The 57,671-nt window shown below is 73.9% G+C and carries 43 protein-coding genes (2 of these 43 cut by a window edge); 18 read left to right on the top strand and 25 right to left on the bottom strand.

Features of this window, described 5'->3' with window-relative positions:
* A protein-coding gene (locus CCO04_RS02345) for an SDR family NAD(P)-dependent oxidoreductase (RefSeq protein WP_215812479.1) crosses the window boundary here: on the bottom strand, positions 1-337 show its 5' portion. The gene continues 470 nt to the left of window position 1, outside the view; the window shows 337 of its 807 coding nt (coding positions 1-337); it begins with the start codon at positions 335-337; its stop codon lies beyond the left edge, outside the window.
* Between the two features lie 4 nt (positions 338-341).
* Entirely contained in the window at positions 342-1,079 is a 738-nt protein-coding gene (locus tag CCO04_RS02340; protein ID WP_215812478.1) for an SDR family NAD(P)-dependent oxidoreductase, read from the bottom strand.
* Positions 1,080-1,201: 122 nt separating this feature from the next.
* Between CCO04_RS02340 and CCO04_RS02335 the strand changes: the two genes are divergently transcribed.
* Complete coding sequence (locus CCO04_RS02335; protein WP_215812477.1) at positions 1,202-1,906, top strand: YceI family protein; 705 nt, start codon at positions 1,202-1,204, stop codon at positions 1,904-1,906.
* 10 nt (positions 1,907-1,916) lie between these two features.
* On the opposite strand, the gene CCO04_RS02330 is transcribed toward CCO04_RS02335, so the two are convergent.
* Positions 1,917-2,693, bottom strand: coding sequence for a hypothetical protein (locus tag CCO04_RS02330; protein ID WP_215812476.1), 777 nt, complete (start codon positions 2,691-2,693; stop codon positions 1,917-1,919).
* A gap of 97 nt (positions 2,694-2,790) precedes the next feature.
* Between CCO04_RS02330 and CCO04_RS02325 the strand changes: the two genes are divergently transcribed.
* Positions 2,791-3,645, top strand: a complete 855-nt coding sequence (locus CCO04_RS02325; protein WP_215812475.1) for an LLM class F420-dependent oxidoreductase — start codon at positions 2,791-2,793, stop codon at positions 3,643-3,645.
* Positions 3,646-3,901: 256 nt separating this feature from the next.
* On the opposite strand, the gene CCO04_RS29460 is transcribed toward CCO04_RS02325, so the two are convergent.
* The 9 genes from CCO04_RS29460 to CCO04_RS02280 form a co-directional block, all read right to left on the bottom strand.
* Positions 3,902-6,520: a LuxR C-terminal-related transcriptional regulator gene (locus CCO04_RS29460; RefSeq protein ID WP_215812474.1), complete on the bottom strand. Its 2,619-nt coding sequence runs from the start codon at positions 6,518-6,520 to the stop codon at positions 3,902-3,904.
* Between the two features lie 91 nt (positions 6,521-6,611).
* Entirely contained in the window at positions 6,612-10,526 is a 3,915-nt protein-coding gene (locus tag CCO04_RS29605) for a sortase domain-bontaining protein (RefSeq protein WP_215812473.1), read from the bottom strand.
* A gap of 103 nt (positions 10,527-10,629) precedes the next feature.
* The gene (locus CCO04_RS02310) at positions 10,630-17,502 is read right to left on the bottom strand and encodes a sortase domain-bontaining protein (protein ID WP_215812472.1); all 6,873 of its coding nucleotides are present in this window, start codon (positions 17,500-17,502) and stop codon (positions 10,630-10,632) included.
* Between the two features lie 172 nt (positions 17,503-17,674).
* Positions 17,675-17,872, bottom strand: a complete 198-nt coding sequence (locus CCO04_RS02305) for a hypothetical protein (RefSeq protein WP_215812471.1) — start codon at positions 17,870-17,872, stop codon at positions 17,675-17,677.
* Positions 17,873-18,028: 156 nt separating this feature from the next.
* A complete protein-coding gene (locus tag CCO04_RS02300; protein WP_215812470.1) occupies positions 18,029-18,280 on the bottom strand; it encodes a hypothetical protein in 252 nt (83 codons plus the stop codon).
* A 109-nt stretch (positions 18,281-18,389) separates the two neighbouring features.
* Positions 18,390-19,217, bottom strand: a complete 828-nt coding sequence (locus CCO04_RS02295) for a hypothetical protein (protein ID WP_215812469.1) — start codon at positions 19,215-19,217, stop codon at positions 18,390-18,392.
* A 50-nt stretch (positions 19,218-19,267) separates the two neighbouring features.
* The gene (locus tag CCO04_RS02290; protein ID WP_257752765.1) at positions 19,268-19,927 is read right to left on the bottom strand and encodes a GTP pyrophosphokinase family protein; all 660 of its coding nucleotides are present in this window, start codon (positions 19,925-19,927) and stop codon (positions 19,268-19,270) included.
* Between the two features lie 58 nt (positions 19,928-19,985).
* A complete protein-coding gene (locus tag CCO04_RS02285; protein ID WP_215812468.1) occupies positions 19,986-21,533 on the bottom strand; it encodes a S8 family serine peptidase in 1,548 nt (515 codons plus the stop codon).
* Positions 21,534-21,577: 44 nt separating this feature from the next.
* Positions 21,578-21,925, bottom strand: coding sequence for a hypothetical protein (locus tag CCO04_RS02280; protein WP_215812467.1), 348 nt, complete (start codon positions 21,923-21,925; stop codon positions 21,578-21,580).
* A 249-nt stretch (positions 21,926-22,174) separates the two neighbouring features.
* Between CCO04_RS02280 and CCO04_RS29600 the strand changes: the two genes are divergently transcribed.
* Genes CCO04_RS29600 through CCO04_RS02260 form a run of 4 tightly spaced genes read left to right on the top strand, consistent with a single transcriptional unit; the run spans position 22,175 to position 27,457 of the window.
* Positions 22,175-22,723: a gamma carbonic anhydrase family protein gene (locus CCO04_RS29600; RefSeq protein ID WP_215812466.1), complete on the top strand. Its 549-nt coding sequence runs from the start codon at positions 22,175-22,177 to the stop codon at positions 22,721-22,723.
* Positions 22,724-22,745: 22 nt separating this feature from the next.
* Complete coding sequence (gene lysX, locus CCO04_RS02270; protein WP_215812465.1) at positions 22,746-26,036, top strand: bifunctional lysylphosphatidylglycerol synthetase/lysine--tRNA ligase LysX; 3,291 nt, start codon at positions 22,746-22,748, stop codon at positions 26,034-26,036.
* Entirely contained in the window at positions 26,033-26,794 is a 762-nt protein-coding gene (locus CCO04_RS02265) for a DUF998 domain-containing protein (RefSeq protein ID WP_215812464.1), read from the top strand. Before lysX ends, CCO04_RS02265 begins: the two co-directional genes overlap by 4 nt.
* Positions 26,795-27,457: a hypothetical protein gene (locus CCO04_RS02260; protein WP_215812463.1), complete on the top strand. Its 663-nt coding sequence runs from the start codon at positions 26,795-26,797 to the stop codon at positions 27,455-27,457.
* 16 nt (positions 27,458-27,473) lie between these two features.
* On the opposite strand, the gene CCO04_RS02255 is transcribed toward CCO04_RS02260, so the two are convergent.
* Positions 27,474-28,064 carry a flavin reductase family protein gene (locus CCO04_RS02255; protein WP_215812462.1) on the bottom strand — a complete coding sequence of 197 codons (591 nt, stop codon included), beginning with the start codon at positions 28,062-28,064 and terminating at the stop codon, positions 27,474-27,476.
* A gap of 292 nt (positions 28,065-28,356) precedes the next feature.
* Here CCO04_RS02255 and CCO04_RS02250 point away from each other — a divergent pair, with 292 nt between their 5' ends.
* Entirely contained in the window at positions 28,357-31,392 is a 3,036-nt protein-coding gene (locus CCO04_RS02250; RefSeq protein WP_215812461.1) for an amidase, read from the top strand.
* Positions 31,393-31,627: 235 nt separating this feature from the next.
* On the opposite strand, the gene CCO04_RS02245 is transcribed toward CCO04_RS02250, so the two are convergent.
* The 3 genes from CCO04_RS02245 to CCO04_RS02235 form a co-directional block, all read right to left on the bottom strand.
* Positions 31,628-32,650 (bottom strand): AraC family transcriptional regulator, encoded by a 1,023-nt coding sequence (locus CCO04_RS02245; protein WP_215812460.1) that lies wholly within the window; start codon positions 32,648-32,650, stop codon positions 31,628-31,630.
* Positions 32,651-32,812: 162 nt separating this feature from the next.
* Positions 32,813-34,474: a hypothetical protein gene (locus CCO04_RS02240; protein ID WP_215812459.1), complete on the bottom strand. Its 1,662-nt coding sequence runs from the start codon at positions 34,472-34,474 to the stop codon at positions 32,813-32,815.
* 50 nt (positions 34,475-34,524) lie between these two features.
* Entirely contained in the window at positions 34,525-35,115 is a 591-nt protein-coding gene (locus tag CCO04_RS02235; protein WP_215812458.1) for a hypothetical protein, read from the bottom strand.
* A gap of 117 nt (positions 35,116-35,232) precedes the next feature.
* Between CCO04_RS02235 and CCO04_RS02230 the strand changes: the two genes are divergently transcribed.
* From CCO04_RS02230 to CCO04_RS02220, 3 genes are read left to right on the top strand one after another with little or no spacing between them, the layout of a single operon-like run.
* Positions 35,233-35,970 carry a hypothetical protein gene (locus tag CCO04_RS02230; protein ID WP_215812457.1) on the top strand — a complete coding sequence of 246 codons (738 nt, stop codon included), beginning with the start codon at positions 35,233-35,235 and terminating at the stop codon, positions 35,968-35,970.
* Positions 35,967-37,055 (top strand): hypothetical protein, encoded by a 1,089-nt coding sequence (locus tag CCO04_RS02225; protein WP_215812456.1) that lies wholly within the window; start codon positions 35,967-35,969, stop codon positions 37,053-37,055. The genes CCO04_RS02230 and CCO04_RS02225 overlap by 4 nt, the downstream gene beginning before the upstream one ends.
* Positions 37,052-37,867, top strand: a complete 816-nt coding sequence (locus CCO04_RS02220; protein WP_215812455.1) for a hypothetical protein — start codon at positions 37,052-37,054, stop codon at positions 37,865-37,867. The genes CCO04_RS02225 and CCO04_RS02220 overlap by 4 nt, the downstream gene beginning before the upstream one ends.
* Before the next feature lie 8 nt (positions 37,868-37,875).
* Here CCO04_RS02220 and CCO04_RS02215 read toward each other — a convergent pair whose 3' ends face one another.
* Positions 37,876-39,777: an MFS transporter gene (locus tag CCO04_RS02215; RefSeq protein ID WP_252372708.1), complete on the bottom strand. Its 1,902-nt coding sequence runs from the start codon at positions 39,775-39,777 to the stop codon at positions 37,876-37,878.
* A 164-nt stretch (positions 39,778-39,941) separates the two neighbouring features.
* Between CCO04_RS02215 and CCO04_RS02210 the strand changes: the two genes are divergently transcribed.
* On the top strand, positions 39,942-40,862 hold the full coding sequence (locus CCO04_RS02210) for an alpha/beta hydrolase family protein (RefSeq protein WP_215812453.1): 921 nt from the start codon (positions 39,942-39,944) through the stop codon (positions 40,860-40,862).
* Between the two features lie 39 nt (positions 40,863-40,901).
* Here CCO04_RS02210 and CCO04_RS29595 read toward each other — a convergent pair whose 3' ends face one another.
* Complete coding sequence (locus CCO04_RS29595) at positions 40,902-41,201, bottom strand: excalibur calcium-binding domain-containing protein (RefSeq protein ID WP_215812452.1); 300 nt, start codon at positions 41,199-41,201, stop codon at positions 40,902-40,904.
* A gap of 83 nt (positions 41,202-41,284) precedes the next feature.
* Positions 41,285-41,947 (bottom strand): response regulator transcription factor, encoded by a 663-nt coding sequence (locus CCO04_RS02200; protein ID WP_215812451.1) that lies wholly within the window; start codon positions 41,945-41,947, stop codon positions 41,285-41,287.
* Positions 41,948-42,106: 159 nt separating this feature from the next.
* On the opposite strand from CCO04_RS02200, the gene CCO04_RS02195 reads away from it, so the two are divergent.
* From CCO04_RS02195 to CCO04_RS02185, 3 genes are read left to right on the top strand one after another with little or no spacing between them, the layout of a single operon-like run.
* Positions 42,107-43,984 carry a hypothetical protein gene (locus tag CCO04_RS02195; protein ID WP_215812450.1) on the top strand — a complete coding sequence of 626 codons (1,878 nt, stop codon included), beginning with the start codon at positions 42,107-42,109 and terminating at the stop codon, positions 43,982-43,984.
* Positions 43,981-46,002 (top strand): ATP-binding protein, encoded by a 2,022-nt coding sequence (locus tag CCO04_RS29590; protein WP_215812449.1) that lies wholly within the window; start codon positions 43,981-43,983, stop codon positions 46,000-46,002. The genes CCO04_RS02195 and CCO04_RS29590 overlap by 4 nt, the downstream gene beginning before the upstream one ends.
* Before the next feature lie 47 nt (positions 46,003-46,049).
* Positions 46,050-46,811: a hypothetical protein gene (locus CCO04_RS02185; protein WP_215812448.1), complete on the top strand. Its 762-nt coding sequence runs from the start codon at positions 46,050-46,052 to the stop codon at positions 46,809-46,811.
* 203 nt (positions 46,812-47,014) lie between these two features.
* Here the strand turns inward: CCO04_RS02185 and CCO04_RS02180 are convergent, their stop codons facing one another.
* Positions 47,015-48,070, bottom strand: a complete 1,056-nt coding sequence (locus CCO04_RS02180) for an NAD(P)-dependent alcohol dehydrogenase (protein ID WP_215812447.1) — start codon at positions 48,068-48,070, stop codon at positions 47,015-47,017.
* Positions 48,071-48,084: 14 nt separating this feature from the next.
* Complete coding sequence (locus tag CCO04_RS02175; protein WP_215812446.1) at positions 48,085-48,540, bottom strand: MerR family transcriptional regulator; 456 nt, start codon at positions 48,538-48,540, stop codon at positions 48,085-48,087.
* Positions 48,541-48,596: 56 nt separating this feature from the next.
* On the opposite strand from CCO04_RS02175, the gene CCO04_RS02170 reads away from it, so the two are divergent.
* Entirely contained in the window at positions 48,597-49,031 is a 435-nt protein-coding gene (locus CCO04_RS02170) for a hypothetical protein (protein ID WP_215812445.1), read from the top strand.
* On the opposite strand, the gene CCO04_RS02165 is transcribed toward CCO04_RS02170, so the two are convergent.
* Both CCO04_RS02165 and CCO04_RS02160 read right to left on the bottom strand, forming a co-directional pair.
* Positions 49,016-49,654, bottom strand: a complete 639-nt coding sequence (locus CCO04_RS02165; RefSeq protein WP_215812444.1) for a response regulator transcription factor — start codon at positions 49,652-49,654, stop codon at positions 49,016-49,018. The two genes, CCO04_RS02170 and CCO04_RS02165, sit on opposite strands and share 16 nt — an antisense overlap.
* Positions 49,642-50,874: a sensor domain-containing protein gene (locus CCO04_RS02160; protein WP_215812443.1), complete on the bottom strand. Its 1,233-nt coding sequence runs from the start codon at positions 50,872-50,874 to the stop codon at positions 49,642-49,644. Before CCO04_RS02160 ends, CCO04_RS02165 begins: the two co-directional genes overlap by 13 nt.
* A gap of 108 nt (positions 50,875-50,982) precedes the next feature.
* Between CCO04_RS02160 and CCO04_RS02155 the strand changes: the two genes are divergently transcribed.
* Positions 50,983-51,762 carry an ABC transporter ATP-binding protein gene (locus CCO04_RS02155; RefSeq protein WP_215812442.1) on the top strand — a complete coding sequence of 260 codons (780 nt, stop codon included), beginning with the start codon at positions 50,983-50,985 and terminating at the stop codon, positions 51,760-51,762.
* The gene (locus CCO04_RS28200; protein WP_215812441.1) at positions 51,759-54,251 is read left to right on the top strand and encodes an ABC transporter permease; all 2,493 of its coding nucleotides are present in this window, start codon (positions 51,759-51,761) and stop codon (positions 54,249-54,251) included. Before CCO04_RS02155 ends, CCO04_RS28200 begins: the two co-directional genes overlap by 4 nt.
* Here the strand turns inward: CCO04_RS28200 and CCO04_RS02145 are convergent.
* On the bottom strand, positions 54,240-55,331 hold the full coding sequence (locus tag CCO04_RS02145) for a methyltransferase domain-containing protein (protein ID WP_215812440.1): 1,092 nt from the start codon (positions 55,329-55,331) through the stop codon (positions 54,240-54,242). The two genes, CCO04_RS28200 and CCO04_RS02145, sit on opposite strands and share 12 nt — an antisense overlap.
* A gap of 37 nt (positions 55,332-55,368) precedes the next feature.
* Positions 55,369-56,058, bottom strand: coding sequence for a TetR/AcrR family transcriptional regulator (locus CCO04_RS02140; RefSeq protein ID WP_215812439.1), 690 nt, complete (start codon positions 56,056-56,058; stop codon positions 55,369-55,371).
* Positions 56,059-56,153: 95 nt separating this feature from the next.
* Here CCO04_RS02140 and CCO04_RS02135 point away from each other — a divergent pair, with 95 nt between their 5' ends.
* Positions 56,154-57,671: the 5' portion of a M28 family peptidase gene (locus CCO04_RS02135; protein ID WP_215812438.1), read on the top strand. Its footprint extends 27 nt past the window's final position; only the first 1,518 of its 1,545 coding nucleotides appear in the window; it begins with the start codon at positions 56,154-56,156; the stop codon falls past the right edge of the window.

Genomic DNA, 57,671 nt, shown 5'->3' with positions numbered 1-57,671 from the left:
GCAGCAGCGGCAGCAGCGCGGTGGTGAGGTCGACGGTGCCGAGGTAGTTGGTCCGCCAGTGCACCTCGTGCCCGTCGACGAGCTGCGGCTCCTTCCACCGCGACCCGAGGTCGAGGTGGATGCCCGCGCTGTTGACCAGGAGGTCGAGCCGGTCCGACCGCTCGGCGTACGCCGCGGCGAAGGCCGCGACCGACGCGCGGTCGGTGAGGTCGAGCGTCGCCCGCGTCGTGGTGGTGACCTCCCAGCCGGCCGCCGTCAGCGCGTCGGCGACGGCGCGGCCGATCGAGCCGGCGCCGGCACCGGTGACGACGGCGCGGCCGGCGTGGCCGGCGTTCACGCCGTCACCAGACCACGCCGCGGTCGACGACGAGGTTGGCGCCGGTGACCGAGGCGGCGGCCGGGGAGGCAAGATAGAGCAGCGCCTCGGCGACGTCCTGCGGGGGCATGAAGCCGGGGATCACGGAGGTGCTGCGCGCGATCAGGTCCCAGTTGGTGTCGGCGGGCAGCCCGGCCGCCGCCGCCTCGACCATCGGGGTCGCGATCCCGCCCGGGGAGACGCAGTTGACCCGCACGCCCTTGGTCGCGAACTCGACCGCCAGCGCCCGCATCCCGAGCAGCAGCGCGGCCTTCGACGCGCAGTACGGCGCGTTGTAGGGCTGTCCCATCACGGCCGAGATCGACGCGACCGAGACGACATTGCCCTTGCTCTCGACGAGCGCGTCCGCGAACGCCTGGGCCAGCATCAGCGGCGCGAGGGCGTTGACGTCGAAGTGCTTGCGCAGCAGGGCGGCGTCGAGCGCGCCGAGCTCGGCGAACTTCTGGATGCCGGCGACATTGCAGAGCACGTCCAGACCCCCGAGCTCCTCCAGCGCACCGGCGACGAAGGCGTCGCGCGCGGCGTCGTCGGCGAGGTCGCAGGCGGTGACGTTCGCGGCCGGGACGACGTCGGTGGCGACCACCCGGGCCCCCTCCTGGCGGAACAGGTCGGCCACGACCTGCCCGAGGCCGCCGGAGGCTCCGGTGACGACGACGCGGCGTCCGGTGAAGCGCTGGGCGCGGGCTGCGTTCGGGTCGGTCATGCGCGGTCCTCCTGGCTCGTGGCGCCGCGGCGTGCGGCGTTCCGCGAGAACAATAGAACGTGTTCTAGTCGACGTCACGGCATCTTAGGGTGCCCTCAGTTTTGCCACCTACGGTGGTTGCCATGTCATCCAAGAAGCTCGGTTCCCGGAAGATCCTCATCCTCGGCGGCGTCCTCGTCGCGCTCGTGGTCGTCGCCGTCACCGTCGGGCCCTGGGCCTACGGCAAGTTCGTGGTCGGCGATCAGCCCGACGAGCTGGCCCTGCCCGCGGCCGGCAGCTCCGCCGACGCGAAGCCCGACACCAGCGCCGCCACCGACGCGCTCGACGGCGCATGGACGGTCGGCGCGGACTCCGCGGCCGGCTACCGCGTCGACGAGGTGCTCTTCGGCCAGAACGTCACCGTGGTCGGCCGCACCGACCAGGTCGAGGGCAGCGCCACGGTCGCCGACGGCGTCCTCAGCGCCACCACGATGAGCGTCGACATGGAGTCGGTGGCCACCGACGAGTCGCGCCGGGACGCGCAGTACCGCGACCGGATCATGGACACCGCGACCTACCCGACCGCGACCTTCACCCAGACCGCGCCGGTCGAGCTGCCGGCCACCGGCGGCCGGTTCACCGTCACGGTGCCCGGCGACCTCACGGTCCGCGGAGTCACCCGCGCGGTCGAGGTCGAGCTCGACGTCCAGGCCTCCGGTGAGGCGCTCGACGTCGCGGGCAGCATCGACGTGGTGTTCGCCGACTACGAGATCCCCGAGCCCGGCTTCTCCGGGATCTCGGTCGACGACCACGGCAAGATCGAGTTCCTGCTGAAGATGGCCCGCTGAGGCCGTCGGCTCACCAGTCCTGCCACGGGATGATCGTCCGCAGCGGGGTGCTCAGCAGCACCTCCTCCGACGCGGCGGCCTCGGCGCTGAGGCCGCCGGCCAGCTCGGCGGTACGGGCGTCGATCGCCGCGGCGGTCGGCAGCGGGTCGCCGTCGAGGTAGACGAGGCGGATCCGCAGCGACTCCGGGGCGTCGGGGGTCTCGGTGGCCAGCGGCAGCGACGGGTGCGACTGGTGGTGGGCGAACGAGAACGTCCACGCGCCGGCCACCCCGTCGAGGTCGAGCAGCGCCGGGACCAGGCTGCGGTCCTGCCAGGCGTAGTGCTCGTGGGTCGCGCCGCTGTGGGGCGCGGCGTGGCGGGAGAGGGTCAGGTGCAGGCCGCGGTTGGGGCGGTAGGGCAGCACCTCGGGCGAGACGAGGGCGGAGGGCGCGGCGTACCCCTTGACGGGGCGGAAGAACGACAGCAGCTTGCGCTGCACGCCCGGGATGAGCGGCCCGCGGCCCCACTGGAACGAGTCGGAGCCGAGGTCGGACCACTCCCGCAGCGCGCGCTCGACGGGGTCCTTGAACCAGTACATCGCCACGTAGTCGGTCGCCGCGTGCTCGTCGGACGCGACGCCGCCGCGGTAGTCGTCCGGGCGCGCCCACCGGTCACCCCACAGGACGCCGGGCAGCGCCAGGTTCTCCGGCCGGTGGTCGAGCTGGTGCCACTCGTTGTAGGCGCGGTGCTCCTCGGGGCCGGCGCCGGCGAGGGTCACGAACGAGAAGAACACGAGCGGGCTGGTCACGGCTGCCTCCTGGCGAGCGGTCGGCGATGGGGTACTCTCGAAAACCAAGCAAGCACTTGGTCTATCAGAGGACCAGGCCCCGAGGGAAGAGGCACCCGTGAAGATCGGCATCAACAGCCCCGTCGTGGTGCAGCTCCCCGGCGCGTTCTCGCCCTGGGAGGCCGAGGCCGGCATCGACGAGCTCGGCGCGATCGCCGAGACGGCCGACACCCTCGGCTTCGACTTCCTCACCTGCAGCGAGCACGTCGTGGTGCCGACCGACATCGCCGCCCAGCGCGGCGGGACGTACTGGGACCCGCTCGCCACCTTCGGCTACCTCGCCGCCCGCACCACCCGGATCCGGCTCGCCACCCAGGTCCTCGTCCTCGGCTACCACCACCCCCTCGCCATCGCGAAGCGCTACGGCACCCTCGACCTCGTCAGCGGCGGCCGGCTCGTCCTCGGGCTCGGCGTCGGCTCGCTCGAGGAGGAGTTCACGCTGCTCGGCGCGACCTTCGAGGGGCGCGGAGCGATCGCGGACGACGCGCTGCGGGCCTTGCGGGCGTCGCTCTCGCAGGAGCGGCCGTCGTACGCGGGGGCGCACTATGCGTTCGACGACGTGGTCGTCTCGCCGCACGCCGTCCAGGCGTCGGTGCCGCTGTGGATCGGCGGCCGTACGCCGCGCTCCCTGCGCCGCGCCGTCGAGCTCGCCGACGGCTGGGTCCCCTTCGGCCTCGCCCCCACCGAGCTCGCCACCCTGCTCGGCCGCTTCGATCTGCCGGCCGGCTTCGAGGTCGTCCTCTCCCCCGACCGCGCCCTCGACCCCACCCGCGAGCCCGGCGCGACCGCCGACGCGCTCGGCGTGCTCGCCGAGGCGGGGGCGACGGCGGCGTCGGTGCGGGTGGCGGCGGACTCGGCCGGGCACTACCGGGAGCAGCTGGCAGCGCTGGCGGCGTACCTGCCCGCGAAGTAGCAGGTTTCGCCCCTCGAAGTCGCAGGGTTCGGGCGGCGAAGTCGCAGGTGGGGGCGGCGAACGTGGCCCGGGGGTCGAGTCCGGGCCACGCATGGGCCGCACCGCCTCAGGAGTGACCCAGGTCGAGCCGCGCCCAAGGGGGGCCGGGGTGCGGCTCGACCGATCCGCATCCTGCCCTGCCCCCCGCCCACCCGTACGACGCCCGCAGCGATCTCACCCGCTTGTTCACCCGTTGCCCCGGGGCGAGCGCGAAGGCTCAGCGGCGCTGGGGTCCGTCGTGGAGCAGGCCGAGCTGGATGCCGCGCTCGATGGCGGCCTCGCGCGAGTTGATGCCCCACTTGCGGTAGATGCTGCGCATGTGGGACTTCACCGTCTCCGGCGACAGGTGCAGGACGGCGGCCACCTGGCTGCGGCGCGGGTGGTCGAGGGTCGCGCGGAGGACGGCGATCTCCTGGCCGGTCAGGGGGACCGAGGCGACGCCGGCGTCGACGGGGCCGACCAGGTCCACCGCCAGGTACGACGAGGCGCCGGGTCGGTCGGTGGTGTGGGCGAAGTCGCGCAGGCTCTTGAGGTCCGCGCCGGGGACGTGGAGGAGCAGGGCGCGGGCGCCGTGCTCGTCGTACAGGGCGGCGGCGCGGTCGAGGAGGGCGCCGGCGGCGTCGGTGTGGCCGGCGCGGAGGGCGGCGGCCGCGCCGAGGGTGGCGAGGCTGGTGCGGGAGCGGATGCTGTGGCCGGGCTGGGCTTCGAGGCGGGGGACGAGGTGGAAGGCGCCGGCGGGGTCTCCGGCGGTGAGGCGGGTGAGCATCTGGGCCGAGGCGAGCTGGCCGGGCCAGCGGGTGGGGACGCGCAGGAGGGCGGCGGCGTCGCGGGAGCGGCCGTGGGCCAGCCAGGCGACGGCGAGGAGGCCGCGCAGCATGCTGGTGCCGAGGTTGTCGCCGATGCCGGGTGGGCCGGGGGTGCGCTGGAGGGCGTCGGCGATCCGCTGGGCCTCCGCTCCCCCTTCGCCGAGGCCGAGGCGGGCCTGGAGCATGGTCCAGGTCAGGAAGGGCCAGAACTCGGCGGTGTGGATGAAGGACTCGCAGCCGTCGTACTCGGCGAGGGCGCCGGTGAAGTCGAAGTCGTCGAGCTTGAGCATCGCGTTGCCGATCCGGCCCAGCGAGTTGACGAAGGTGTGCGCGTGGTCGCGCGGCCAGGCGGCGGGGTCGACCAGGCGGGCGATCTCGGCGGCGTCGCGGGAGCGGCCGTCGATCGCGGAGAGCCCGACGCCGTAGACGAGCGTGTAGTTGCGCGACCAGGGCATCGTCGCGGACGCGATGGCGCGCGAGATCACCTCGTGGCCGCGGTCGATCTCGCCGACGGCGAAGAACGAGTAGCCGATCTGGCGCAGGCCCATCGCGCGCAGCTCGACCATCCGGCGGTCGTCGCCGATGTCGATGTCGTCGTAGTAGTCGAGCGCGCCCTGGCCGGCCGCGGCCGACTCCAGGTAGCGGCCGACGTAGCGCAGGCACGCGGTCTTGGCCGAGCGCTGGAAGAAGGACGCCGGCCGGTCGAGCTGGCGCCAGTCGTCGCTGGTCTGGTCGGCGGTGCGGACCAGGAACTCGACGGCCGCGCCGCGGGTGGCGGGATTGCTCAGCAGGGCGAGGCCGCGCGCCAGGGCGAGCATCGGGTGCCTCATCAGGACGGCGCGCGGGATGCGGCTGAGCTGCAGGTCGAGGTGGTCGGTGGTGTAGCTCTCGGGCGAGCTGAGCACGACGCTGCGGAAGATCCGGCTGGCCAGCTCGTAGCGGCCGGCGTCGACGGCGAGCTCGAGGGCGAGCTCGTGCTCGTCGTGCTCGTAGAGCCAGGTCGCGGCGATGCCGGCCCCGCGGCGGTAGCGATCGGGGTCGCTCGTCATCAGCTCGCTGCGGACGGCGTCGCGCAGCGAGTCGACGTACTGGAAGACGGGGCGGTCGGCCAGGTAGGGCACCCAGCGGCCGAAGCCGTTCCACTCGAGCTCGGCGACGACGGGGGCGGCGTCCTCGATGCCGGTGAGGGCCTGCGCCAGCTCGAGGTCGAAGTACGGCGCCAGGACGGTGTCGCGGACGAACTCGGAGGTGAGCGAGTCGTCGAGCTGGGCGCTGAGGTCCTGGGCGACGATCGTGCGCCACTCGACGGAGTCGCGCGAGGGCAGCCGGCTGCGCGCACCGAGCGCGAGGCTCGCGGCGCGGATGGCCAGCGGGTAGCCGCGGGTGTCGCGGTGCAGGTCGCCGGCCACGCCGCGGACGATGTCCGAGCCGTGCTCGGCCAGGAAGAGCGCGGTCTCCTCGGCGGTGAACTGGAGGTCGTCGTCGGTGACGAGACGGACGTCGCCGCGGACCCGGCGGGCCGGGTCGGCCAGGCTGGTCGCGGCCCGGGTGGTCACCACGACGCGGAGGTTGGGCAGCAGCGCGGTCAGCCGCAGGATGTCGTCGTCCACCTGGGCGGTGGCGTCGCGGACGTGCTCGTAGGCGTCGAAGACGAGCACCACCGGCCCCTTGCCGGCGAGCAGGTCGCGCAGCACCGGTACCGGGTCGTGGTGGGCGTCGACGTCGTTGGCGACGACGTCGGCGCGCTCGGGCGAGAGGTGGCCGAGGCGGCGCGCGGACGCGATCACCGTCGTCCAGAAGGCGTGGTCGGACTCGATGCCGGCGTTGAGCGCGACCCAGACCAGGCGCTCACCCGGGGGCCGCTCGCCGGCGGCCCACTGCCGGACGAGGGTGGTCTTGCCGAAGCCGGACGGAGCCTGCAGCACCGTGATCGGTGCCGGGTCGAGGTCGAGCAGCGCGAGCAGGCGCGACCTCACGATCGCGCTGCCGCGGGCGTCGGGAACTCGGCCGCTCGGGGGGAAAGCCGCCATGTGCGCATGCTGCCCTAACCGTGATGGTGCGGGACCGCCGGGGTGAGCGGCGTCGGTACGCCGTCACCCCGGTGGTCACCAGGGGTTTCGATCAGGCGATCGGGGTCGCGATCACGACCTGGTTCTTCGTGTAGTGGAACCGGCCGTTGCTGTAGCGGACCTTGCCCGTGCAGGTCACCAACGTCAGCTGGTGCGCACCGGTGGTCGACACCGGAGCACCGGTGAAGCCCTTGGTCCGCTTCTGCGTGTAGACCTTGGTGATCCGGTACTTCTGCACCTTGCCGTCCGTGCCGCGCACGGTGACGACCTGACCCACCTTGGCCTTGTTCAGCTTCCCGAACGCACCCGGCTTGTCATGACGATCCGAGACGTGACCCGCGATCACGGTCGCACCGACGGCCTCGCCCGGCATGGCCGACTGCTGCAGCCAGCCGCCCTTGCGGACGTCGTCCGGGATGACCATCGCGCCGCGACGGATGCCGACGACGTCGATCTTGGCCTTCATGCCCAGCGCCGGGATCGCGACCTGGGCCGGACGGGCCTGGCGGCCGAAGGCCGACGGGTCCACGCCGGCGAAGCCGGTCTCGATCTTGATCTTGCCGACCTCGGCCCGGTGCACCAGCGTCGTCTCCGCGGCCAGGCCGCAGGCGTGCGTGGCCGCGCTGTTGCGCCGGTCCTCGGAGGTGGCGACCACCCAGGTGTAGTAGCCCGGCTTGCTCACCGACACCGCCGGGCTGCGGAAGGTGCCGCTGCGCGGGGCGAAGGTGACCGAGCCGGCCCGCTTGGCCGGGATGCACGCGATCGAGGCGCGGTCGGTGAACGGGCCGTACAGCGTGGCCGTGCCGGTCGCGTCGCCACCGGGCAGGAAGCCGGTGAGCGTGATCTCGTCGCGCAGGGCGACCGCCGCGGGCTTGCCGCCCTTGGCGACCTTCATCGCGACCTTGCGGTCGGCGCGCGTGGTGAGCACCGGGGCACCGAGCGGGCCGGTCGCCGTGGTGAGCGTGTTGCTCGGCTCGGTCACCGGCTGCGGCACCTGCCCACCGCGGGTCGGCCCCTGGTAGGTCACCGACGCGGTGTTCTCGACGCCCCCGCGCACGACGTCCTCGTGCGTGATCGTGTACGTCGCCGTGAACTCCGCCTGCGCACCCGGGGCGATCGTCGCCACGCTCGCCGGCGCGACCGCCGAGAGACCCGGCAGCGCGTCGGACACCGAGATGTCGTGCGCCGTCGCCTTGCCGTGGTTGGTCACGGTGAAGGTGTAGGTGAGCACGTCACCGTCGTCCGCCTTGCCCTGGGGCGCGACGTCCGTGGTGAGCCGGGCCGACTTCACGATCTCGAGGTCGGCCTCGGCGTCGGCGATGTCGACCTCGGCCGTGGAGCCCGGTCCCTCGGGCGAGACGACCTCGCCGCCGTCGGGGTCGGTCGCCTTGGCGGTGGCGGTGTTGACCACCTGGCCGCCGGCGTCGACGTCGGCCTGGGTGACCGTGTACGTCGCGGTGAACTCCGCGTCGTCACCGGCCGCGAGCGTCGCGACGCTGGCCGGCGTGACCGGCGAGAGGCCCGGCAGGGCGTCGTCGACCGACACGTCGTCGACCGCGACGTAGCCGGAGTTGTGCACGACGAACGTGTAGGTGATGACGTCGCCCGCGTCGGCCTTGCCGGCCGTGCCGTGGTCGGTGGTCAGCGCCGCGGTCTTGGTGATCTCGATCCCGGGCGTGCTCGGGCAGCCCGTCACCATCTGCGGCAGGCCCCAGCCGTTGGCGGTACCGGCGGTGAGTGGCAGAGCCGCGGCGTCGAAGCCGGCCTCGGCCGGGTCGGCGGCGTCGGGGCTGGCGATGACACCGAGCGCCGCTGCGCCCCGGTTCACGACGTACATCCGGCCGTCGGGTCCGCGCTTCACCTGGCCGCCGCTGGCGTGGTACTGGCCGAAGTCGAACTCGGTCGCCTTGACGGCGGCACCGTCCGCGGCGCCCGCGATGTCGTAGCGGAACAGGTGCGCGCCGCCGAAGATGCGGGTGGCGTAGACGTGGTCACCCGACGGGGAGAAGTCGGCGGAGTACATGTTGCCGCCCACCCCGGTGGGGGTCGACCACTCGAAGCGCTGCGCGAACCGGCCGGTGCCGGCGTCGAAGTCCATCAGCCGGATCCGCGAGGCGCCGGCGTTGTTGCCGGTGGCGAGCAGGACCGACGACAGGTCGGGGCTGAGGTTGAGCGTGCCGTACTGGTTGTAGTTCGGCGTCGGCATCACGCTGATGACGGAGTCACCTGCGGTGAGCGGGCCGGCGCCGTCGGGGTCGGCCGGACCGGCGCCGTCGAAGAGGTACGCCCGGATGTTGGGCGAGGACGCCTGCGCGGTGACGACCCAGAACCCGGTGCCGGCGGCGTTCGGGATCGCGGTCAGCTGCTCGGCCGCACCGTTGGCGGGCGCGAGGTCGACGTTCTTGGTCGCCGTCACGTCGCCGAGGCCGCCGTCGAGGGCCATGTCGACCACCGAGTAGCTGAGGTGACCGCTGCCGCCGACCTCGGAGGCACCCGTCGTCGCGACGACGAAGTACTTGCCGGGGTCGGTCAGCGACGGGAACGCCGCGACGGTCTGGGTGGCCGAGGCGTTGCCGGTCAGGCCGGCGCCGTTCGGCATCACCTGGTGGTTCTTGTTGAGCACCTTGACGCCGTCGGACCAGAACAGCAGCTTGCCGGCGGAGTCGGTGATGACGGTCGTGCCCTCGACGGCGTTGACGCCGGTCGACGGCGTCGTCGTCGGCAGCGCGCTGCCGGAGGTGCCGAAGTCGAGCCCGGCGCCGTTGCCGAAGTGCCACCAGCGCTGGGTGGCGCGCGCCGCGGCCGGCGCACAGCTGACCTTGGGCAGGCCGCGCTCGGTCACGGTCAGCGTCGCGCTGCCCGGCGGGTTGAGACCGACGAGGTCGTCGACGTTGGCAGCGGCGTTGGTGAACGTGTCACCGGCCTCGGCCTCCGGCGTCACGACGTCGATCGACAGCGTGCAGGCGGCCTGGCCGGTCGCGAGGTCGCCCTCGAGCGAGACGCTCCCGGCGCCCGGCGTACCGCCGCCGGTGATCGCGCCGTTGCCGCAGTCGGTGGTGAAGCGCGGGTCGGCGGCGATCTCCATGCCCGTGGGCAGGTTGTCGGTGAACGACCAGCCGTTCTTCGAGGCGAGCTCGGAGGTGTTGGTCACCGTGAAGGTGAGCGTCGTCGGGAACCCGGCCGGGGTGCCCTCGGCGCCGAACGACTTGTCCAGCTGCGGCGTCGCGTCGAGCACACGGATGTCGTCGAAGGCGTGGTCGTTGCCCGAGCCGCTGGCCTGCTCGTTGCGCAGCACGATGCCGAGGCTGGAGCCGGTGAAGAGCACCGAGCCGTCGGAGTTCACGGTGCGGCTGCCGTTGGGGCACGGGTCGGCCGCGGCTCCGCTCACCGGGATCTCGGCGTTGCCGTCGTCGAGGTAGAAGCGCAGCAGCGGGTGCGCGGCGTGACAGTTGACCACACCGACGTTGACCGAGAACGTGAGGAACTTGTTCTCGACGTCGAGGGCCAGCGGCGCCGCGGTGCGGAACTCGACCTTGTTCGCGCCCGGGTCACCGGCGGTGAACGCCGCCACCGCGTGGTTGGCCTCGTTCGGCTGGGTGCCGTTGTGGGCGCCCAGCCCGGTCGCGAGGTTGCGCAGCTGGGCCGCACCGGCCGGGCTGCCCAGGGCGGCCTGGTCGGCGTCGGACGTCGTGCCGTCGAGCACGAAGCCGTTCGACTGGGTCGGGTCGGCCCACGCGCCCTCGGCGGCGTAGGTCTCGCCGTCGGCGCCGACGTAGTCGCCGAGGACCTTGACCTGGCCGTCGGCCATGGCGTTCTCGAAGTCCTCGTGGAAGAGGACCTGGGGAGCGGACGGCGTACCCGGGTTTCCGGGGGCCGCGGCGGCAGGTGGCGCGAGCGCCACTGCCGGGAGGACGGCCGTGGCGCCGGCGATGACCGCCAGTGCCAGACCGGGGACGAGCTTCTTCACGGTGGGAGACCTTCCGTCGAACGTGAACTACTTGGGGGGAACTCGAGGGCAGGCGGACGCCGGGGTGGGGAGCAGCTGCTCCCCACCCCGGTGCCCGGACCGATCAGCCGATCGGGGTCGCGATCACGACCTGGTTCTTCGTGTAGTGGAACCGGCCGTTGCTGTAGCGGACCTTGCCCGTGCAGGTCACCAACGTGAGCTGGTGGGCACCGGTGGTCGACACCGGTCCACCGGTGAAACCCTTGGTCCGCTTCTGGGTGTAGACCTTGGTGATCCGGTACTTCTGCACCTTGCCGTCGACACCGCGCACGGTGACGACCTGGCCCACCTTGGCCTTGTTCAGCTTCCCGAACGCACCGGGCCGGTCATGACGATCAGAGACGTGACCGGCGATGACGGTCGCACCGACCGCCTCACCCGGAGCAGCCGACTGCTGCAGCCAGCCACCACGGCGCACGTTCTCCGGGATCACCATCGAACCCTTCGCCACACCCACCACGTCCAACGGAGCCCACATCCCGATCGTGGGGATCGACACACTCGCCGGACGCACCTTGCGGCCCGCGACCACCGGACCGGTGAACCCGGTCTCGATCTTGACCTTGCCGACCTCGGCCCGGTGCACCAGCGTCGTCTCCGCCGCCAACCCACACGCATGCGAAGCAGCGTCGTTGCGCCGGTCCTCACTGGTAGCGACCACCCAGGTGTAGTAGCCCGGCTTGCGGACCGTGATCGCCGGCGTACGCACCGTGCCGTTACGCGGCACGAACGTCACCGAACCGACCTTGCGCCCCGGCGTGCACATCCCCGCCGAACGCTTGGCGACCGGTCCGTACAGCGTGGCCGTACCCGTCGCGTCACCACCGGTCACGAAACCGCTGATCGTCACCACGTCGTGCAACCGGACCCCGTTCGGGACACCACCCTTGCCGACACTCATCGCGACCTTGGCCGCGGAGGCCTTGGTCGTGATGACCGGACCGCCGAGGGTGCCGGTCTCGTTGGTGACCGGGTTGGACGTCACGGAGACGGGCTCCGGCGTGACGCCACCCCGGGTCGGGCCGCGCGAGGTGACCGCGGCGGTGTTGTCGATCCCGCCACGCTTCACGTCCGCCCGCTTCACCGTGTACGTCGCGGTGAAGGTGGCCGTCTGGCCGGGCGCCAGGCTGGCGAGCGAGGCCGGGGAGACCGCGCTCAGGCCGGGCAGGGCGTCGGTGACCGCGACGTCGAACGCCGTGGCACCGCCGTCGTTGCGCACCGTGAAGGTGTAGGTGATGACGTCGTCCACGTCGGCCTTGCCGAGGGTGGCCGCGTCGACGGTCAGCTCGGACTCCTTGACGACCGAGACGTCGGGGTGGGCCACGATCGTGTCGACCTCGTCGACGTCCTCGGAGCCGACCTTGCCGCCACCGGCGTTGGGGGGCAGCTTGCCCTCCACCGCGGCCACGTTGTGGACCACACCGTCGTCGATGTCACCCTGCGTGACGACATAGGGGTCGGCGGTGAAGGTCACCGTCTCGCCCGGGGCGATCGTCGCGCTGGCCGGCGTGATGCCGGTGACCTCGGGGTCGGTGACCTCGACGTCCGTCGCCGTCACGTTGCCGGTGTTCTCCACCTCGAACGTGTAGGTGATCTCCTCACCCACGTCGGCCTTGCCGTTGCCGTTGGTGTCGTCGAGCACCGACAACTTGTCGATCGCGAGCCCCGGCGTACCGGGCACGATGCTGGTGTCGGTCTCGTCGGGCACCGAGGTGATCTCCTCGCCGCCGGGGGCGGTACCGCCCGCGGTGGCCGCATTGCTCACCGAGCCGCCGGCGTCGACGTCGCTCTGCCGGACCGTGTACGTCGCGGTGAACACCACGCTCGCACCAGGCGCGAGCGTCGCCACGCTGGCCGGCGTGGTCGCCGACAGACCCGGCATCGGGTCGTCGATCGCGACGCCGTGCATCGTGACGTTGCCGGTGTTCTCGACCAGGAACGAGTACGTGATGACCTCGCCCTTGTCCGCGACGTCGTTGTCGTTCGCGTCGGCCAGGAGCGCCGTCTTGTCGATCGACAGGCCCGGGTCGGCCTCGACCAGGTCGGTGTCGGTGGTGTCCGGCTCCGACGTGAGCTGGGTGCCGTCGGGCCCCTTGCCCTTCGCGGTGGCGGAGTTGTGCACCTCGCCGCCCTCGTCGACGTCGGCCTGCGTGACGACATACGTCGCCGTGAAGGTCGTGCTCGCACCGGGCGCCAGCGTGGCGACCTGGAGCGGGCTGGTCGGCGAGACGCCCGGCAGGGCGTCGGCGATCGCGACGTTCGTCATCGTCACGTTCCCGGTGTTCTCCACCACGAACGTGTAGGTGATGACGTCGTCCTTGTCCGCCTTGCCGGCCGCACCGTGATCGGTCGTCAGCGCCGCAGACTTGTCCACCGACAGACCCGGCGCACGGGCCACTGTGTCGGTCGACGTGGTGTCCTCGGGCGAGGTGACCTCGCCACCACCGGGCGCCGTACCGGACGCGGACGCCCGGTTCACGATCGGACCACCACTGTCGACGTCCGCCTGGGTCACCGTGTAGTCACCCGCGGTGAACACCTGCTGACCACCCGGCGCGATCGTCGCCGACGCCGGGCTGATCCCCGACACCATCGGGTCGTCGACCGCAACACCGCTCACCGTCACGTTGCCGTTGTTGCGCACCGTGAACGAGTAGGCGATCTTCTCGCCCTTGTCGGCCTTCCCGTTGCCGTTCGTGTCGTCGAGCTCGGCCTCCTTGTCCGTCAGCAGGCTCGGCGCCGCCGGGACGAGCGGCACCTCGACCTCGCTCGGCGGCGAGGTGACGCCGCCGTCGGGGCCCTCGGCGCCGGCGGTCGCGGAGTTCGCGATGTCGCCGCCCTCGTCGACGTCGGCCTGGGTCACCGTGTACGTCGCGGTGAACACCGCGTCCGCACCCGGAGCCAGCGTCGCGACACTCGCCGGCGTGATCGCCGACAGACCCGGCATCGGGTCGTCGATGGTCACGTCGGTCACCGGCTGGTTGCCGGAGTTGGTGACCGTGAAGGTGTAGGTGATGACGTCGTTCTTGTCGGCCACGTCCGGCGTACCGCCGTCGGTGGTCAGCTCGGCGGTCTTGTCCAGCGAGACCTCGGTCCGCTCGCCGACGACGAGGTGGTCCTCCACCTCTCCGCCGTCGACCGCTCCGGTCGGTGCCGGGTCGGCGACCGTCCCTGCGAAGAGCCGGACCCGGAGGTAGCTGTCGTCGCTGAGGTCGGCGGCCGCGACCGGGAAGGTCAGCGTCCGCGTCGTCGTACCGGAGGCGGCGGGGACCGTCACCAGGTTCGAGCGCTCACCGGCGTCGAAGGTGCCGTTCTCGTTGAGGTCCAGCCAGCCCGCGAGGGTCGCGGCAGCAGCGCTGTCGTTGGTGACCTCCACCTCGACCTCGGTGGCCGCACCCGCGAGCACCTCGACCGGGGCGGACAGGCCGTCCTCGTCGGCGGTGCCGTCGGTGTCGTCACCGTCCGCGGCCGCACCGGGCAGGCCGTCGGACTCGTCGTCGATCCGGCTGCCGATCATCAGCTTGGCGGTGCCGGCGTCGGCGTCGTAGTCGGTGATGCCGTGCGCGGCCGCCTCGCCACCCGTCGTGCCGTACGACGCCGGGGCGTCGCCCATGTCGGAGCACGAGAGGCCGAAGTTGTCGACGAGCGTGATGTCCTGGCCGACCTGGCCCTCCGCGGAGATCGCGAAGCGGTCCACGCTCGCCAGGATCGCGTCGAGCGCGGCCTGGCTCGGAGCCGGCGAGCCGTTGGCGACGCCGGAGCCGTTGTTGAACGCGGTCCGCCAGCGCGCGGCGACGACCGGCACCCGCACCCGGTTCCAGGCCTGGGAGTTCACGATCTGCGGGCGGAAGTTGAACCAGACGGTCTGGCCGTTGGTCCCGCGGATCGCGAGGTAGATGTCGTATCCGATACCCGTGTTGTTGCGGTAGTCGAACTGCAGGGTCTTGCCCGCAAGCGAGCTGTAGTCCTGCGTGTAGTCACCGGCGGTCAGGTCCGGCGACCAGAACTCGGTCCAGTTGCCGTCCAGGTCGGTGGTGCGCAGCGCGCCACCGGGGTTGCCGGCGCCGGCGAGCCAGCCCGAGGCAGCGGGCGGCAGCACGGTCGTCGTACCGCTGTCGGTGGTGGCGACGCGCCACCCGCCGTTGTCGGCGTCGAAGGTGACCGGCTGGCCGCAGGCACCGAACAGGTCGCGGTGCTCCGCGATCGGGACCTTGACCGTCGTCCCCGGTCCGGGCGGGGTCACGAGCTCGCCGCCGTCGGGGTCGGTGCCCTCGGCCACGGCGGTGTTCTCGATGAAGCCGCCGTTCGCGACGTCGCTCGCGGTCACGGTGTACGTCGCGGTGAAGACCGCGTCGTCGTCGGGAGCCAGCGTCGCGACGCTCGCCGGGGTGATCGCCGACAGGCCCGGCATCGGGTCGTCGATGGTCACGTCGCTGGCCGCCACGCGACCGGAGTTGGTCACCGTGAAGGTGTAGGTGATCACGTCACCGGCGTCGGCCTTGCCGACCGAGCCGTTGTCCGTGGTGATCGCGGCGGTCTTGACCAGCTCGAGGCCCGCGGTGCGCGGGCAGCCGGTGACCATCTGCGGCAGGCCGAAGCGCGAGCTCGTGCCCGCGGCGAGCGTGACGCCGCCGCTGGCGAAGTCGACGTCGGCGACGTCGGCCTGGTCGGGCGCGTTGACGACGCTGAGCGTGGCCGAGCCGCTGCCGGCGGCGTACATCCGGCCGTCGGGGCCGCGGCGGACCTGGCCACCGGTGCCGGTCAGGGCGCCGACGTGCTCCTCGGTCGCCTTGACGGCGGCGCCGTCGGCGGCACCGGCGATCTTGTAGCGCCACAGGTGCGGGGCGTCGAAGATCTTGGTGGCGTAGACGTAGTCACCCGACGGCGAGAAGTCCGCGGTGTAGAGGCGCTGGCCGCTGCCGGCCGTCGTCGCCGAGGCCCACTCCAGGCGCTGGGCGAACTGACCGGTGGCCGCGTCGAAGTCCAGCAGCCGGATCTTCGAGGCGGTGGTCTCGTTGCCGCCGCCCTGCGTGCTGGTCATCAGCACGCGCGACAGGTCGGGGCTGAGGTTGAACGAGCTGTACTGGTTCAGGTTGTTGGTCGGCATCACGCTGATCACCGGGTCGCCCGCGGTGAGCGGACCGGCGCCGTCGGGGTCGGCCGGGCCGGTCCCGTCGAACAGGTACGCGCGCACGTGGGGCGAGCTGTTCTGCGCGGCGATGACCCAGAAGCCGGTGCCGTCGGCGTTCGGGAGCGCGGTGAGGCCCTCCGCGGCGCCGTTGGCCGGACCGAGGTCGACGTTCTTGGTGGCGGTCACGTCACCCTTGCCGCCGTCGAGCGCCATGTCGACGACCGAGTAGCGCAGCTGGCCGTTGACGGCCTCGGCACCACTGGTGGTGACGACGAAGTAGATGCCCTCCTGGTCGAGCGAGGGGAACGCCGCGACGGTCTGGGTGGCCGAGACGTTGCCCGTCAGGCCGCCGCCGTTGGGCATGACCGCGTGGAGCTTGTTGAAGATCGCGGTGCCGTTGGCCCAGAACTGGAGCGCGCCGTTGACGTCGGAGACGACGGTGGTGCCCTCCGCGGAGGCGATGCCGGTCGACGCCGTCGGGGTGGTCGGTACGGCGGTGCCGGCGGCGGTGAAGTCGAGACCCGCGCCGTTGCCGAAGTACCACCAGCGCTGCGTCGCGCGGGACTCGGCGGGCAGGCAGTCGACCTGCGGCAGGCTGCGGGTGCCGACCTCCAGGGTGGCCTCGCCGGGCTGCTCGAGGCCGGCCAGGTCGGTGCTGTCGGTGCCCTCGCTGGTGATCTCGTCACCGGGCTGCTTGGCCGGGTCGGTGACCACGTCGATCGTGATCGTGCACGACTCCTGGCCCGCGTCGAGGTCACCCTTGAAGCCGACGGACGACCCGCCGGCGGTGCCGCCGGCGGTGACCGCACCGTTGGTGCAGGTCGTCGTGAAGCGCGGCGCGGGGGCGATCTTGACGCCCGCCGGGAGGTTCTCGGTGAACGACCAGCCGTTCTTGGAGCCGAGCTCCGAGGTGTTGGTGACCGTGAACGTCATCGTCGTCGGGAAGCCCGCGGGGACGCCGGTCTGGAAGGACTTGTCGAGCTGCGGGGTGACGTCGAGGACGCGCAGGTTGTCGAAGGCGACGTCGTTGCCGCCGCCACCGCCCACCGCGACGTCGTTGACGACCCGGAAGCCGAACTGGGTGCCGCTGAAGAGCACCGATCCGGTCGCGTTGACGGTGCCGACGCTGAACGCGCGGTTGCTGCCGTCGCCCGGGCCGGTCACGGAGACCGCCTGCATGCCCGGGTCCGTGCAGGGCACGACGGGCGCGGCCTGCGCGGCGTGTGCGGTGCCGCCGTCGAGGAGGTAGAAGCTCAGCCGGGAACGTCCGGCCGGCTGGTTGCAGAACGCCTCGGCCACGTCGATGCTGAACGACAGGAAGCGGTCCTGCACGGTGAGGCTGCCGGTGTTCTCGGTCTCCAGGTGGACCATCCCCGCCGTCGACGCACCACTGGTGGTGAAGTCGACGACCGCGTGGTTCCCGGCCGGGTTCGCGGGGGTCTGCACCTCGCCGAGCGCCTGGGCGAACGCTCGGGACCAGTTGTAGAAGTTGTTGCTCGGGCTGCACCCGGTCGCGGCCTGGTTGTCGGCGTCCCGCGTGAAGATCACGCCGTTGCACGCGGTGTCGTCCAGGTAGTACGGGTCGGCCGTGTAGGTGAAGCCGTTGGCACCGACGTAGTCGGCGAGCAGGCTCGGCGTCGCGGAGACGCCGTTCTCGAAGTCCTCGGTGAACAGGACGGCAGGATCGGACGGTACGCCGGGATCACCCGGTGCTGCCGTGGCCGGCGCACTGAGCGCCACCACGGGTACGACGGTCGCGGTGCCGGCGACGAGCGCCAGCGCCAGACCGGAGAGGGCCTTCTTCACGTGGGACCTTCCGCTTCGGAGCAGTGTGGGGGGTGGGGGGCAGGGCTCAGCACGCTCCGAGATCGCGTGGCAGACCGATTGCTCCTAGGCATATCGAGGTCTGCCGGGACAAGGGCACGGTCGGGGGAAGGACCTCCCCCGGAACTTCACCCGGTCGTGCCGTGGCGCTGGATCAGCGCGGGTCCGACAGCGTGGTGCTGAGCCCCGCGAGCACCCCGCGGAGGTGGGTCAGGATCTCGATCTCGGCGTCCGGGGCGAGGGCCGCCTGCGCCGCGTCGATCTCGCGCTGGAGCCGCCAGAGCCGGTGCTGCACGAGCGCGTCGAACTCCGTCGTACGCCGGACGACCGGTCCCAGGCTGCTGCCCTGCATCTGTCCACCTCTGCTCGTCCGGAGCAGCGCGACCCGGGTCATGCCGCTCGGGCCGCGCTGCACGGGGGACGCTCCGAAGGTCCCGCGGCCACCGTGCCCCGCCGGGACAGCACCGGCATCACGTTCGCGCGGGTGTCACCCGCGATATCACCCGGGTCAGGGCAGCGCGATGGGCGCCACGGTGAGCTCCAGCCGCGCCCGCTCCGGGTACGACGACTGGCGCCGCGTCTCGTCCTCGACCGCGACGAAGGCGTCGACGACCGACGAGAAGGGTCCGGTGAAGTAGATCGACCCGTCCTCGGGGTCCCGGGCCACCATGATGTGCGGCCCGTCGGCGAGGTCGGTCGTGGCGCGCGCCAGGAGGCGCTGGACCCAGTGCTCGATGAGACCCGGTTCCGATGTGTCCATGTCGACTCCCTCCCACCGAGGGGTCCGGCCTCCCAGCCCGGACCCCTCGGCCCCCCTGCTTGCTCCCTGCAGAGAAGACGCGATCCGGCGCCGTTCATGACGCGACTTCTCAGGTCAACCAGCGCGCGAACTCCTCGACGCTCCGCGCGCCGCGCGGCCCGACGAAGATCCGGCTCTCGTCGGCGGGCGCCTCCGGGTCGCAGAGCACCGCGACCTGGGTGCCGGTCGCGGGCTGCTCGGCGACCGGGATCGTGCACGGCGGGCGGGTCCAGCGGTCGGTGCCGGCGGCGTCGATGAAGCGGACCGTCAGCCGGCTGGTCGCGGTGACCTCGCCGGACACGATCCGGCCGGTCTCGAGCAGGTCGGCGATCCGGGCCGTCCGGGCGCGGTGCCGGCGGCGGACCTCGACGGCGATCGCGAGCGCGAGGAGGGCGAGCACCCACGCCAGGATCGGCCACCAGACGTCGACGCGGTACCAGATCCAGTGCGTGGTGCCCCAGGCCTCGTCGTCGCCGAACGTCGGGTCGGTGCGGGTGCCGACCACGAGGGGTGCCGTCATCTGCGGGCACGCCAGCGTCACGCCGACGGCGGCGCCGACCGCGGCCACGGGGATCGGGCCGACGACCGGGTAGCGCAGCCGTGAGCCCGGCGCCGACCGGGCCAGGACCGTGCTGAGGAGGCCGAGACCGAGCACGGCGCACAGGCCGACCGGGAACATCCAGAACCACGAGTCGAGCCGCGAGTCCCAGCCGGCGAAGACGCCGTTGAGCTTGCTGATGCGCATGCTGTCGAGCATCGCGACGATGCCGGCGCCGGTGAGGGCGGCGGCCAGCCCGGACAGGGCGAGCACCGTGACGAGGGCGGCCGGACGGAGCGGGCTGCGGCGCAGGCGCGCGATGCGCTCGGCACGGACCTGGACAGGATCGATCGTGCTCATCGGCGCCTCCGAGTCGTCGGGGGCCGGACCCTACCCCGCGGGGACCGGTCTCAACCGTGCACGGTGCGGTGGAGCTCGGCCATCCGGGCGTCGAGCTCGTGGGCGACCCGGGCGGCCGCGGAGAGCTCGTCCATCAGCTCGGCGGGGACGTCCTTGTCGTACTTGTAGTAGATCTTGTGCTCGACGCTGGCCCAGAAGTCCATCGCGACGGTCCGGATCTGGAGCTCGACCGGCACCGTGCGGGCCGCGTCGGAGAGGAAGACGGGGACCTCGACGATCGCGTGCAGGCTGCGGTAGCCGTTGGGCTTGGGGTGCGCGATGTAGTCCTTGATCGTGCGCACGGTGACGTCCGGCTGGGTCGTGAGCATGTCGAGGACGTGATAGGCGTCGGAGATGAAGCTGCACACGATCCGGACGCCGGCGATGTCGTTGATCTGGGCGCCGATCGCGTCGGGGTCGAGCGGCTCGAGCGGTACGCCGAGCCGGGCCGCCTTGGCGCGCAGGCTCTCGATCGACTTGAGCCGCGAGCTGACGTGCTCGATCGGGCTGCCGGTGCCCCGGAAGGCGAGCTCCTCGCGCAGGATGTTGATCTTGGTCAGCATCTCGTCGAGGCCGAACTTGTAGTGCAGCAGGAACTGCCCGAGGGCGCGGTCGAACCCGGACGGCTCGTCCGCGGACTCCTCTCGTGACGGAGCGCTGGCAGTGGTCACGAGACGAGTCTGCCCGGTGGCCGGTGACCGCCCGGAGGCGGCCACCGGCCTCAGGCGATCAGCTCACCGCGTCGAGCGCGTCGAGCACGCCCTCGCCGTAGTAGCTGTTGTTGCGATCGGACCCCACGCACGGCGCGCCGGCGGTCGTGGTGCCACAGGCGTGGTCGTCGGCCTGGGCGCGCAGCTTGGCGACCATCTGGGCGGGCGTCCAGCGCGGGTGCACCGACTTCATCAGGGCCAGGACGCCCGCCACGTGCGGCGAGGCCATCGACGTACCCGACTTGAGGCCGTAGCCGTTGCCGTTGACGATGGTCGACAGGATCCGCGAGCCGGGGGCCGCGACGTCGATGACACCAAGACCGCGGTTGCTGAAGCCGGACAGCCGGTTCTCCAGCCCCGTGGTCGGGAACCGCTCCAGCGACGACACGGTCACCACGCCCGGCAGCTCGGTCGGGATGTCCTGGCAGCCGTTGTTGAGCGTGCGCTCGACGGGGGTGCCGTCGTCGGGGCTGCCGCTGTCGGTCGTCTTGTTCGCCAGGTCGTACGACGAGTTGCCGGCCGCCGCCGCGTGGACGACGCCCTGGTCGGTCGACCAGGCCACCGCACGGCGGACCGCCTCCTTGGCGGCGTACTGGTCGGGCTGGTCCTCGCAGTAGAACTCGAACGGGTCGACGTAGTAGCTGTTGTTGGTCACGTCCATGCCGCGCTCACCGGCCCACATGAAGCCGCAGACGGCGTACTCGGGGTAGATGAAGCCGTCGTCGTTGACCACCTTGACCGCGGCCATCCGGACGCCGGGGGCCACGCCCACGATGCCCGTTCCGTTGCGCGCGGCACCGATCGTGCCGGCGACGTGCGTGCCGTGGTCGCTCGTGGTCGGGTACCAACCGGTCGGCGAGCGGTCCGGGCGGCCGGCGTCGCTGCAGTTGACCGAGTCCCGGACGTTGATATTGGCGGCCAGGTCCGGGTGGTCCGGGTCGATGCCGCTGTCGAGGACGCCCACGACGACCCGGCGGGAGCCGTCGGTGATCGCGTGCGCCTGGTCGGCCTTGATCATCTGCATGTCCCACTGCTCGGCCTCGCGCGGGTCGGGCGCGACGGCCACGGTCCGCTCGCTGCCGGCGCCGTCGGCGTCCCGCTGCGGGGCGGCCTTGCGGAGCTGACCCTTGCCGGGCCCCCACGGGGACGCGACACCCTCGGGCGTGCCCTCGCTGACCGGGACGGTGCGGGTCGCGCCGACCGACTCGAGCGCGTGGCCCGCGCGGCGTCGTACGTCATCGCGGAAGGCGGCACGGTCGCTGTGCGCGACGACGACGCCGATCTGCGGCCAGGTCTGGATCACCACGCCGCCGGACGCGCGCACGGCACGCTCGACGAGGCGGGTCTGGCCCGGGTTGGCGTGCTTGGCGTTGAGGACGTAGGCCGAGACGGCCCCGTCCGGGGTACTGATCGGCACCGGGGTCGACGGCGGGCCGCCGGCGGGTCCGGAGCCGGGCCCGGGAGCCGCGGTGGCTCCGGGCGTGGACACGGCGAGGCCGGCCAGGGTGAGGCCGGTGGCTGCCGCGAGGACGACGGCGCGGAGCCGTCGGTTGCTGCGCAAGGACATGGATGTCCCCTTTCCGAGAGGCGCGGGTGTGCGCCTGCGCATCTTCACACCTGACTGTGTCCTGCGTCACGTGGGGTGGCGGTCCCCCGCAGGACGACCGGCGCGCCGCGGTACGTCGGCACGCGCGTCCCCGCGTCGTACGCCGCCCGGGCGGCCCGGCCGATCCGCGGGGCGTGCGGCGGGGAGGTGTCGGCGGTGCCGGTCGCCGCGGTGGCGTGGGCGAGCGTCGAGACCGCCCGCAGCGCCTGCCAGACCACGTCGGCGTCGGCCCGGACCCGCGGGTCGTCGTACCCGCCGACGGCGAGCCGGCCAGGCTCCCGGTCGATACCGCGCAGCACCTGCACCTGGGCGGTCGCCGCGCCGGGCGCCACGTCCACCGGCAGCGGGAGCACCGCCTGCAGGCCGCCGCAGTCCAGCGCGTCGGGCAGGCTCGCGTGGCGGTGCCGCTCGGCCGCCGCGGGCGGGCCCGGCGGGACGCACCACCACCCGGCCCCGGGCAGGCCGCCGGGCGACCGCCTCGCCGAGGGCCTCCTCGTCGGCCGGGAGCAGCCACGTCGTCGTCTGCCTGCTCTGCCGGGTGCCGCTCGCCATGGCCCGACCCTACGAGGAGCCCGGACCGGGCCTGGCCTACCGTGTCAGCCGTGTTCCTCTACGAGTTCGAGGGGCGTCGCCCCCAGGTCCACCCCGAGGCGTTCGTCGCCCCGACGGCGACGCTGATCGGCGACGTACGGGTCGAGAAGGGCGCGAGCATCTGGTACGGCGCCGTCCTGCGCGCCGACATCTGCACGATCATCGTCCGCGAGGGCTCCAACGTGCAGGACAACTCGGTCGTCCACGGGGCCCCCGAGGTCACCGTCGAGATCGGCCCGCACGCCACGATCGCCCACGCGTGCGTCTTCCACGGCGACAAGATCGGCGAGAAGTCGCTGCTCGGCAACGCCAGCACGATCCTCGACGGCGCGACGATCGGCGCGGGCAGCCTGGTCGCGGCAGGAGCGGTCATCACCCCCGGCAAGGAGATCCCCGACGGGGTCCTCGCCGCGGGCGCGCCGGCCGAGCCGAAGAAGCCCATCGAGGGCACCGGCGCGCAGTTCTGGGTCGAGACCAACGCGCCGTACTACGCCGACCTCGCCACCCGGCACCGCACGGGCGTCGTCGCCGTGCCGGACGAGCGGACCGAGCTTGCCTAGAGCGGCGCTATAAGGTGCCTAGGTGTCGCGCGACAACAGCTCCTCGTCGATCGGCGCGCAGTACCGGACCCTGACCGAGGGCCTCCAGAAGCGGATCCCCCCTTATGCCGCGACGCTCCTCGGTACGTGGGCCGTGGTGTGCGCCGTCACCGCGCTCTTCCCTCCCCTGCGCCATGCGGTCCGGCCCGAGCTGTTCTGGATCAACGAGAACTTCCTGCTGCTGCGGCCGAACCTCGCCTACGCCACCTTCCTCGGGCTCCTCGCCGCCGCGCTCAGCACGCGCAAGCGCGCCGGCTGGCGGGTGCTCGTGGTCTTCCTCGTCTTCAACCTCGCCGATGCCACCGGTGACCTGACCACGCGCTCGCGCAGCGGGCTCGCGGTGACCGTCGCGATCGTGCTGCTGGTGCTGGTCCTGCTCGCCCGCAAGGGGTTCACCACGCGGGTGCGCTCGCGGTCGGTGATCAAGGCGGGCGTCGTCCTGGCGTGCACGCTCGCGGTCAGCATCGGGATCGGCTTCCTGCTCATCGAGGTGCTGCCCGGCACGCTCCCGGCCGACCAGCGGCTGCTGTGGTCGGTCAACCGCGCGACGGGTGGCATCCTCGGCCCGCGCGCCTTCGACGGGCACCCGTCGGAGTGGGCGAGCGACTTCATCGGCTTCCTCGGCGCGGTCTCGCTGCTCGGCTCGTTCGCCGTGGTCTTCCAGTCCCAGGCGCTCGACGCCGTGCTGCGCCGGCCCGAGGAGCGGGCGATCCGGGCGCTGCTCGACGAGTACGGCCGGGGCGACTCGCTGGGCTACTTCGCGACCCGCCGCGACAAGGCCGCCATGTTCTCCGAGGACGGCCGCGCGGCCGTCCTCTACCGGGTCGAGATCGGCGTCTGCCTGGCCAGCGGGGATCCGATCGGCGACCCCGGCGCCTGGCCGTCGGCGATCGCCCGCTGGCAGCAGTACGCCGACGACCACGGCTGGTCCCAGGCGGTGCTCGGTGCCAGCGAGCGCGGCGCCCAGCAGTACGAGCGGGCCGGCCTGACCGCGCTCCAGCTCGGCGACGAGGCGATCATCGACGTCGCGACGTTCAACCAGAACCGCAACCGGCTGCGCCCCGTCCGCCAGGCCGTACGACGCGTCGAGCGCCAGGGCATCACCGTCCGGATCCGGCGGCACCACCAGGTCCCCGAGGACGAGATGGACCTGATCAGCGAGCTCGCCGAGCGCTGGCGCGGCGACGAGCCCGAGCGCGGCTTCTCGATGGCGCTGGGCCGGCTGGGCGACCCCGAGGACGGCGACTGCCTGCTGGTCGAGGCGCTCGACCCCGACGGCACGGTCGTGGCCCTGCTGTCGTTCGTGCCCTGGGGCCGCTCCGGCATCTCGCTCGACCTCATGCGCCGCGACCCGGAGGCGCCCAACGGCGTCATCGAGTTCCTGGTCAGCACCCTGGCCGAGCGCGGCGGCGAGCACCGCGTCGCGCAGATCTCGCTCAACTTCGCCGTGCTCCGCTCGGTCTTCCAGGAGGGCGCCCGGATCGGCGCCGGTCCGGTGCTGCGGGTGCTGCGCAAGGTGCTCCTCGTGCTCTCCCGCTACTGGCAGCTCGAGGCGCTCTACCGCTCCAACGTGAAGTTCGAGCCCAACTGGCTGCCCCGCTTCCTGTGCTACGACGACGCCCGGATGCTCGTCCGGATCGGCGTCGCGTCCGGCATCGCCGAGGGCTTCGTCAACGTGCCCGGCTGGACCCGGACCCGCCGCAAGCTCGTGCCCGAGGCGCTCCCCGAGGCCCGCGCCGACCAGATCGTCGCGTCGGTCTGCGAGCACCAGGCCCAGCGGGCGCGCGGGCGGCGTCCTCCCGAGCAGGTGCGGGTCCGCCTCGAGCGGCTCGCCGAGATGTCCGAGGCGGGGGTGCAGGCCTACCCCGCCTCGACCGGGCGTCCCTCGTCGGTCACCGACGCCCTCGCCGCCCCCGACGGTACGACGGTCACCGTGGCCGGTCGCCTCGTCGGCGTCCGCAACCACGGCGGCGTCCTCTTCGCCGAGGTCCGCGACTGGACCGGGCTGGTGCAGTGCGTCCTCCAGTGCGGCACCGAGGCCGGGGCCGAGCCGGACCTGCGCGCGTTCGTCGCCCGCTGCGACCTGGGCGACCTGGTCGAGATGACCGGCGACCTCGACCTCACCCGCACCGGCCAGCGCTCGGTCTTCGTCTCCTCGTGGCGGATGCTGGCCAAGTGCCTGCACCCGCTGCCGAGCCGGGTCAACGGCACCCTCGCCCCCGAGGTCCGGGTCCGCCAGCGCCACGTCGACCTGGCCCTCAACGACGACGCCCGCGAGCTGCTGCGCCGCCGCGGGACCGTGATCCGCCAGATCCGCGAGACCCTCCACGCGCAGGGCTACCTCGAGGTCGAGACGCCGGTCCTGCACACGGTCCACGGCGGCGCCAACGCCCGCCCGTTCACGACCTACAGCAACGCCTACGACCTGCCGCTCTCGCTGCGGATCGCGCCCGAGCTCTACCTCAAGCGCCTGTGCGTCGGCGGCGTCGACAAGGTCTACGAGCTCGGCCGGGTGTTCCGCAACGAGGGCGCCGACCGGACCCACAACCCGGAGTTCACCGCGCTCGAGGCGTACGACGCGTTCGGCGACTACACGACGATGAGGCACCTGTGCCGCGAGGTGATCGTGGCGACCGCGATCGCCGCGCACGGTGAGCCGGTGCTGGTGCGCCGCGACGACGACGGCACCGAGGAGCGCTTCCCCATCGGCGGCGAGTGGCCGGTGGTGACCGTGCACGCGGCGGTCTCCGCCGCGGTCGGCGCCGAGGTCGACTGGAGCACGCCGCTGGAGACGTGGCGCGAGCTCGCCGTACGCCACGGCGTACCGTCGGGAGAGGACCGCACGGGCGACCAGATCGTCCTCGACCTGTACGAGAAGCTGGTCGAGCCCCACACGGTCCACCCGACCTTCTACGCCGACTTCCCGACCTCCGTGTGCCCCCTGACCCGATCCCGTGACGACGTGCCGGCGCTCGCCGAGCGCTGGGACCTGGTCGCCTTCGGCATGGAGATCGCGACCGCCTACAGCGAGCTGACCGACCCGGTCGAGCAGCGCCGCCGGCTCGAGGAGCAGTCGCTGCTCGCCGCCGGCGGCGACGCCGAGGCGATGGTGGTCGACGAGCAGTTCCTCCAGGCACTCGAGTTCGGCCTGCCGCCGACGGGAGGAATCGGCATCGGGGTCGACCGCCTGCTCATGCTGCTCTCGGGAGAGTCCATCCGCGCGACGCTGGCGTTCCCCCTCGTCCGCCCCGGCACGACGGCGGAGGTGCCATGAGCGCGTTCCGGCGCCGGCTCGCCCGGCGGGTGTCCATGGCGCTGCTCGTCACCGGCGGCGTCGTCTACGCCTCGTGGGTGCTGCAGTTCGTGCTGCCCGTGCACATCGACCCGGTGACGAGCTTCATCAGCGAGCTCTCCGCGGTCGGCCAGCCCTTCCGGCGGGTGTTCCGCACCCTCGACCTGATCGGCGGCGCGCTGCTCCTGCTCGGCGGAGCCGCCGCGTGGTGGCAGAGCCGGCGCTGGCCGGGCGTCTGGGCGCCGCTGGTCGTGCTCGGCACCTGCATCGTGCTCGAGGCGCTGCTGCCGCTCGAGGAGTCGTTCACCGACGTCCAGCTGCCCGACCCGGGCACGAGCTCGTGGTGGGCCCGGATCACCGAGCCCCACGGCGTGATCAGCTTCATCGAGACCAACGCCTTCCTGGTGCTGCTCGTGACCTGCACCCTGGCCCTGCGCCGGATCGACGCACCCGTGCGGCGCCGCCGCGCGCTGGCTGTCGTCGGCGTGGCCGCCGCCCTCAGTGGTCTAGTCGATGCGGTACTCACCGCAGCGCTCCTGGTCAACGGTGACGCGGTCGCCCTCGGCCTGGTTCAGCGTCTCGGGGTCACGCTGACCGCAACCTGGCTAGCGTTGGCGCCGACCTGGCTCCTGTGGGTCACGCTGCACCGTCGGCGGCACCGGGAGTCCGCCGCTCCCGCGGCCACCGGCAACCCCGAGAGGGGGACGCCGCCCTACGACCAGCAGCGGAAGGTGTCCTGAATGACCCTGGAGGTACTGATCGGCGGCGGCCGTGACGAGGCGCAGGTGCGCAGCCTGCTTGCCCCCTTCATCGACGAGACCGGCGGCGGCGAGGTCGTCGCCGTGGTCGTCGACGACGGCGAGGGCGTGGACCTCGACCGCTGGCGCGGCGTGCTCGCCGGCGCCGCGTCGGTCCGGTGCGTGGTCCTCTCCGCCGGACGGCCGCTGGCCGAGGCGGACGTCGCCGGCGCCGCGGGCGTCTTCGTGGCCGGCGGACTGACCCCGCTCTACGCCGAGCTGGTCACCCCGGCCCGGGCCGCACTCGCGACGGTCCCCTATGCCGGCTTCTCCGCGGGCGCGGCCATCGCCGCCGAGCGGAGCCTGGTCGGCGGCTGGCTGGTCGACGGACGCCCGGTCTGCCCCGACGACGCCGCCGAGGACCTCGACGAGGTCACCGTGGTGCCCGGCCTGGGCCGGGTCGGCTTCGCCGCCGACGTGCACGCCGCCCAGTGGGGCACCACCTCGCGGGCCCTGCACGCGGTCGCGGCCGGCCGGGTCGACGCGGCGTGCGCGATCGACGAGCACACTGCCGTGGTGGTGCGCGACGATACGGCCCGGGTCACCGGCGCGGGCTTCGCGCGGTGGATCGATGCCGGCGGCGTACGGGTCGAGGCCGGCGCCTAGGGCACGACTCGGCCCGTCAGCGCGGCCGGGGCCGGCGTACCACCGTCGGCGGCAGGCCCCACTCGTCGCCGCCGAGCCGCGACAGCGGTGCCAGGAGGTCGAGCGCGGGCCGGTCGTCGACCAGCACCGCGGGGTCGACGGTGACCGCGACCAGGTCGCCGAAGACGACCGTCGAGTCGCCGATCGGCAGCGTCGAGTGCAGCCGGCACTCCAGCGAGGCCGGCGACGCCGCCACCCGAGGCGGTACGACGACCGCGCTCGGCGCCATCGCGATCCCCAGCTCGGTCGCCTCGTCCACGCCCGCCGCATAGGTCGCGCTCGACGCGTTGACCTCGTCGATGAGCGGCGCGCTGGCCAGGCTGATCGTGAACTCGCCGGTCTCGAGGACGTTCCGCAACGTGTCCTTGGCCCCCACCGACGTGAACTGCACGATCGGCGGATCGGCGCTGGCCACGGTGAAGAACGAGTGCGGCGCCAGGTTGCCGACCCCGGCCGCCGACCGACTGGCCACCCAGGCGATCGGCCGGGGCACGACCAGCGCCGTCAGCAGCCGGTAGGCGTTGACGTCCGGGTCGCCGGGACGCAGGACGAGGTGGTCGCGGGCCATGCTCCGATCATGCCGCGTCGGGTGCGGCGCGAGGGGACCGGATCCGGACGTACGTCCGGATCTCGCGCCCGTCGGGGCCGATCTCGTTGACAGCGCGGCGCGGGCCTCGGAGATTGGGGCATCCGGTCGCAGCGGCGTGCACACCACCCCCGCCGCTGCGACCGGCGCCAGGTCGCAACACAGGGCGGCCATTCGTTACCGCGGGGAAATCGCCGACGCGGGGGACCGTCACACGCGCTGCCTAGAAACAGGGGGCCATCTCTCTCCCCCCATGGAAAGGCACTGCCCCCGCATGCAATTCTCCACCCTCGGGCGCCGCCGGCTCAGCCGCGCAGCCGCCCTCCCGGTGGCCGTCGGACTGGGCATCGGGGCCCTGTCGGTCACGCCTCCGGCCACGGCCCTGTCCAGCGTCACCACCGCCAACGGCGCCACGGTCACCGTCAACGACGCTCGTCGTCCCGGCCTCGACACCGGCTCGATCCGCAATGTCAGCGGGTCCCGGATGGAGGGCTTCGGCAACGTCTTCCTCCACGTCGACACCCCCGCCGGCGAAGCGCCCCGCATGAACGACCAGATGATGCGCGGCTTCGGGCTCACCGCGTCCGCCCCCGGCTCGTACCGGTCGACCGCGTCGGTCCGGCTCGGCGACGTCCTGATGACCCGCAAGGTCCAGGTCGCGACCGGGACGAGCACGACGAGCTTCTACGACACCTACACGAACGCGGCCACCGAGCCGGTCACGGTACGGGTCTCGTTCGGCGGCTCGCTGGGCTCGGGCCTGACCGCGAACGGCTCCCCCAACAAGGCGACGGTCAGCGCCACCAGCAGCGGCGACGCCACTGTCGACACCACCGACACCTGGATCGCGGCCACCACGCCGGGCAACACCCGCCCGACGGGCGTCGTCGTCGGCGCCGGCACCGACGCCCTCGGCGACCAGCAGTCCGACCCGTTCACCACGGCGTACGTGCCGACGGGCAGCCGGGCCAACGACATCGGCTTCGTCCGCGAGCTCACCATCGAGCCCGGCCGGACCGCCTCCCTGATGCAGTACGTCGTCGTGGGCGCCCTGTCCGACACCACCCAGATCGCCACCGACACCGCGGCCCTCGCCACGACGCCGGACTTCTCGAACCTCACCGTCGACGAGATCTGCACGCTGCGCAACTGGGACCTCACCGCCTACCAGGCCGCCTGCGCCGGCGCCGAGCCGCTGCGGCTCCCCGCCGCCGCGCCCGACGCGATCTCCTCGACCGACGTCGCCTACGACGTCACCGGCAAGACGATCGCCGACCTGCAGGCCGCGATGACCTCGGGGGCGACCACGTCCGTGGCGATCACCAAGGCCTACCTCGACCGGATCGAGGCGTACGACGGCGGCCCGTTCGGCTTCCACGCCTTCATCACCGTCGCCAAGACCGCCGTGGCGCAGGCGATGGCGGCCGACGAGGCGCGCGCGGCGGGACGCACGGGCGACCTGCTCGGCGTACCGATCGCGTTGAAGGACCTCTACGACACCAAGGACATGCCCACCTCCGGCGGCACCCTGGCGCTGAAGGACTGGGAGACCGGCGCCGACGCCTGGCAGGTCGCGCGGCTGCGCGAGGCCGGTGCGGTGATCATCGGCAAGACGAACCTCTCGGAGTTCGCGAACTCGGGCTCGTGGAGCGAGAGCGGCTTCCAGCAGACCTGGAACGCGCTCTACCCGTCGAAGTCCTCGTTCGGCTCCAGCGGCGGCTCGGCCACCGCGGTCCGCGCCGACCTCGCCCCCGCCGCGATGGGCACCCAGACGGGCGTCTCGCTCTACGCCCCCTCGACCGGCGCCAGCCTGGCGACCTTCCGGGGCACCGACGGGCTCACCAGCACCAACGGCGTGATGCCGCTGACCTGGGCGACCGACTACGCCGGCCCGATGGCCAAGACGGTCACCGACCTGGCCTCGCTGCTCGACGCCACCGCGACCCGGACCACGGGCAACAACCCCGACGACCTGCTCACCGCGCGCGTCGACAACGACCTGCGCCCCGCCGAGTGGAAGAGCGCGCTGCGCCCGGACGCCCTGCAGGGCAAGGTGATCGGCTACGTACCCGCCGCCTTCCAGTCGACCGCCGTCACCGACGACACCGCCGGTCAGGTGGCGCTCGCCCAGGTCCGGGCCGCGATCGAGGCCTCGGGCGGCACCCTGGTCCCGCTCGCCACCGCGCAGACGGCACCGCCGGCTCCGGCCGGCAGCTTCCCGACCTCCGGCAGCGCCGGCGCCGAGGGCTGGGAGCGCTACATCGCGGAAGCGCGTCCGGGCACCTTCCCGTACACGACCAAGCAGCTCATGGAGAACCCGGCGAACCTGCCGTACAACGTCTCGGGCAACTACACCGCGCAGCCCATGGACGACACCAGCGTCACCAACCTGCTCGCCCGGCGCGACGCCTACAAGCAGACCGCCGCGACGTGGATGGACACCGCCTTCGGGGCCGAGCCGGTCGACGCGGTCGTCTACCCGGGGTTCCTGACCAGCATCGGCAACAACGACGCCACGTCGGCGGTCTTCTCCTCCGACCGCGCGTCGGGCGTGATCACCCAGACGGTCGGCCTGCCCACCGCCATCCTGCCGATCGGCAAGAACGACGAGGGCCAGTCCAACAACGTCCAGATCGTCGGACGGGCCTGGGACGACGCCGCCGTCCTCGGCATGGGCTACGCCCTGGAACAGCGGACCAAGGCCGCGACGTCCACGACCTTCGCTCCGGCGCTGTCCTGGCGGGGACCGGCCGCGTCGGTCACCGCGGTGAGCCTCGGCGCCACCGCGACGACGTACGGGAAGGCGACGGCGGCGACCGTCACCGTCACCGCCGACCCGTCCGCCACGGGTGCCGTCGAGGTCGAGGTGGCCGGGCAGACGGTGCGCGGCACCCTCGCCGCCGGCACCGCGCGGCTCACCCTCCCGGCGACCCTCCCGGTCGGCACCCACCTCGTCACCGCCCGGTACGCCGGCTCGGCCGAGATCGCCGCGAGCGCCGCCACCACGACCCTCAAGGTCGCGCGGGCGGCACCGAAGGTCGCCGTGAAGCTCAAGAAGAAGAAGGTCACGCCCCGCCAGCGCGCCCGGCTCGCGGTGACCCTCACCGGCATCCCGCCGGCCGGCGCCACGGTGCTGGTCCACGACCGCGGGTCCGTCATCCGCACCGCCAAGGTCGCGGCCAACGGCAAGGTCGTGGTGACCCTGCCGCGGCTCAGCCGCGGCCGGCACGTGCTGCGGGTCTCGGTCGTCGCGGGTGAGGGCTACCGGGCGGCGTGGAGCCCGAAGGTGACACTCGTCGTGCGCCGCTGACCGCGGCCGCACGGCTCGGGGAACCGACCCGGCCCCTCCCCGTGGGGGCCGGGTCAGACCGGGCGGTGGGGACGCCCGGGGTGGGCCGCCCGGCCTGACGTCCGCACCGTAGGAAGACGAGACGTCGCGTCGCGGACAGTCCGGGCCCGCGGCCGGGCGCCGCACGCGGCGTCTGCCTGTCTCGTGCCGGACGCACTGCCCGGACCTGCCCGCAGAATGGTGATTCCGGCGCCGGTCAGCCGGTCGGCGGCGCCGCCGTCCAGTCGTACGCCGACAGGTCGGTCAGCAGCGGCGCCGGACCGGCCGCCGCGTCCCCCCGCCGGGCGCGCCGCCACTGGAGCGGCGTCACGCCGACCTCCCGGCCGAACGCCCGGATGAACGAGTTCGCGCTGAGGAACCCGACCTGCAGCCCCACCTCGCCCACGGGCAGCCGTGGCTGGTCGAGGAGGACGCGGCGGGCGTCGAGCAGCCGGGCCCGGCGCAGGTAGCCGGCCGGCCCGATGCCTTCGCGGGAGAAGACCATCTCCAGGTAGCGCCGATCGACCCGCAGCTCGCGCGCCACGTCGTCGATGGTGAGCGACGGGTCACGGCGGTGCTCCTCGATGAACCAACGGGCGTGCGCGGCGGTCGCCGCGCCGCTGAGCAGCGGGCGCGAGCCCTCCGGGTAGACCATCGGGTAGAGCACGCCGCGCACCAGCTCGCCGACCAGGCGCTGCTGCCCCTCGGCTGCCTCCGCCCCGAACGAGCGCCGCCGCCCCACCAGCCCGGCGAGGTGGCGGGTCAGCGGCCCCACTCCCCGGGAGCCGGGTGACACCGCCACGCTCGTGGTGGCGCGCAGGGCGCGATCGGGCAGCCGGGTGTCCGTGCGGGGGAGCCGGGCCACGAGCATCTCGTAGCGGTGCCGGAGCCGGAGCTCGTAGGGCCGGTCGCCGTCGATGAAGTAGCCGCCGCCACCGGGCACCCGAGCGGTCCGCTCCCCCTGCCGCGTGGCGCCACCGCCCCGGATGAAGGCGGCGAACATGAACACGTCGCGCGGCTCGCCCGCGGCCAGCCGGCGCGGCCGGGTCACCGTCAGCCGCGTCGAGCCGACGTGCGTCACGCCCAGGTCGCCGAGCGTCCTCTCGACGAGCGCCCCGCGGAAGGGACCGGCCGCCTGGGCCCGGTGGGGCACGTACGCCGCCCCGCACATCGCGGTCCAGTCCTCGATCGAGTCGACCTCGACCCGGACGACCTGATCACCCTCTGCCTGACTCGTCATGCGGCCCCCCAGCCAGCACCGTGCACCGCCACGGGTGGGCGGTGGTGGTGCCGTGATACCCCAGGGAGCCAAGATCGACGCCCGGCCGGCGCCCGCGGCCGCACGGCGGCGGCCGCCGGGCGTGCCGCGACGTGCCCCGGCCGACTGGTCCCGCTGGTCCGGCTAGCCCAGCCGCGCGCGCCGTACGTCGCCCTGGGCCGCGGAGAAGTCCGTGACCACGTTGGACTTGCGTGCGCCGACGAAGAGGTCCGCACCCCGGCCACCGGTGAGCCGGTTGCGCCCGGGCCCGCCGACGAGGACGTCGTCCCCGCCCTTGCCGATCAGCCGGTCGTCGCCGCCGCGGCCGAAGATCAGGTCGGTGCCGGGCGTCCCGACGAGGCGGTCGGCGCGGGCGGTGCCGGCGATCACCCAGAAGGTCAGCCGGGCCGTACGGCCCTCGACCCGGGCGGTCACGGTGACCTGCGCACGACCGGCGACACCGGCCCGCGGAGCCACGACCAGGCGGCGCTGGACGCCGGTACCCCGGGCCGCGGGCGCCGGCAGCAGGCGGCGCTGGGAGGACGTGACGGCGATCGTGGCGCGCTCGGCGTCGGTGCCGCGCAGGGTGAGGCCGAGCGTCACCCGGTGGCCGGTGGCCGCGACGGGCGCGGCGGTGAGGGTGAGCGGGACGGCCTGGGGCGGGACGACCACGATCGGGCGGGTCCAGGTGATCACGACCCGGCCGTCGCCGTCGTTGACGCTGCCGTCGTTGACCGCGGCGACGAGCTCGGCGTCGGTCACCGAGGGGGCTGCGTAGGCGCTGCCGCCGCCACCGCCGCCGCCGGCACCACCGCCGCCACCGCTCGGGCTGCCGCCGCCGGCGCCACCGCCGCCGCCGTGGCGACCGCCGCCGGCACCACCGCCGGCGCCGCCGCCGACCGCCGTGCCGCCGGTGGTGACACCGTTGCCGTCACCGCCGGCGCCGCCCGCGCCCGTCGTACCGACGAGGCCGGGGGCACCGCCCTGCTGGGCCGGCGGGTACGGGTTCACGCCGGGGGCGCCGCCTGCGCTCGCGGTCGCGCCCGAGCCACCGGGGGCACCGCCACCGCCGCCTCCGTTGCCGGCGTTGGTGCCGGTCTCGCCGCCGCCGTTGCCGCCTCCGCCACCGAGGGCGTTGCCGCGGCCGCCGTTGCCGCCCGCGCCACCTCCGCCGGGGCCGATCAGCACGCGGGCGTCGAGGTCGCAGGTGAGGGTGGCGCAGCCACCGGGTGCGGTCCGGACGTCCGAGGACCCGCCGCCACCGGCGCCGTTGCCGCCGTTGCCCGGGTTGGAGCCGCCCGCGCCGCCGGCCGCGTCACCGGAGGCGCCGGGGACGCCGCCGTTCGAGCCGCCGAAGCCGCCCAGCGCACCGGAGCCGCCGGACGGGCCGTTGTTGAGGCCACCGGTCGCGCTGGTCGCGGTCGCGTTCCCGCCGGCGCCCGCCACGTTGACCTGGAGCACCGCGCCGGACGTCGTCGCGACCGTGCCGCGCGCCTGTCCGCCCGCTCCGCCGGGGTTGCTGGCCAGCGACAGCGCGTCGAACGACCAGCGGCCGCCGCGCGCGCCGGTCACCTCGACCTCGAGCGCGCTCACGCCGGTGGGGACCTTGAAGACGTCTGAGCCGACCTCGTCGTAGGTGCACGACGAGGTGGGGGCGTCGACGAGGACGCCGCTGCTGCCGCACGGACCGCTCGGGACGGGCGGGGCCGCGGGGGCGGCCGACGCCGGGGCGACCGGGGCCGCCGTGAGGCCGGCGAGGACGAGCGCGGCAGCGGTGACCGCAGCGCTCCGGGTGGTTCGGGGCATGCGTGATTCCTTCGGTACGTCGGGGGCCGAGACGGGAGGTGGGCGCGCGGCTAGTGCGCCGAGGGGGAACGGTCCATCAACCGCCGGCCGGCGAGCCCGAGCGCCATCCCGACGACACCCGCGCCCGCACCCCACAGGAGGTGCCCGCGGATGTAGAACCACATGCCGCCCAGCACCGTCCCGAGGCCGGATCCGCCGCCCAGGTGGTGCAGGAAGGGCGAGAGCACCCCGACCAGGTGGATGACGGGCGCGAGCGGCAGCATCAGCCAGGGGTGCTCGCGGACGAGGGGGATCTCGGCGAGCCGGTCGATCAGCATCGCCGCCGCCAGGTAGGGCAGCACGTGCGTGCCCATCGTGGGGTCGACGAAGAGGATCACGCAGCTGCCGCCGGCCGCGACGCGCAGCGCCGTACCGGGTCGGTCGAGGCACCAGCGGGTCGCGATGAGCACGCTGAGCCAGAAGATCCCGCGGTGTCCCGGCAGACCCCAGGGCGTGCGGTGCAGCTGCTGGACGGCGACCGCCGCGATCGCGGTGGCCATGACCGCCGTCGCCGCGAGGCGGTGCACCCACTGCCCGTGCGGGACGAGGGCCGCGGGCAGCGCACGCCCGCCACGGAACCGGTCATCGATCAGCACGGACACGAGCGCCACCCTAGTCCATCGACGACGCAGACGCGTCTCAGATCGATACAGCATCTCGCATCTGCGGCGAATGTGGGAGGATCTTGCTTCAGTTGCGGACAACGAAGGATGGCCCGGATGACCTCCCCCGGCGCGGTGCTGCTCGGCATCGACGACACCGACAACGAGTCGAGCCCGGGGACCGGGTACCTGGCCCAACAGCTCCTCCAGGAGCTCGACGCGCTCGACCTCGCCGCCCCGCTCGGCGCGACCCGGCACCAGCTCCTGGTCGACCCGCGGATCCCCTACACCTCCCACAACTCGAGCGCCTGCCTGCTCGTCGCGCCGGCGGACGGGGTCGGCGTCGACGCGCTCCACGACGCCGCCGCGGACTTCCTGCGCCGCTACAGCGCCCCCGGCTCCGACCCCGGCCTGGCCGTCGCGCGCAAGGCCGACGTCGCCGACGAGGTGGTCGCCTTCGGGCAGCGCGCCAAGGTCGACGTCCTCGATCAGGACCTCGCCCACGCGACCGCCCGTCGTACGGGGACGCTGCTGTCGGGCCTCGGCGGCACCGAGGACGGCGTCATCGGTGCCCTGTCCGCGGTCGGCCTGCACCGCTCCGGCACCGACGGGTTCTACCTGTGGCTCGACGGCATCCGCGGCTTCCGGGCCGGCCGCTACCGGATCGAGGAGCTCTACCGCCTGCTCCACCTCAGCGACGCCCGCACCCTCGCCGGCACCCGGCCCGCCGAGGGCACCCTCGTCGACGTCGACCCCTGGGTGCGCCCGCTGCACCTCGAGGACGGCCCGGTGCTGCTGCTCGACGACGCGTCGGGCTGGCGGACCGCACCCAAGGCCGAGGTACGACGGCATTGAGCCCGGCGCTCCGGTCCGCGGCGCTGGCCGTGGCGGGGGCGGTCGGCCTGGCCGCCCTGTCCGCCTGCGGCGGGAACGACGACGCCCAGACGGCCCGTGACCCGGTGACGGGCGGGGCGTCCCGGTCGGCCTCGCCGACGCCCACCCCGACGCCCACGGACTCGACCGCGCCGCCGACGCCCACGCCACCGACCGCGACGACCTCGGCGGGCGGGACGTCCGCGGCGCCCGCCGTCACCGTCACGGCCACGACCGCCCCGACCGCCACGGCGGCCACCTCGACCGGCCGGCCCGCACCCCACGCCTCCCTGGTGCCGGCCTCCCCGGACTCCTCACACCCGACCCCGGCGGCGACCCCCACGCGCACGCCCACCCCGACCCCCACTCCGGCCCCGGTCACCTGCACCACCCGCACGTTCACCTCCCCGGGCACCCACACCGTGCGGATCACCTTCCGCCCCGGCGCCCGCGCCGCCACCACCGTCGACACCGTGCTCCACGGCGCCGGGGGCGGCGGTGGCCGCGGCCCCGGTCCCGGCGGCACCGGCGTCCCACCCCCGCCGGACGGTCCCGGTGGCGGCGGGGGCGGCGGCGGAGGCGCCGGAGCCCTGGTCGACACCCGCGCCGTGCTCGTCCCGTCCGCCTGGGCCACGCCGGTGCTGACCGTGGTGGTCGGCGCCGGGGGCCGCGGCGGGTACGGCGGCGGTGGTCCGGCGATGCCCAACGCCAACGGCATCGCCGGCGGCGCCACCACCCTCGACGGTCCGGGCATCGGCCTGTCCGCGGGCGGCGGCTCCGGCGGCACGACCGGCAAGGGCGGCATGGCCGGCTCGGCCGGCGGTGCGGGCGGGGGCGGCGGGAGCGCCGCCGCGGCCACGGGCGGCTCGCCCGGCGCGTCCGGTACCGACGGCGGTGCGGGCGGCGACGGCTTCGGCGGCACCGGAGGGAGCGGCGGACCCGCCCCCTACGGCGCGGGCGGCGACGGCGGCACGGGCGGCTCCCGCGCCGGCGGCTCGTACGACGGCCGCGCGGGCGCCCCCGGCTGGGCCACGGTCCGCGTCTGCGGCCAGGTGGTCGTCTCGTGACGCGCCGCCACCGGCTCGTCCTCCCCACGCTCGCGCTGCTCCTCGCGGGTCCCGGTCTGGCCGGCTGCTCCGGCGGCGACGACGGGCGCGGGGCCGATGCGGCCGCGGCGGCCGAGGTCGCCCGGACCCCGGACCTGCGCAGCTGCGGCACCGACTGCACGATCATCACGCTCGACGAGTCCGGCACCGCCCGGGTCGAGATCGAGCCCATCGGTGACGGCACCACGCTCGGCTACGTCCTGGCCGGCGGCGGGGGCGGCGGCGGGCGCGGACCCGGTCCGGGCGGCACCGGGAGCGGCAGCGGCGGCGGCGCGACCGGCGGCGGTGGGGGCGGAGGGGGCGGGGCCGGCGAGCAGCTGGCCGGCACGACCGGCCTGACCGACCTGAGCGACGCGTCGTCGTACGTGCTGACGATCCGGGTAGGCCCCGGCGGCACCGGGGGCATCGGCGGCGGCGGACCCTCGTCCCCCCAGGCCGACGGCACCGACGGTACGGCGACGAGCCTGTCCGCACCCGGCCTCGACGTCTCCGCGCGCGGCGGCGCCGGCGGCCGGTCCGGCCAGGGCGGCCAGGCCGGCGCCGGGGGCGGCACGGCCGGCACCGGCTTCCCCGCGGGGGCCGACGGGAAGCCCGGCGGGCACCTCGCCGGCGGCCGCGGCGGTACCGGCGGCCGGGCCGAGCGCGGGCACGGCAGCGGCGGCGACGGCGGGGAGGGCGGCGCCTTCCCCGGCGGCGCGCACAACGGCGCCGCGGGCGGCACCGGCCACGCCGAGATCACGGTCCGCGGTGCCCGCGTCACCGTGGCGCGCTGAGACACGCCCTAGGCGAGCGGCGTACCGAGCACCAGGTCGATGTCGTAGGCCGTGTCGAGCACGGTGATCGCCCGCGCCCCCATCTGTCCCTCACGCGCGGCGACCGACAGCACGTAGCGCCCGTTGGACGGCCGGGTCATCTCGTAGCGCCCCTCGTGGTCGGTGCGCAGCGAGCCGACCACCTCGCCCGACTGGCGGGTGAGCACCACGAGCGCGTCGACGAACGGGGCGCCGTCGGCATCGGTGACGTTGCCGGTCAGGGTGAGCCGGGCGCGCAGCGCGATCGGCGGCAGCGGCGCGGTGTTGTCGAGGTGCATGATCCGCGAGCGCGGCTGCCAGCCCTCGGCGGTCGTCACCACCAGGTAGTCGCCGGCCTGCGGGATCGCCACGGTGAACCGGCCCTCGGTGTCCGCCTGACCCCAGTCGACCGCCTGGCCCTCGCGGGTGAGGACGGTGACGACGCCGTTGCGGATCGCCCGCGCCCGCGTGTCGACGACCTGGCCCCGGACCACCTGCGCGTCGACGCCGGTGTGCTCGGATCCGGAGCGGTCGGCCTCGACGGAGTACTCCCGCATCCGCAGCATCGGTACGCCGAGCGCGACCGTCACCGCGGCACAGGCCGCCGCCAGCCAGAAGATCAGCGTGAACGCCGACTGCGTCGGCAGCGCGAGACCACCGACCGTCATCACCGACGCGGTCGTGATGGCGGCGGTCGCGGCGCTCGCGGTCGACGTACCGAGCGAGCGGAGGAGGACGTTGAGGCCGTTGGCCGAGGCGGTCTCCGTGACCGGGACGGCGCGCATGATCAGCGTCGGCATGGCGCTGTAGACCAGGGCGGTACCGATGCCGACGAGCACCGAGCCGATGACGACCTGGGCGAGGTCGTCGCTCCAGAACACACGGCCGACGTACGTGACGGCCATGATCGAGGCGCCCGCGATGAGCGTCGCCTGCGGTCCGAGCCGGCGAGTCAGCGTCGCCGAGATCGGCGCCATCAGGCCGAAGGCCGCGGCGTTGGGCACCATCCACAGACCTGCGTGGAGGATGTCGAGCCCGAGGCCGTAGCCGGTCCCCGTCGGCATCTGCAGGAACTGCATCGACACCAGCATGTTGACGTACATCGCGAAGCCGGCGAAGACCGACGCGACGTTGACGAGGAGCACCGCGCGCCGCGACGCCACCCGTACGTCGACCAGCGGCCGCGGCGTCCGCAGCTCGAGCGGCACCCACGCGGCGAGCGTGACGAGGCCGCCGGCGACCAGGCCGAGCGTGGCCGGCGACGTCCACCCCCACTGCCCGCCCTTGGTGAGCGCGACCAGGATCGCGGTCAGCGCCACCGACAGCAGGATCGCGCCACGGACGTCGAACGCACCGCCGGTCCGCACCGGCGACTCCGGGATGATCGCCCGCGCGCCGATCATCAGCGCGACACCGACCGCACCGGTCAGCCAGAAGACCGCGTGCCAGTCCATGTGCTCGCTGATCAGGCCCGACAGCGGCAGCCCGGCGCCCGCCCCGATCGCGAGCGTCGCGCTCATCATCGCCACACCGAGCGGCACCCGGTCGCGCGGCAGCTCGTCGCGCATGATCGCGATGCCGACCGGCACCAGCGCCATCCCGACGCCCTGGAGCGCCCGCGCCGCGATGAGCAGCGGCAGCACCTGGCTCAACCCACCGAGCAGCGAGCCCGCCACCGACACCGCCAGCGCGAGCAGCACCATCCGCCGCTTGCCGTACATGTCGGCCAGGCGCGAGATCGTCGGCGTCGCGATCGCGCCGGTCAGCAGCGTCGCCGTCACCAGCCAGGACGCACCGCTGGCCGACGTGTCGAGCAGCCGCGGCAGCTCGGCCAGCAACGGCAGCAGGATCGTCTGCTGGAGCGACACGACGATGCCGCACAGCGACAGCATCACGACGATGAGGGTGGGATTGCCGCGAGTCGGCGCGACGCCGGTGGCCGGTTCGGCTGAAGCCGTGGCGATGCGGGGCGGCACGCTGACCTGTCTCTCGAGTTCGTGGTGCCTGCCATCGTAGTGGTGACAACCGGCCGCCCCCGCCGGGCGTCGTCCTCACCATGAGCTCCCGCCCGCGATCCGTCACCCGCCGCCGGGTCCTCACCGCCGGTGCCGCCGCCGGCACCGCCGCCGTCCTCGGCGGCGCGGCCCTCGCCGGCATCGAGACCGAGGTGCTCCCGGGCAAGGCCTGGCTCTACCACCACCTCGGCCACGACGGCCCCGACGGCGTCCTCCCGGACGTCGTCCCCGCCCCGGTCACCACCGGCGCCTTCGACTCCGCCGCCCGCGGCCGCCAGGTCGGCTGGTCCCTCGCCCGGCCGACGTCGTCGTCTTCGTCATCGCTGCCCCTGGTCCTCGCCCTCCACGGCCGCGGCCAGGACCACACCAGTGCCTTCCGCGCCGACCGGATGGGCCTCGACCGCTACCTCGCCGACGCCGTCGCGCACGGCGTACCGCCCTTCGCGATCGCCGGCGTCGACGGCGGCGCGTCGTACTGGCACGACCGCGGGGACGGCGACCACGCCGAGACCATGCTCGTCGACGAGCTCCTCCCCCTCCTCGCCCGCGAGGAGGACATCGCCACCGACCGGATCGCCCTGATCGGCTGGTCCATGGGCGGCTTCGGCGCCCTCCACCTCGCGACGGCCCTCGGCCCCACCCGCGTCGCCGCCGTCGCCGCCCTCGGCCCGGCCCTCTGGCACACCTACGACGAGACCGCCCCCGGCGCCTACGACGACGCCGCCGACTTCGCCCGGGTCGGCGTGATGGGGCGGCAGGACGAGCTCGCCGAGGTCGCGGTACGGGTGGACTGCGGGAAGGGCGACCCCTTCTACGCCACCACCCGCGACTACGTCGACGGGTTCGCGCCGGAGCGGGCGCCGGCCGGCGGCTTCGAGCTGGGGGACCACGACAGCGGGTACTGGCGGCGGATGGTGCCGGGGGTGCTGCGGTTCCTGGGTGAGGGGCTGGCGGCGGGCTGAGGCCTACGCCGCGGTCACAGGGGTCACGGGGTCACGGGGTCACGGGAGGCTCTCGCACGCCTCGCCGTCCCCGTCGAGGTCGAGGCGGTGCGGGTCGGTCGGGTCCGCGTCCAGGAGGCGCTGGGCGTCCGCCTGGCTGGTGAAGTCGGTGCAGTCCCGGTCGGCGAGGATCCGGTCGTTCACCCCGGTCACCTGCCCCACTCCCCACACGGTGACCGCGATCAGCAGGCCGCTCACCACGTTGGTACCGATCGACCACGCCGCGTCGACGGACCGCTCCTTCGGGGTCGGCCGGGGCTCGTCGGTTCTGGTCCTGGTCGTGCTCTTCGTCTTGGCCACGGCCGTGATCGTGGCCGCCCGGCAGACCACCGCGGGGCCGTTCGCGACAACTCCGGACGCCCGTCCCGAAACGCCGCGCTCCCCTACGAGGCGTCCCGGTCGTCGCTCCCCAACCCCGCCTCCCGCGCCCGCACGATCAACGCCCCCCGATCCGGTACGGCGAGCTTGGTGACCACGCCCGACAGGTAGTTCCGCACCGTCTTGGGCGAGAGCACGAGCCGGCGCGCGATGGCGTAGTTGTCGTAGCCGCGGGCGACCAGGTCGAGCACCTCGCGCTCGCGGTGGGTGAGCTCGGGGAAGACGACCGGGCCCGTCGTACGGGCGCCGGAGAGGAGGTCGACGGCGCGGCGGCCGATCTCGGAGGCGAGGAGGACGTCGCCCGAGGCGACGGCGCGCAGGCCGCGCTCGATCTCGTGCGGGAGGGCGCTCTTGAGCATGTAGCCGCGGGCGCCGGCGCGCAGGGCGGCGAAGAGCGAGTCGTCGTCGCCGAGCATGGTGACGACGAGGACGCCGATGTCGGGGGCGTCGCGGGCGATGCGGCGGGTGGCCTCGATGCCGGTGCCCTCGCCCAGGTCCAGGTCCATCAGTACGACGTCCGGCCGGGCGCCCAGCACCCCGGCGACGGCCTCGTCCTCGGTGCCCGCGCAACCGGCGACCTCGAAGTCGTCGATCGAGGCGAGGAAGTTGACCATGCCGTGCGCGAAGACCGGGTGGTCGTCGACGACGAAGACCCGCACGGCACTCATCTGGCCGACGCTAGGAGGTCGCGCGGCCCGGGTTCCAGGGCCCTGCGTCCCGGCTCCCCGGGCCGTCTCGTCCCGGGTCGCACGGGCGCTGGTCCGGGCGTCCGTACTGCGGCACACTGCCGGTCACCGCTACCGCAGAACCAGCGCACAGGAGGGCAGATGGGCACCGCGACGACCGTGCGCGCCACCCTCGTCCTGCTCCTCTCGTGGGGGCCCGCGGGTCCCGGTCTCCTCCTCTCGTACGGCGCCCCGGAGAGCCTGGAGGCGGTCGGCACCTTCAGCGTCGCCCTCGCCTTCGGCGGTGCCGCCGCGCTGCTCGCGGCGGCACCCGGGCCGGCGTTCCGGGGCGGGGGCGGGCCGCTCGTCGTACCGACCTTCGCGGTGGCCGCCGTGGGCGCCGGCGCCTCGACGCTGGCCGCCGGGCTGCGGAGCCGCGCCATGGCGGGCGAGGGCGGGCTGTGGCTCGACCTGCTCGAGGTCGCCTGGATGCCGGGCGGGCTGACGATCGCGTGCGTGCTGAGCGCCGCCGTGCTCACCGGATCGCGGACACTGCTGGCGGCCGGCGCGGTGGTCGCGGCCGGGGTGACCGCGACGACCACGGCCGAGATGCGGCTGCAGCGCGACATCCCGCTCGACATCGTGCTGTGGGCGCTGTGGCTGGCTCTCGGGGTCGCGTCGGCGGTGATCGTCGCGGTGGTCGCGCGGCGGCGGCGCGCACCCGAGCGGCAGGTCGCGGTGTGGCTGGCGCTCGCCCATGCGGCGGTGCTGGTCTGCGCCGTGGGCGCCTATGTCGTCGACGACGCGAGCGGTACGACGTCCACCAGCGCGACGTTCGCAGCCACCTTCCTGCCGGCCGCGGTGACGTTCGCGGCGGCGGCCTTCCTGCTCACCGCGCTGACCGGCGAGAGTGCCGCGGTCGCGCCGGCCCTCGCCCGGGTCACCGTGTGGGTCCTCCTCATCGCCGCCCTCCTCGTGGCGTACGGCGCCGTGGCGGCACTCGCCGCCAAGGTCGCCCCGCTCACCCCGACGAGCGGCGGCATGATCGCGGTCGTCGTCCTCGCCGTCGGGGTCGGCCCGACCCGCCGCTGGGTGCAGCGGGCGGTCGACCAGCTCCTGTACGGCGGCTCCGCCGACCCGAGCGCGCTGCTGCGCAAGGTGAGCGAGGAGGTGGCCGCCGGGGCCGAGGGCGCCGGTTCCCTGGACGCCCTGGCCGAGGCGCTGCGCCGCTCCCTGCGGCTCGGCGGGGTCGCGATCCGGTCGGCCGCACCGGGTGGTCCGGCGGTGGTCGCCGGCACGGTCGACCCCGCGACGTCGGTCTCGCTCGAGCTCGTCGCCGCCGACGGGCCGTGCGGCGAGGTGGAGATGTCCGCGGAGTGGGGCCGCGACGTCGAGATGCGCACCCTCGCCGCGCTGCGCCGGATCGGCGGCGTGCTCACGGTCGCCGTACGGCTCGCGGAGGTCAACGACGACCTGCTCGAGGCCCGGCGCCGGGCGAGCGAGATCGCCGCCAGCGAGCGGCACCTGGCCCGTACCGAGATCGAGGCGACCGTCGAGCCCATGCTGGTCCGCATCCGCGACGACCTCGGCGGCGTCGCCGCCGGGGCCGACCCGGCCGACGAGCTCGCCCGCGCCGGTACGGCGCTGCGCGCGGCCACCACCCACGTGCGCGACCTCGCCCGCACGCTGCTCCCCGGATCGCTCGACGCCGGCGACCTCCCGGGCGCCCTCGGCGAGCTGGCCGCGCGGTTCGACGTACCGGTGCTGCGGGCCGACGTCGCGCACCCGCCCGAGCGCCCCGAGGTCGTCTACCACCTCGTCGCCGAGGCGGTCCTGCGCGCCCGGCGCGACGGCGGGATCGAGCGCGTCGAGGTCGCCGTCGCGGCGCCGGACCGCTGGACGCTCCGGCTGCTCGGCGACGCCGACCGGACCACGTCCCTGCGCGCCGCACTGCTCGAGCGGGCCGCCGACGCCGGCTACGGCCACGTCGGACCGGACGACGGCGCCACGCTCCACCTCGCCCGGAGCGAGCCCCGGTGAGCCGCCCGCCCGTCTGGCGCTGGGTCGCCGCGGTGCTCGTCGTCGTCACGTCGTGGGGGCTCGCGGGCGGCTCGGTGGCGATCGCGTGGGCGTTCCAGCTCCCGGCCGCGCCGGTGCCGGGCACCTTCCTCGCGTCCTCGCCCCCGGAGGCGCAGGCGCACTTCGACGACATCGGCGTGACGGTCGCCTTCGTCTACGCGCCGCTCGCCGCCGTCCTGCTGCTGCGCCGCCCGCAGCCGGTCGCCGTGGTGATGGCCGTGCACGCGGTCGGCTCGGGCCTCGCCGCCTTCGGCGTCCAGTACGGACTGCTCGCCGCGGACCGCCCGGGCCTGCCCGGCGGCGGCTTCCTCGCGTACGCCGGCGGCTGGGGCTTCGTCCCGGGCACCTTCCTCACCGCGATCGTCCCGGTTCTCCTGCTCCCGGAGCCGGCCCGTGCGCTGCGCCGGGTGCTGGTGCCGGTGGTCGCGGTGGCGACGGCGATCGCGACGCTGACCTCGCTCACCCACCAGAGCCCCGGCATGCTCCGCAACCCCCTCGCGCCGGACTGGCCGTCGTACCAGGCGGCGGCGCAGGACATCTACGCCGTCGCGGCGGCCGTCGCGCTCTCCTCGTCGCTGGCGGTGATCGTGGTGATGGTCCGGCGGCTGCGCGCGGCCACGCCGGACGAGCGCTCCCCCGTGCGCTGGCTGCTGGTCGGGCACGTCTTCCTCACCGCGTCGTACCTCGTCACGGTGCTGCCCGCGTCGCTCCAGCTCGCCGCGCCGCTGTGGGCGTTCGCCACGATCGCGCCGATCATCGGGCAGATCTTCTACCCCTCCGCGATCCTCGTGATGGGCCTCCAGCACCGGCTGCGCGGCGTCGACGTCGCGGTCAGCACGGTGCTCACGACGAGCATCGTCGCGGTGCTCGCGGCGGGCGCCTACTACGTCACCGTCACCGTCCTCGAGTACGCCGGCGAGGCCAGCGCCGCCGCGGGCTTCACCACCGCGGCGGTCATCGCGGTCGCGCTGCTGCCCGCCCACAACGTCATCCAGCACCGGGTCGACCGCCTCGTCTACGGCGAGGCCGGTGCCCCCGAGCGGCTCGTCGCCGACCTCGGCGCCCAGGTCGGCGAGATCGCGACGGGCGACGACGGCGTCCGCGCGCTCGCGGCCGCGCTGCGCACGACGCTGCGGCTGGGCTCGGTCCACATCGGGCCGGCGCCCGCGGCCGACGTACCGGAGCCGGTGGTGTCGTTCTCCCTCGACGCGGACGACGACGCGCTGCTCGTGGTGACCGGTCCGGCCGGGGGGCTGCCGATCGGCCGTCGTACCCGGGAGGCGATCGGGGACCTCACGCCTGTCATCGGCGCCGTGGTCCGGCTCGCCGCCGCGGCGACCGCGCTCGACACCGCCCGCGCGCTGGCCGCCGACGCCCGCCACGCCGAGCGACGGGCGCTGCGTCGCGAGCTGCACGACGGCCTCGGACCGGCGCTGTCCGGCGCCGCCTTCTCGGTCGCGGCCGCCGCCAACCTGCTCGCCCGCGGCGACCGGCCCGGCGCCGTCGCCGCGGTCGCGCGGGTCCAGGAGCTCCTCGACACCCAGGCCGCGACGCTGGCCAACCTCGCCGTCGGCGGGCCCGCTCCGGTGCGCGACCTGGGCCGCGCGCTCGACCAGCTCGTGACGTCGTTCGAGGGCGCCGGACCGCGCCTGGACCTCGACACCAGCGGCGAGATCTTCCTCGATCCCCACCGCGCCGGCATCGTGCACCGGATCGCCTCCGAGGCCGTGCACAACGCCGTCCGGCACGCCGACGCGTCCGCGGTGACCGTCGCGCTGGGCGCCGTACCGGGCGAGGTGCTGCGGGTCCAGGACGACGGCCGGGGCATCGACCGCACCGGGCACGAGGGCGTCGGGCTCTCCTCGATGCACGAGTGGGCGGCCGAGGCCGGCCTGGAGTGCCGGGTCACCGCCCCCGCGGACGGCGGCACGCTCGTCGTCGTACGACTGACCCGGAAGGAGGCGCCTGCACGAAGGTGATCCCGCGCCCTGCCCACCGGGACGCCGGGACCGCGAGCCTCGGCAGCATGTCGATCTCACTGTCCGCCGCCACCACCGCCCCGCCCCGCACCACCCGGCACTGGGCCGCCGCCGGCGTCCTCGCCGGGGTCGCCTCGCTCGCCAGCGTGCTCCTGTCGCTGGCGCTCTCGCGGCCCTACGAGGAGGGCAGCATCGTCACGCCCGCCCTCATCGAGGCCGGGCTCGAGGACAAGCGGCCCCTCCTCGTCGCCTTCCACGTCACGACCGTCGCCGCCGCCCTGCTGCTCGTCGTCTTCGCGGCCGGGCTGCGCCGCCGGATCCGGTCCAGCCGCGCACCCCAGGCACTCGCCCCCGACGTCGCCTTCGCCGGCCTGCTGCTCGTCGCCGCGGCCCAGCTGCTGGGCAGCGGGCTCGACACCGAGTTCCTCTTCGGCATCGGCGACAAGGCGGTCAACCTCCCCGAGGACGCCAGCACCTACTCGCACTGGATCGCCACGATCCCCTGGCTGTGGGCGGGCGGAGGGCTCGCCGGCCTCGCGGTCGGGGTCGCCTCGCGGGCGGGCGTCGTACCGCGGTGGGTGGGGGGGCGTGGGCTTCGTCCTCGGGGGCCTGGTCGTGCTGATCGCCCTGTCGCCGCTGCAGTACCTCGCCGCCCTGCCGGGCGCGCTGTGGCTGCTGGTGACGGCCTTCGGGTTCGCGGTGCGGGACCGGGCCTGACCCGGCGTCCTCAGCCCAGCTCGGCCGGGAAGCCTCCGGTCGCGACCGGGCCCCACCGCACCGGCGTGACCCGGATCAGCGACTTGCCCTGATCCCGCATGGCGGTGCGGTACTCGTCCCAGTCCGGGTGCTCGCCGGCGACCCGGACCCACGTGTCGCCCCACGCGTCCGACAGCACCAGGACGCTGACCTCCGCGCGGCGCGCCGGGCATTGCGGGCCTTGGCCCGCCGCGGGTACGTCGTGATGACGATGCGGCCGGCGTCGCCCACGCCACCGGTGACGGGCGAGACCTCGTCAGCCGATCGTCGCCGCGTCGATCACGAACCGGTAGCGCACGTCGGAGGCCAGCACCCGCTCGTACGCCTCGTTGACCCGGTCGGCCGCGATGACCTCGATGTCCGCGCCGATGCCGTGCTCGGCGCAGAAGTCGAGCATCTCCTGGGTCTCGGCGATGCCGCCGATCATCGACCCGGCGAACGAGTGCCGCCCGTAGATGAGGGCCATCGCCTCGACGCTGAACGGCTTCGGCGGCGCCCCCACGTTGACGAAGGCGCCGTCGACGGCGAGCAGCCGCAGGTAGGCGTTGACGTCGAGGCTCGCGCTCACCGTGTTGACGATGAGGTCGAACTTCCCGGCGAGGACCTGGAAGGTCGCCGGGTCGGAGGTCGCGTGGTAGTGGTCGGCGCCGAGCCGCTCGGCGTCCTCCTGCTTCTTGAGCGACTGCGAGAGCACGGTGACCTCGGCGCCCAGCGCGTGGGCGATCTTGACGCCCATGTGCCCGAGCCCGCCGAGGCCGACGATGGCGACCTTCTTGCCGGGACCGGCGCCCCACCTCTTCAGCGGCGAGTACGTCGTGATGCCGGCGCAGAGCAGCGGCGCGGCCGCGGCGGGGTCGATCCCCTCGGGCACGGAGAGCACGAAGTGCGCGTCGACGACGACGTGCGTCGAGTAGCCGCCCTGGGTGGTGGTGCCGTCGCGGTCGGTGACGGCGTAGGTGCCGACGCCGCCCTTGAGGCAGAACTGCTCGTCGCCGTTGCGGCAGTTGACGCACTCCCGGCACGAGCGGACGAAGCAGCCGACGCCCACCCGGTCGCCGACCTGGTGGTTCGTGACGTCCGCGCCGATCTCGGTGACGACGCCGACGATCTCGTGTCCCGGGACGACGGGGAACGGCTGCGGCCCCCAGTCACCGCGGACGGTGTGGATGTCGGAGTGGCAGATGCCGGCGTACTCGATGGCGATGAGCACGTCGTTCGCGCCGACCGCGCGGCGCTCGATCGTCAGCGGGGCGAGCGGCGCACCACTCTCGGGAGCGGCCCAGGCGGCAACGCGGGTGCGGTCGTAGGTCATGGGAGATCTCCTCGTCACTTGGTTCTCTTGAGCTCGTCAGCGAGTGCGCGGGCGCGCTCCGACTGCTCCGACGCGCGGGCGTCGTCACCGTCGGCCACGGCCTGCCAGACGTCGATCTTGAGCTCGACGTAGCGCCGCCGTACGGCGAGCAGGTCGGCCTCGCGGGCCAACCGCTCCCGCTGCGCCGTGAGCAGCCCGATCTGCTGCTCGGCAGCCGTCGCGCCGGCGGCGGCGTTGGCGACGTACTGGCGCATGTCGCTCACCGCCATGCCGGTCGCGCTGAGGCACGCCACCCAGGTCAGCAGGTCGAGGTCGTCCTCGGTGTAGACCCGGTGCCCGCTGCTCGCGGACCGGCTCACGGGCGCGACCACGCCGATCGACTCGTAGTAGCGCAGCGTGCTGGCCGGCAGACCGGTCAGGGCCGCGGCCTCTTTGATGGAGAAGGTCCGGCTCCGGGTCTGCGCACTCACTCCATCGAGGCTAGGAACTTCAAGTACTCGAAGTCAAAGGTGTGGGAAGGTGCAGGATGCTCGGCTCGCGGAAGAGGACCAAGAAGCTCGACGACCTGATGGCGCGGCTCAGGCCCGACCTGAGCCGGGAGTCGCTCGGCGTCGGACCCGCCTTCCCCGGCATCGCCCCGAACCCGCTCCTGAGCAGCGCCGCCCGCAAGCGCAAGGCGGAGCTGCGCACGGGTGCGCTCGCGCTCGGCGTCCTCGTCGACTGGCGCGAGGTCAGCAGCGACGGCAGTCCCCGCGTGGTCCTGGTGCTCGACGTGGAGACCCCCGACGGCACCGCGTTCCGCGGGATCGCCGACGAGGACCTCACCATCACCGAGCTCACCCGGCTCGCTCCCGGGCAGACGCTCCCCGTGCGCTACCGACCGGCCGTGATGGACCACTACGTCGCCCTCGCCCGGGACGCCGACCCCGCCCAGGTGCAGGGGCTCTACGACCGCAGGTAGGCCAGGACGGCGAGCACCCGGCGGTGCCCGCTGTCGGACGTGGCGAGCCCGAGCTTGGCGAAGATGTTGCCGATGTGCTTGCTGACCGCGGCCTCAGTGACGACCAGCCGCTCCGCGATCGACCCGTTGTCGAGCCCCTCGGCCATCAGCCCGAGCACCTCCCGCTCCCGCGGGGTGAGCGACTGGACCGGGTCGTCGGCGCGACGCCGGCTCAGCAGCTGCGAGATCACCTCGGGGTCCATGACGGTGCCGCCCGCGGCGACGCGGCGCAGCGCGTCGACGAAGGCGGCCACCTTGCCCACGCGCTCCTTGAGCAGGTAGCCGAGCCCGTCGGCACCGCGCGCGAGCAGCTCGCCGGCGTACCGGTCCTCGACGTACGCCGACAGCACGAGCACCGGGAACCCGGGACGACGGGCGCGCGCCTCGACCGCCGCCTTCAGCCCCTCGCTGGTGTACGTCGGCGGCATCCGCACGTCGAGCACCGCGGCGTCGGCGTGGTCCAGGTGGGCGAGGAAGTCCTCCGCGTTGTCGACCGCGGCGACCACGTCGAAGCCCTCGCTGCGCAGCAGCAGGGCCAGTCCCTCGCGCAGGAGGGTGTCGTCCTCGGCGATCACGATCCGCATGCCAGCTCCGCCCTCACGTTCGTCGGTCCGCCCTCGGGGCTCACCACGGTCATCCGTCCCTCGAAAGCCTCCACCCGGCGCCTCATCCCGGCGAGGCCGCCCCCTGGTCGCTCCACGGCACCGCCGCGGCCGTCGTCCTCGACCTCGACGACGAGCCACGCTTCGTCCACGGCGACCCGGACGTGCACGGCACGCGCCGCGCTGTACTTGTTCACGTTGTTGAGCGCCTCGGCCACGAGGAAGTAGCTGGCGGACTCGAGCGCCGCCGGCACCCGGCCGATGCCGTCGACCGTCAGGGTGCACGGCACCACGCTGCGCCCAGCCAACGAGGCGAGGGCGCCCTCGAGGCCGAGCTCGTCGAGGATCGGCGGATAGATGTCGTGCACCGTCCGGCGCAGCCCGGCGAGCGCCTCGGTCGCCGCCTCCTGCGCGCTGCGCAGCTGTGGCAGCCCGTCGCCTCCGGTCTCGAAGGCGCGCTCGGCGAGGCCCATCATCATCACGACGCTCACCAGCCGGTTCTGGGCGCCGTCGTGCAGGTCGCGCTCGATCCGGCGGAGCTCGGCACCGTGCGCGTCGAGAGCCGCCGCCCGGCTGAGGGTCAGCGAGTCCACCCGGGCCCGCAGCTCGAAGCGCCGGTCGGGCGTCAGCAGCCGGGCCGAGACCGCCGCGACCCCGCGCGCCGCGGCGAGCACCAGGAACCACGAGAGCACGGCGTACGCCGCCGCGACCAGCGGCATCGTCGCGGCCAGCCCCCACGAGGTCACCGGGTACGGCGCCACGACGGGCTCGTCGGCCGGCACCAGGAACCAGTAGAACGGCACCAGCAGCGAGCTCACGACGCCCAGCGGGATCGTGATGCACACCAGCGTGACCGTCAGCGTGGGGACGGCGTGGACGACGAGCCACCCGAGCTCGCGACGGGTCTGCCGCGAGAACGCGAAGTGGAGCCGGGCGTCGATCGTGCGGTCCGCCGGCTCCTGGCTGCTCGGCCCGGGGATCGGCGTACCGCGGAACGTCCCGATCCGGGTGCGGGCGCGCTCGGCCCAGCGCCGCAGCAGCCGCGCCGCCTCCGGGAGGACGAGCACGCCCCCGGTCAGCAGCATGAGGGGGGCGAGCAGGAGGAACGCCATGAAGAAGAGGGTCGAGACGGCGGACGCCCCGGCCTCGACGGCGAGGAACCGCCAGCTGCGGGCCCACGCGCGCAGCCGGTCCGACGTCATGGGACCAGTCTGCCCGGCCTCGCCGTCCGGCACGGTAGAGCCAGCTCCACCATCGGAACGGTAGCCAGCAGGATTCTGCCGCGCGGCCGGAATTCCTAGCGTGGAAGCATGATTCGACGAGACCGCGCGACCACCGTCGCCGCTCCTCCTGTGCCCACCACCGGCGAGGCCCTCCGCCTCGACGGCGTCGTCAAGAAGTACGGCTCGGGGGCCTCCGCCACCGTCGCCCTCCGCGGGGTCGACCTGGCCCTGGCACCGGGCTCGTTCACCGCGATCATGGGCCCGTCCGGCTCGGGCAAGAGCACGCTCCTGCACGCCGCAGCCAGCCTCGACCGCCCGACCAGCGGCAGCGTCCGCCTGGGCGGCACCGAGATCTCCGGCCTGCGCTCCGCGCAGCGCACGCGCTTCCGCCGCGACCACGTCGGGTTCGTCTTCCAGGCCTACAACCTGCTGCCCGCCCTGACCGTCGAGCAGAACATCACGCTCCCCCTGCTGCTCGCCCGCAGCCCGATCGACGCCGGCTGGCTCGACTTCCTGGTCGCCTCGGTCGGCCTCGACGAGCTGCGGCACCGCCTGCCCAACGCGCTGTCCGGCGGCCAGCAGCAGCGGGTCGCCATCGCCCGCGCCCTGGTCACCCGGCCGCACGTCGTGTTCGCCGACGAGCCGACCGGCGCCCTGGACTCGCGGACCGGCAAGCAGGTGCTCGACCTGCTCGCCCACACGACGCGCGAGCTCGACCAGACGGTGGTGATGGTGACGCACGACCCGGTCGTGGCCGCCCACGCGGATCGGGTGATCTTCCTGGCCGACGGCGCGTTCGCGGGGCACCTCGACGGTGCGACGCCGGCCCGGATCACCGAGTACCTGACCGGGCTGGGTGAGTGGTGACGCGCCCGGACCGGCCCCGGCCGGGCGGCCTCGTCCGCGCCGACCTGCGCCGCCACCGCGCGAGCTTCGCCGGCGTCGCGGTCGCCATCCTCGTCGCCACCGTGCTGGTGACCGGGCTCGGCGTGCTCGTCGAGTCGGGGATCCGCGGGGGACTCGCGCCGCAGCGGTACGCCGGCGCGGACCTGGTCGTCACCGGGCAGCAGAAGGTGCCCGTGCCCGAGGACCTCGCGATCAGCCTCACCGAGCGGGCGCCGGCCCCGGACCCGGCGTCGATCGCCGCCGTGCCGGGCGTGACCCGCGTGGTCGCCGACGTCACCGTGCCGCTCGTGGACGGCCGGAACGGCGCCGTCGTCGAGGCGCACCCCTGGTCGGCGGCCCGGCTCACCCCGTTCACCCTCGCCGACGGCAGGGCACCCGACGGGGAGGACGAGGTCGTGGTGACCGCGGGCGAGGCGGCCGTCGGGGACGACCTCCCGCTCGCCCACGGCGGCGTCCGGTCGTCGTACCGGGTGGTGGGGGTGGCGTCCGCCCCGGCAGGCGTGGAGCGCGCGAGCCACGTCTTCCTGACCTCGTCGCGCATCGCCGAGCTGGATCCCCACGACGGCGCCGCGCAGACCCTGGGCGTGTTCACCGACCGCTCCCCCGAGGACGTCGCCGAGCGGATCCGCGACCGGCACCCCGACCTGACGGTGCTCACCGGGGCGGCACGCGGTGATGCGGAGTTCCTCGACTCGGGCTCGTCGCGCGCGACGCTCGTCGCGATCGGCAGCGCCTTCGCCGGCACCTGCCTCCTCGTCGCGCTCTTCATCGTCTCGGGGACGCTCTCGCTGTCGGTGCAGTCGCGACGCCGTGACTTCGCCCTGCTGCGCGCCGTGGGCGCGCTGCCGCGGCAGATCCACGCACTGGTGGCGCGGGAGGTGCTCGTCGTGGCCGCGGTGGCGGCGCTGCTCGGCGTCGGGCCCGGCTACCTGCTCGCCGGCGTGCTGCGCCGCGCGTTCGTCGCCGGGGACGTGATCCCGGCCGACTTCGCTCTCGCCTACAGCCCGGTCCCGGCGCTCGCCGCGCTGGTCGTCGTCCTCCTGACCGCCTGGGGCGCGGCGCGCATCGCCGCACGCCGCCCGGCGAACCTCGACCCCGTCGACGCCCTGCGCGAGGGCGCCACCGGCCCCGCCACCGTGAGCACCGCCCGGATCATCAGCGGCGTCGTGGTCCTCGCGGCGGGGCTCGCCCTCTCGCTGGTCCCGCTGTGGCTCGACGGCGAGGCCGCGGCCGCCGCGTCGGCCAGTGCGGCTCTCGTGCTCATCATCGGCGCCGCCGTCCTCGGACCGTGGCTGGTCGCGGTCGCCGTCCGGGCAGCGGGGGTGCTGCTGGGCCGGACGTCACCGTCCGCCTTCCTCGCCACCGCGAACGGACAGGCGAACAGCCGCCGGCTCGCCGGAGCGGTCACCCCGATCGCGCTCGGCATCACGCTCGGTCTCGTCCAGCTCGGCGCGCCCGCGATCATCGCCGACGAGGCGGCGTCCCAGGCGACGGCGGGCGTCACCGCCGACCTGCGGGTCGTCGCGCCGGCCGGACTCTCCGCGCCGGCACTCGCCTCGGTCGCCGACCTGCCCGCGGTCTCGGCCCTGTCCCCCGTGACGGTCAGCCAGACCGTGCTCGACTACCGGACCTTCGACGGCACCGACGACCGCAGCGAGCAGGTCCTCCAGGGCATCGACCCGAGCACCTCCACCGGACTGCTCGACCTGCAGGTGCGCGAGGGCACGCTCGACGACCTCGACGGCGCCGCGAGCGTCGCCCTGAGCACCGACGCCGCGCGCACCCTCCGGATCGGGCTCGGCGACGAGGTCACCGGTCGCTTCGGGGACGGCGCCCCGCTGCGCGCCCGGGTCGTCGCGATCTACGAGCGCGGACTCGGCTTCGGCGGCGTCACGATGGACGAGGCCGCCGTCCGCCCGCACACGACCAGCGGTCTCGCCACGTTCGCGCTGGTCTCCGGCGACGACCCCGGCGCCGCCCGCACGGCCATCGCCCGCCTCGGGCTGCCGGTGACCGACGGCTCCGGCGAGGCCGCCGGCGCGGACGCCCAGCGCCAGCAGGGTTGGGTGAACCTGGTCGCCCTGCTCGTGATCCTCGGCTACATCGCGATCGCGGTCGCCAACACCCTCGCCATGGCCACCTCGGAGCGCTCGCGCGAGCTCGCCCTCCTCCAGCTCGTCGGAGCCGGCCGCCGTCAGGTGCGGAGCATGATGCGCCTCGAGTCGGTCCTCGTCGCCTCGATCGCGGCGCTCCTCGGCATCGCGCTCGCGCTGCCCCCACTCGTGGGGATCAGCATCGGCATCTCGGGCCGGCCGCTGCCCGCCCTGCCCCTCACCGGCAGCGCGGTCGTCGTCGCCGCGATGTCCGCCCTGGCGCTGGTGTCGCTGGCCGTCGCGACCCGCGCCGCCATGCGGACCCAGCCCATCACCGAGATCGGGTCACGGCAGTAGGGCGTCCCGCTCCGCCGCCTTGCGCGCCACGTAGAAGTAGTTGAACGGATCGCTGCGGATCTCCAGCACCTCGACGTCCGACAGCCCCGCCTCCTCGAGCATCCGTACGGCGACCTGCCGCCCCCACACGGTCCCCAGCCCCGCCCCGCCGTCGGCCAGCGACACGGTCATGCAGTGCATCAGGCTGATCGTGTACAGGTAGGTGACCCACGGCAGGGCGAGGTTGTGCTCCACCCCGGACTGGGCCTTGATGTCGACCATCAACAGCAGGCCGCCGGGCCGCAGCGCGGCGGTGATGCCGGCGAGGACCCGGTCCGGGAAGGCCTGGTCGTGGATCGCGTCGAACGCCGTCACGACGTCGTACCGCTCGTCCTCGCCGAGCTCGGCGACGTCGCGGACCTCGAAGGTCGCATTGGTCAGCCCCCAGGCGGCGGCCTCGGCGCGGGCCGCCTCGATCGGCTCGGCGCCGAGGTCGTAGCCGACGAAGCGGCTGGCCGGGTAGGCCCGCGCGAGCAGGTTGATCGCGTGCCCGGCGCCGCAGCCGATGTCGGCGAGGGTCGCGCCGCGGGTGAGCAGGTCGTGGAGGCCGGGGACCGCCGGGACGACCACGTCGAGCAGACCGCCGTCGTGGACGGCGGCCGCGTCCTCGGCCATCAGCTCGTGGAACCGCGGGAAGCGGTCGTAGCCCAGACCGCCGCCGTCCCGGAACCGCTCGCGCAGCTCGGGCTCCACGCCCGCGAGCATGGTGAGCATCTTCATGCTGCGCGCGAGGTTCACCGGTCCGCCGGACGGCGTCAGGCAGGCCGCCCGCTCGGCCGGCAGCGCGTAGTGCCCCGTCGCCGGGTCGTACGTCGCGACGTCGCCGGCCACGATCCCGTCGAGCCACTCGCGCAGGTAGCGCTCGTCCACGCCCGCCGCCGCGGCGAGCGTCGCAGTGTCCGCCGGACCGGTCCGGGCCAGGACGCCGAGCAGGCCGAGCTCGTCACCGATGCCGAGGAGCAGGTTCAGGGCGGCGTCCTCGCGCACCCGGATCATCCGCTTCTGGAACGCCTTCGCGGCGTCGCGGTCGAAGGTGGTCATCGCGCTTCTCCTTGCTTGGGGCGTCAGGGGCGGGGCGTCAGGCGCCGAACAGCCGGGTCACCCAGTCGATCGCCTCGGCCCGCACCCGCTCCAGGCCGGCGCGCACGGCGTCGTCGTCGGGGCGGGGGTGCTGGCGGTCGAGGGCGTCGCTGGCGAGCTGGCGCACGCCGTACACCCCGGCGAGGTAGGCGGTGTCGGGCAGCCGCTCGCCCGCGGTCGGGTCCCACTCCTGGTGCTTGGTGCGCAGCACCTCGGCCAGCGCGCCGAGGGCGACCCGGCGCCGCTCCCGGGCCGGCCAGCCCATGCCGTCGAGCTCGACCTGGAAGGCGCGGGCGACGACCAGGTCGGCGGTGAGCGCGTCGAAGTACGCCGCCATCACCGACTCGACGTACCCGTGCCAGGTGCCGTCGAGGGACGCCACCGACATCAGCCGGGTCAGCAGCACCTCGATGAACCGGTCGTACGCCGCGAACACCGCGTCGGTGCGGACCGCGAAGAGGTCGTAGTACGCCGTCAGCGAGATCCCCGCGCGCTCGCACACCTCGCGCGCGCCGGTCCCGCGGTCCCCGCGCGCGGCGAGCAGCTCGGTGACGGCGATCATGATCCGCTCGCGCTGGGCCGCCTGCACCTGGTCGCGGGCGATGTTGTGGCGTCCGCGCGGGAGTGGCGCCGGGTGGGTGAAGAACACCCCGTCGCAGATCGCGGCGACCTCCGGCTCGCTCGGCACGGCCACATCATGCCCCACTCCCGGGAAAGGCGTGACCGCGGTCACTCGATTGAAGTACAGTCTGTTACTCCACTCCACTGCTCCCAGGAGTCCTGATGCGTCTCACCCTCCGCCGGCGCCTCGCCGTCGTCGCCGCGGCCGCCCTCGCGGTCCCCGTCCTGACCGGCGGCCCCGGCCCGTCGTCCGTCTCCGCGACCGCCGAGGCCGCAGCCCCCGTCCCGCCGGTCCGGCCCGGACTGGCCGGCACCGCGGGCTTCATGGCGACCATCCGGGACCTGGTCGGCTTCGCACCGCGCACCACCGGCTCCCCCGGCGGCCTGCGCACCGCCGAGTACGTCGCGCAGCGCTTCCGCAAGGCCGGCCTGACGAACGTCCACTACGAGACGGCGACGTCGTACTCCTGGAAGGCCTCGGCCAGCTCCCTCAGCGTCGCCGGCCGCCGGATCGACTCGTTCCCGATCTCGCACTCCTTCATCGTCGGCCCGACCACGCCGGGCACCCGCACGCTCGGCCCCCAGGGCCGGACCGCCGACGTCGTCGACATCGGCGGCCGCGACGTGGGCAGCACCGACGTCCGCGGCAAGTGGGTGCTCTTCGACCTCAACTTCAAGCTGCCGCTGGCCGGGCTGCTCCCGTTCACGACGTTCCTGTGGGATCCCTACCTGCGCCTGCTCAACCCGAGCGCGCTGCTGAGCGCCAACCCCTACCTCACCAACCAGGAGAGCGTCGTCAAGGCCGCCCAGAAGGGCGGCGCGTTGGGGGTGATCGGCGTCCTCGACGACTACTTCGACTCCAACCGCTACCACAACGAGTACTACCGCCGGACGCCGATGACGGTCCCCGGCGTGTGGGTCACCAAGAAGGACGGCGCCGCGCTCCGCGCCGCCCTCGGCACCACCCGGCGCGCCACGATGAGGCTCACCGTCGAGCGCAAGGCGGTCACCGCCCGGACCGTCGTCGGCTTCCTGCCCGGACGCACCAAGGACACGGTGATGGTCCAGTCGCACCACGACTCCCAGGGCCCCGGCGCGGTCGAGGACGCCACCGGCACGTCCGAGGTCATCGCGCTCGCCGACTACTACGGCGCGCTGGCCAAGAAGCGCGGCTACCAGCCACGCCAGAAGACGATGATGTTCGCGACCTTCGACACCCACTTCACCGGCTACCAGCAGCACCAGGCCTTCGTCGAGAAGTACATCACCAAGAAGCAGACGCCCTACCGGATCGTCGCCAACGCGACGATCGAGCACGTCGGCAAGCGCGCCGTCGTCGACAAGGACGGACGGCTCAAGGTGCTCGAGCAGCACGAGCCGCGCGGCATCTTCGAGAACGTCAGCCTGCCGCTCAAGCTCAAGCTCGACGCCGCCATCGTGCGCAACAACCTGCACACCACCGCGGTCCTGAACTCCACGCTGCCCGCCAAGCTGCTCGGCGGCATCCCGACCGACGCCTCGTTCGTGCTCCAGGCGGGCGTTCCGGTGATCAGCCTCATCGCCGGCCCGCTCTACATGTACGACGAGGCCGACACCATCGACAAGATCGACCAGACCCAGCTCCGCCCGGTCGCCGTCTTCTACGCCGACATGCTCGACGTGCTCGACCGCACGGCCAGC

Source organism: Pimelobacter sp. 30-1 (assembly GCF_018831735.1).
Taxonomy (GTDB): Bacteria; Actinomycetota; Actinomycetes; order Propionibacteriales; family Nocardioidaceae; genus Nocardioides.
This window is presented reverse-complemented; position numbering and strand designations above follow the sequence as displayed.

Bases quoted from the DNA above. Each gene is read 5' to 3' on its own strand.
- CCO04_RS02195 (WP_215812450.1), top strand. From the start codon at position 42,107: ATGGGCACCGCGACGACCGTGCGCGCCACCCTCGTCCTGCTCCTCTCG.
- CCO04_RS02160 (WP_215812443.1), bottom strand. From the start codon at position 50,874: ATGACGTCGGACCGGCTGCGCGCGTGGGCCCGCAGCTGGCGGTTCCTC.
- CCO04_RS02145 (WP_215812440.1), bottom strand. From the start codon at position 55,331: ATGACCACCTTCGACCGCGACGCCGCGAAGGCGTTCCAGAAGCGGATG.
- CCO04_RS02230 (WP_215812457.1), top strand. From the start codon at position 35,233: ATGACCTCCCCCGGCGCGGTGCTGCTCGGCATCGACGACACCGACAAC.
- CCO04_RS02295 (WP_215812469.1), bottom strand. From the start codon at position 19,217: ATGAGCACGATCGATCCTGTCCAGGTCCGTGCCGAGCGCATCGCGCGC.
- CCO04_RS02285 (WP_215812468.1), bottom strand. From the start codon at position 21,533: ATGTCCTTGCGCAGCAACCGACGGCTCCGCGCCGTCGTCCTCGCGGCA.
- CCO04_RS02210 (WP_215812453.1), top strand. From the start codon at position 39,942: ATGAGCTCCCGCCCGCGATCCGTCACCCGCCGCCGGGTCCTCACCGCC.
- CCO04_RS02260 (WP_215812463.1), top strand. From the start codon at position 26,795: ATGACCCTGGAGGTACTGATCGGCGGCGGCCGTGACGAGGCGCAGGTG.
- CCO04_RS02245 (WP_215812460.1), bottom strand. From the start codon at position 32,650: ATGACGAGTCAGGCAGAGGGTGATCAGGTCGTCCGGGTCGAGGTCGAC.
- CCO04_RS02185 (WP_215812448.1), top strand. From the start codon at position 46,050: ATGTCGATCTCACTGTCCGCCGCCACCACCGCCCCGCCCCGCACCACC.
- CCO04_RS02265 (WP_215812464.1), top strand. From the start codon at position 26,033: ATGAGCGCGTTCCGGCGCCGGCTCGCCCGGCGGGTGTCCATGGCGCTG.
- CCO04_RS29460 (WP_215812474.1), bottom strand. From the start codon at position 6,520: ATGGCGGCTTTCCCCCCGAGCGGCCGAGTTCCCGACGCCCGCGGCAGC.
- CCO04_RS02240 (WP_215812459.1), bottom strand. From the start codon at position 34,474: ATGCCCCGAACCACCCGGAGCGCTGCGGTCACCGCTGCCGCGCTCGTC.
- CCO04_RS02215 (WP_252372708.1), bottom strand. From the start codon at position 39,777: ATGCTGTCGCTGTGCGGCATCGTCGTGTCGCTCCAGCAGACGATCCTG.
- CCO04_RS02155 (WP_215812442.1), top strand. From the start codon at position 50,983: ATGATTCGACGAGACCGCGCGACCACCGTCGCCGCTCCTCCTGTGCCC.
- CCO04_RS02200 (WP_215812451.1), bottom strand. From the start codon at position 41,947: ATGAGTGCCGTGCGGGTCTTCGTCGTCGACGACCACCCGGTCTTCGCG.
- CCO04_RS02165 (WP_215812444.1), bottom strand. From the start codon at position 49,654: ATGCGGATCGTGATCGCCGAGGACGACACCCTCCTGCGCGAGGGACTG.
- CCO04_RS02170 (WP_215812445.1), top strand. From the start codon at position 48,597: ATGCTCGGCTCGCGGAAGAGGACCAAGAAGCTCGACGACCTGATGGCG.
- CCO04_RS02180 (WP_215812447.1), bottom strand. From the start codon at position 48,070: ATGACCTACGACCGCACCCGCGTTGCCGCCTGGGCCGCTCCCGAGAGT.
- CCO04_RS02340 (WP_215812478.1), bottom strand. From the start codon at position 1,079: ATGACCGACCCGAACGCAGCCCGCGCCCAGCGCTTCACCGGACGCCGC.
- CCO04_RS02300 (WP_215812470.1), bottom strand. From the start codon at position 18,280: ATGGACACATCGGAACCGGGTCTCATCGAGCACTGGGTCCAGCGCCTC.
- CCO04_RS02305 (WP_215812471.1), bottom strand. From the start codon at position 17,872: ATGCAGGGCAGCAGCCTGGGACCGGTCGTCCGGCGTACGACGGAGTTC.
- CCO04_RS02335 (WP_215812477.1), top strand. From the start codon at position 1,202: ATGTCATCCAAGAAGCTCGGTTCCCGGAAGATCCTCATCCTCGGCGGC.
- CCO04_RS02255 (WP_215812462.1), bottom strand. From the start codon at position 28,064: ATGGCCCGCGACCACCTCGTCCTGCGTCCCGGCGACCCGGACGTCAAC.
- CCO04_RS02250 (WP_215812461.1), top strand. From the start codon at position 28,357: ATGCAATTCTCCACCCTCGGGCGCCGCCGGCTCAGCCGCGCAGCCGCC.